A 57671-nucleotide genomic window follows, 5' to 3' on the forward strand; every position below is an offset into this window, starting at 1 on the left:
GTCGGCAGGGCGAGGAAATCGTAGGCCTGCAGGAGGTCCATGACGGTACTGCGAGCACGATCGCGGAGCTCCAGAGCGCGGGCATACTCCCAGCCGAGGACTTCACCGCCCGCGCGGAGACGATCGCGGACCTCCTCGCTGTAGAGCTCGGGCGCGGTGGAGAGCCGCTCGGCGTGCAGGGCGTAGGCCTCGCTGCCTTGGATGGTTCGGTACGAGGCTCGGAGCTCCTTCAATTGCGGGACCGAGACCTCGCCGATGAGGAGGTCTCCGGCGAAGTCTCGTGCGGTGCGGGTGACGGCGGGTGTCGTGGGGTGGACGGAGTCCGGGGGAATCCATCCGATGCGAGCCGAGGCAGAGGTCTGCCGGTGGTCGGCGGTCATGGCCGTCCACAGGAGACGGCAGTCGGCGGCGGTCCGGGCCATGGGGCCCACGGTGTCGAGAGAGGGCGCCAGCGGGACCACACCGGCGGTGGTGATGGTGCCGTGGGTGGGTCTGAGGCCGACTACGCCGCAGCACGCGGCGGGGATGCGCGCCGAACCGCCGGTGTCGGTGCCGAGGGCGAGCGGGACGATGCCGGCGGCCAGCGCAGCGGCCGCCCCGCTGCTGGAGCCCCCCGCGATGCGGTCGGTCGCGTAGGGGTTGCGTGTCGGGCCGCTCACAGAGCGGTCACCGGTCGGACCGTTGGCAACCTCGTGCGTATTGGTCTTGCCCACAATGACGGCTCCGGCTGCGCGCAGGTGCCGGACGCACTCCGCGTCCTCCTGCGCGATGTGCCCGGCGAAGTGGCGGGAACCTGAGGTCGTCGGCAGGCCGCGGACGTCGATGACGTCCTTGACCGCGACGGGGATGCCGTGCAACGGACCGCGGTCCACCCCGGCGGCCATTTCCCGAGCCGCCTGGTCCGCCGCCTCAAGGGCACCTGTCTCGTCGACGGTGACGAACGCGTTGAGCACGGGCTGCCAGCGCGCGGCTTCACCGAGCGCCGCTTTCGCCAGATCGCGGGACGACACCCGGCCCGCCCGCAGGGCGCCCGCCAACTCGGCAACGCTGACGTGGGCGAAGTAGCCGGCACCGGGTGGCGGGCCGAACCTGGTATCGAGCGGTGACTGCATACGGGCTCCCCTCTTGCCCAAACGTTTGGGTTCAGGCCCGGCCAGGCTACCCAAACGTTTGGGTAGTCGTTGGGTAGTATCAGCGCGAGGGGGGCGGACCTGTCAAGGACGGCTAGCAAGGGGGTGCGGCGGTGGCTCGACCGGGCCGGACGCGACCGGCCACGTTGCGGATGATCGCGGAGTCCGCCGGAGTGGATGTGTCCACCGTTTCGCGGGTGCTCAACGGATCACCCGAGGAGGCGGCGCGCGCGGCGTCGCGGGAAACCGTCGCCTCAATCCGCGCATGGGCCGCGCGACTGGATTACCGGCCGAACCCTCACGCGAAGAGCCTTCGGACCGCACGCAGCAACTTGATCGGTGTGCTGGTTCCCCGGTTGTCGGACATCGTCCTCGCCATGATCTACGAGGGCATCGAGGACGCGGCGGCACGGCACGGGTGGGCGACCTTCGTGATGAACAGCTACGACCGGCCCGCCGAGCAGCGCGCGCGGGCCGAGTTGGCGCTGTCCCGTCGCGTTGACGGGCTCGTCATCGGCGACGCACACAGCGACGCCGCCTTCGTCGACGAGATGGCCGCCCGCAAGGTCCCGTTCGTGCTGGTGAGCAGGCACGCCGGCGACCACCCGTCGGTGACCTGCGACGGCTACAAGGGTGGTCGGCTCGTGGCCGAGCACTTCCTGCAGCTGGGGCATCAACACGTGGGTGTGATCGCGGGTGAGTCGTTCGCCAGCACGGGGCTCGACCGGACGGCCGGATTTGTGGACCGCTATCGGCAGGCAGGTGTCGACGTGCCCGCGGTGCACTCGGCGTTCGACACCGCAGGGGGGCACGAGGCCGCGGAACGACTGCTTCGGCGGCACCCTCGTCCGACGGCCATTTTCGCGGTGAACGACTTCGCTGCCATCGGTGCCCTTGGTGCGGTGCGCGACGTGGGCCTGCGCCCGGGTGAGGATGTCGCGGTGGCCGGATTCAACGACACGCCGCTCGCCTCGGAGCTACCGCTCCCCCTGACCAGCGTCCGTTCTCCCACGCATGAGATGGGCGCCCGAGCACTCGAACTGCTCGTCTCCGTCATGGAGGGCCGGAAACCGGTGTCGGAGTGCCTCGATCCGGAGCTGGTCGTACGGGCCTCCACACTGCTGGGCCGCCCTCGCGGGTACGGTCGTTTGACTGAGCGGGGCCTATGAACGTGCGGTGTCCCTGCTGGCGCCGGGGGACCGGCCGGTGACGCGTTTGAAGGCGCGACTGAAATCGGTCTGCGAGGTGTAGCCGAGGCGTTGCGCCACGGTGTGCCGTTCGGAAACTCATCGCTCCTGCTCGCGGGTGGTCTGGCGCGCCATCACCGTCTGCTGGAACCCTGTCCGGGTGATCGTTTCGCTCCTATACCAGGTGACTCGGAAGCTGCTCAGGGTCCCGGCGGTGCTGCTGCGCCGGGACACAGCCAAGAACGCGGAATTGCTCGTGCTCCGGCACGAGAATGCGGTGCTGCGCAGGCAGCTCACGAGGCCGGTGCGCCACGAGCATGCGGACCGGCTGTGGTTCGCAGCGCTGTCCTCGCTGCCCCCGGCACCGGTGGGCGCAGGTGTTCCCGGTGACGCCCGCGACGCTGCCGGCATGGCACCGCAGGCTGGTCGCCCGGAAGTGGGACTACAGCAAGCATCGGCGCAGGCCCGGGAGACCTTCGGCGGCGGGTGCGGTGAAGGCTCTGGTGCTGCGGCTCGCCAGGGAGAATCCGCGTTGGGGCTGTCGAAGAATTCAGGGCGAGCTGGTCCGGCTCGGACACCCGGTCGGCTCGACGACGATCTGGGAGATTCTCACCGCGGCGGGCATCGATCCAGCCCCACGCCGCAGCCGTCCGACATGGCGCGATTTCCTGACCGCGCAAGCCCAAGCCATCATCGCCTGCGACTTCGTCCACATCGACCTGGTCGATCCGCGCCGGGTGTACGCGCTGGTGTTCCTCGAGCACGGCACACGCCGACTGCACATCGCGGGAGTGACCGCCCATCCCACCGGACCCTGGACGGTGCAGCAGGCAAGAAACCTCGCCGTCGAGTTGGGTATTCGAGTGGACTCGCTGCGTTTCCTGCACCGCGACCGGGACGCGAGGTACACCGAGTCCTTCGACGCGGTCTTCAAAGCCGACGACATCCAGGTCATGAGGACCGCGCCACGGTCCCCACGGATGAACGCACACTGCGAACGGGTCATCGGCACCATGCGCCGCGAGGCCCTCGACCACCTCTTGATCTGGAACGAGACGCACGCTCGGCAGGTCCTCGATGCTTACGCCCGGCATTACAACGGTCATCGCCCCCACCAGGCTCGTGGGCAGCTCCCTCCCCTCCTCCAGGAGCACCCGACGTCCATGGTCGGCCTGTCCGCTCACCGGGTTCTGCACACCCGAATACTCGGCGGCGTGATCAACGAGTACAGATACGCCGCCTGACCGGGAACGACGAGTTTCCGAACGGCACAAGTTGCGTACCTGACCGACAAGATGAGCGAACCATGGACGATGCCCATGCTCGCGGCAGCCCTCCACACCAGCGAATCGACGCTCTTCGGACGATTCAAGCAGGCAACCTCGATGACTCCGATGCAGTACCTCAAGCGGCTGCGGCTTGGCGAGGCCCGGCACCGCATGGTGATTCTCGGGGAGTCAGCAGCTCAGGCCGCCCGAACCGTCGGCTATCGCAGCGCGTCGCACTTCTCACGCGACTACCGCGCCGTGTATGGCGCGCCGCCCGCCACCGATGCCACCCGCTCTCGTACCCACCTCCGACAGATGGCCCCGGCGCTTACGGACAGCGGCGGCGACCAGCCGACAAGTCCCTGACGCAGACGTCGTAGCCGTGGCCGGGGTTCCGCCGGTGCACACGTCCGCCGCTGCCGTCGGATTCGCAGCTGGTCTGCCTGGCCGTGGCCCAAGTGCTATTGCAGGCCCACAACGAGCCGCGCCGGCTGCGGTTCGTCGGGTCGAGTCGGGCAACGAAGCAGTCTGCAGATCACTGACCGCCTACGACCATCAGGAACTTCTCGTTTAGCTAGTAGTCGTCGCGGCGGCGTTCCTTCTCCAAGGACAGCCGGCGCTCCTCCCGCTCCTCATGGCGCTCATCGCGCCGTGCGCCCCGCAGTTCCCGGCGCTCGGCGCGCAGCTCGTTCCTGCGCCCGGCCTTCACCCGGCGGCGCTCCTCCTTGAGGCGCTTGTGCTCCTCCTTACGGAGCTTGCGCTCGACGCCGACCCCGCCGAAGAGCGCGAGGCCGGTGACGGTCACCCGCGGCGCGACTCACTGGGGGAGATTCGCCTGCACCGCTGCGGTGTGCGTCCCCAGTCCCAAGGCAGCGGCCAGGGCGAGGTCTCCGGGTACGTCGACGTCCAGTCGGGCGCCAGGGACCCCGGAGTGCGCGATCTCGTAGGCGCCGTTTGCCGCATGCCGTGCGCGTGAGGCGCCTTCGAAGCCGGGCAGAAGGAATGACGGGTCCTGCGCGGTCAAGACCGTGGACCCATGGCCCCTATGGTCGGCGAGGACGGCACGAGGATGAGGGCCGGCCTCGGCCAGAACACTCGCCAGTTCGCGCGGCTTCAACGCCGGGAGGTCTGCCGCCACTACAGCCACCGGGTCGGTACGGACACCGGCACCATGGCCGGCTGCGGCTGCGGCTGCGGCTGCGGCACCCAGGCGAGCGGCGGCGTTGAGACCGCCGACCGAGGCTTCGTGGATCCCTTCGGCACCGGCCCCGGCGGCGAGGGCGTGGGCCTCCGGATCAGCGGTCACGACGATCAGTCTGCACACCTCCGGGGTGTGGAGAATGGCGCCCATCGTGTCCAGGAAGATGGCCCGGGCGATGTCCCGCCTGGCGGCACCCGCCCACGACCCGAGACGGCTCTTGCCCAGGGCGAACGGCTTGACCGGCAACAGCACGGTCCAGCGGCTGCCTGGTGAGCCGGACATCATCACGCGTCCAGGACCGGGAGTAGCTCCGGGAGGTGCCCGTCGGAGGCATCGGCGGCCCGCCTGCGCTCCTCCGGGACCTCCCCGTACAGCGTGGTCCGCGGCCTGGCCGGGCGCCCCGCCGCCTCCGCCACCGAGACCAGGTCCCGGACCGACTTGTAGGAGCCGTAGGAGGACCCCGCCATCCGGGAGATGGTCTCCTCCATCAGGGTGCCGCCCAGGTCGTTGGCGCCGGACCGGAGCATATCGGCTGCGCCCTCCGCGCCCAGTTTGACCCAGCTCGTCTGGATGTTGGGGATGTGAGGGTGGAGCAGCAGCCGGGCCATGGCGGTCACCGCACGGTTGTCGCGGACGGTGGGGCCGGGGCGGGAGATGCCGGCCAGGTAGACGGGCGCGTTGGTGTGGACGAAGGGGAGGGTGACGAACTCGGTGAAGCCGCCGGTCCGTTCCTGGATGCGGGCCAGGGTGCGCAGGTGGCCGAGCCAGTGGCGGGGCTGGTCGACGTGGCCGTACATCATCGTGGACGAGGAGCGGATGCCCACTTCGTGGGCGGTGGTGATGACCTCGATCCAGGTGGCGGCGGGCAGTTTGCCCTTGGTGAGGACCCAGCGGACCTCGTCGTCGAGGATCTCGGCGGCCGTGCCGGGGACGGAGTCCAGGCCGGCCTCCTTCGCCGCGGTCAGCCACTCCCGGATCGACAGGCCGGTGCGGGTGGCGCCGTTGACGACCTCCATCGGTGAGAAGGCGTGCACGTGCATCCCGGGCACCCGACTCTTCACCGCCCGGGCGATGTCGAAGTACGCGGTGCCCGGTAGGTCCGGGTGGATGCCGCCCTGCATGCACACCTCGACCGCGCCGACGTCCCATGCCTGCTGAGCGCGGTCGGCGACCTGGTCCAGGGAGAGGGTGTAGGCGTCGGCGTCGGTGCGGCGCTGGGCGAAGGCGCAGAAGCGGCAGCCGGTGTAGCAGACGTTGGTGAAGTTGATGTTGCGGGTGACGATGTACGTGACGTCGTCGCCGACCGCTGAGCTGCGTACGTCGTCGGCGACCCGGCACAGCGCGTCCAGAGCCAGCCCGTCGGCGTGCAGCAGTGCCAGCGCCTCGGCGTCGGTGAGCCGGGTCGGGTCGTCGGCGGCGGTGGCCAGCGCCTGGCGGACGTCAGTGTCGATGCGCTGGGGGACCATCCCGGGGGCGGCGGCCTCGCGCAGGGCGCCCCAGTCGCCGTACACCTCGTCGAAGTCGTCGCGGCGGTCGCCGGTGCGGCCCTCAGTGTCGATGGTGCGGTGCAGGTCGGTGCGGCCGGAGGCGGTGAACGCCTCATCGGGCTCTTGCCAGGGCCGCCCCTCCACCACCGCGGCCTCGCGGACGAGTCCGGTCTCCGGGTCGGCGAGGGCGGTGACGTGCGGGAGCAGGCGCGGGTCCAGCCAGGGCTCGCCGCGCCGGACGAACTCCGGGTAGACGCAGAGACGTTCCCGCAACTCGAAGCCGGCCGCGAGGGAACGCCGGGCTAGTTCCTCGATCTTCGGCCAGGGGCGTTCGGGGTTGACGTGGTCGATGGTGAGCGGGGAGACGCCGCCCCAGTCGTCGATGCCGGCACCGATCAGCCGCTCGTACTCGTCGTCCACCAGGTTGGGCGGCGCCTGGAGGCAGGCGGCGGGGCCCATGATGTGCCGGGCGACGGCCACCGTGGCGACCAGCTCGTCCAGTTCCGCGTCGGGCATGCCGCGCATTGCGGTGTCCGGCTTGGCGCGGAAGTTCTGGATGATCAGTTCCTGGACGCCGTGGTAGGCGCGGGCGACCCGGCGCAGTGCGAACAGCGACTCGGCGCGCTCCTCGTACGTCTCGCCGATGCCGATGAGGATGCCCGAGGTGAACGGCACCGAGGAGCGGCCGGCGTCCTCCAGGACCCGCAGCCGTACCGCCGGTTCCTTGTCCGGGGAGCCGTGGTGCGGGCCGCCGGGCTCCGACCACAGCCGGGTCGCCGTCGTCTCCAGCATCATGCCCATTGATGGCGCGACCGGCTTCAGGCGCTGGAAGTCGGTCCAGGTCAGCACGCCGGGGTTGAGGTGCGGCAGCAGGCCGGTCTCCTCCAGGACGCGGACGGAGATCGCCCGTACGTAGGCGAGGGTGTCGTCGTAGCCGTGCGCGTCGAGCCATTCACGGGCCTCGGGCCAGCGGTCCTCCGGCTTGTCGCCGAGGGTGATGAGGGCTTCCTTGCAGCCCAGCGTGGCGCCCTTGCGGGCGATGTCCAGGACCTCGTCCGGGGAGAGGAACATGCCGTGGTCGGCCCGGCGCAGCTTGCCGGGAATGGTGACGAAGGTGCAGTAGTGGCAGGTGTCGCGGCAGAGGCGGGTGAGAGGGATGAAGACGCTCTTGGAGTACGTGATCACGCCGGGGCGGCCGGCCGCTTCGAGACCCGCGTCGCGCACCCGGGCGGCGGAGGCGGCGAGGTCGACCAGGTTCTCGTCGCGCGCTTGGAGCAGCACGGCCGCCTCGGCGACGTCGAGGGTCACTCCGTCCCTGGCTCTTTTCAGCGCCCGGCGCAGGGAGTTCGCAGTAGGGGCCACGGTCGGTTCTCCAGATCTCGTACGTGTCCGCGGGCGAGCGGTTCCGCCTCGCGGAGGTTTCCTGGTGGTGGGCCGGATCAGACCAGTGCCCGGACCGGCTTGTGGCCGGCGGACGACGCGGACGAGTCGTCCTTCTCGGCCTTGCGCTCGGCGGGTCCAGGGGCCGTGATGCGGCTCAGTGCTCCTGGCCCAGGGTGGGGTGGTGCTTGGCCGGCCAGGTGGTGTTCGCAGTTGGTCCCACCGGCTGCCGTTGTGCGGTCGTGGCCGGTGGGGACCTGGAAGCGGCTCACTGAGGGAGGGGTTGTCCCTTGGTCTCCGGCCCGACGAACCAGACGGTGGCGATGGCGATGACGTACATCACCACTCCGACGACCGTGGCAGCGGCAGTGATCCCGCCGAGCAGGCTGATGAGCATTCCGGTGCCGAGGGTGACCAGCGCGCCTGCGATGCGCGCGGAGTTGAACACCGCGGAGATCGCTGTGGCGCGGCCCGAGGTGGGGAACAGCTCGGGCATGTAGATGGGCATCCAGGCGAACTGGCCCAGGACGAAGAACCCGGCCACGGCTGCCACGGCCAGTGCCGCCTGCGGGGTGTGGACGGCGAAGAAGAAGACCGGGACGACGGCCGCGGATACGGAGTAGTAGAGGAGCATGGTGGGTTTTCGGCCCCAGCGGTCGGCCAGGTAACCGAGCAGGAGGTAGCCGGGTACGGAGGCGCCGTTGAACACCAGGCCGGCGTTGGCACCCCATCGGGTGCCCGTCTCGCCGGTGTCCTTGGCGAGTTGGGCGGTGTATGCGGGGATCCAGGCCGACACGGCGTACAGGCCGATGACCGACACGACAGTGAGCACGAGCAGCCGCAGCCCGCGACGGCGTAGGTGGGCGTGGCTGAAGACGGCGGTGAAGGGGGAGCGCAGGAGTTCCCTGTCTGCGGCTGTGACGGTGTCGCCGGCTTCTTGGGCGGCTTTGGCCTTGCGCCGCCGGTCGCGGACCGAGGTCCACATCTCCGGGTCGCGGACGGCCCGCCGTACGTAGAGGACGATGAGTGCCGGGAGTGTGCCGATCAGGAAGAGGTAGCGCCAGGCGTTGTCGCCCACGGGCTCCAGCAGGTACCAGGCCAGCGCGGCGAAGACTGCGCCGACGCCGAAGCCCGACTGAAGCACTGCGGCCGCTCGTCCTCGTGAACGGTCCGGCCAGAGTTCGCCGATCAGGGCGGTGGCGCTGCCCCACTCCGCTCCCAGTCCCATGCCGGTGATGAAGCGCAGGGTGAGCAGCCACCAGTAGTCGGGTGCGAGTGCGGTCAGACCGGTGAAGAGGGCGTACCAGAGGATGGAGAGGATGAGGGTGCGGCGCCGGCCGAGCCGGTCGGCCGCGAAGCCGGCGAGGATCCCGCCGAGCGCCCAGCCGGCGAGGGTGGCCGCGAGCAGGCCGCTGATGTAGGTGGGAAGGTCTGCCAGCTGTGCTTCGGTGCCCACCGCCATGACGGCTGTGGGGCCGACGAGGACGAGGGCGTAGGTCTCGAACCCGTCGAAGGTCCATCCCAGCCAGGACGCGAACAGCGCCCGGCGGCTGCTCTTGTCAATGGTACGCGGGTCCGACATGGTGCTCTCCTTTGAGCGGTCGCGCGACGTCGTGACGTGCCCGTCGTCAGCCGATGACATTGACCGGCCTGAGGACGGAAACCTCGACCGGTTCGGCGAGAAGGTCGGACAGCTGGGCGCGGTACGCCTTGTAGTGGGCCGTCGTGCGGTGCGCCTCCAGGGCTGCGGAGTCCTGGTAGCGCTCCAGGAGGACGAAGTCCGGGGCTTCCGTCTCGGTGGTGTAGAGGTCGTAGGAGCGGCATCCCGGCTCGGAGCGGGTCGGGGCGATCATTCCTTCGAGCAGGGCCCGCAGCTGCGCGGCGCGGTCTGAGGCCGGGGTGAAGCGGGCGATCACGGTCACAGGGTTCTGGTCCGACACGGGGGCTCCTTTGATTCCCGGCGGGTGCTACTTACGCCCGCCCAGATGTAAGACGTTATAAAACGTCTTATGAAGCTCGTCAAGGGTTCGGTGACTCCGCCGGCCGTGACACCCGAAGGGGTTGTTACGCGCCCGGGCCTGTCGCCGGGTTCAATACGACTTATGACATCTGACATGGGCAACGAGCCCCGCTTCGACCTGTCGGCCGCCGGATTCCGGATCGAACGGGGCCGGACACCGGCGACGACGCAGCTGGCGGAGCAGATCAAGGCACTGATCCTCAAGCAGCAGCTGCCGCCGGGAACGCGGCTGCCCACAGCGACTTCTACAGCATCGACGGAGCCGTCGGCCCGGACATCCATCCATCTGGGCAACCTCGCCGACCTCGACCCGGACGCCGGTGAAATCCCCGAGATCCGGACAACGTCCAGCCCCCACAGCAGCCCAAATCCAAAGGGAAAAGGCCCCGCAACAAGGTCTTCGACGACCGCGGCAGTCAAAAGGCCGCCGATGGCTGACAGCACCACGCCGACGGGACGACCTCTCTCCCGCGAGACTCGCCCACCGGCTTCACCTCTCGCCCATCCGGCTCGCCCGCAGGATCGGCGTCGTCTCCCCCGCGACCGCCCGCCTCGGGCGTCGGCTCCCCTTGGACCTGGACAACGACGGTTTCGCCCGCATGACACGTCTCAAGCGTGTTGCGGGTGCGGTCTCCCGCGCGTCGTTCTCCCCTGCGTCCGTCCTTCTCGGGTCGTGTGCGCCACGGTGCGGAGACGATCGCATCCGCCGTCGGGCCGGCAAGGTGCGGCGCCGCCGCGGAGCGCGGGAGTCTGGGGTCGGTGCCATTGCCGCATGGGCGCGGCGAGCGCCGCTCCAGGCCGGAGCGACGACCAGCGATTTCTCTCCGACGAGGAGAACTGCCCGGAGTTTTGCTCCTTGTCAGTCGGGGGCGAGGACGCCGGGGCGTCGTTGTTCCGTCCAGATGTACTTGCCTGTTGCGGTGAACCGGGCGCCCCAGCGGTAGGAGAGGGCGGCGACGAGCTGCAATCCCCGGCCGCCCTCGTCGTTGTCGCCGGCGTGCCGGATGCGAGGGGTGGCCGGGCTGCCGTCGGACACTTCGCAGATGAGGGTCCGGCCGCGCAGCATACGCAGATGGACCGGCCCGTCGGCGTGCCGGATCACGTTGCCGACCAGCTCGCTGACGAGCAGCTCGGTGGTCATCGACAGCTCCTCCAGGTCCCAGTCGCCCAACTGAGCGCGCACCAGTTTGCGGGCCTGGCCTGCGGCTAGGGGGTTCTCCGGCAATGACCAGGAGGCCATGTCGCCCGGGTCCAGTGCATGGGTGCACGCCACCAGCAGGGCCGCGTCGTCGAGGTACGGTTCCCCGAGCGGCAGCAGATTCGCGGTGACTCGGTGGCAGAGGTGTTCGAGACGCACGGAGTCGCCGCCCGGGCCCGACGGGTACGGGGTGTGACCCGTCGGCGGGCGGGATGCGGCCGCGGTGACGGAACGGCCGAGCTCTGCCATGCCCGCGTCGATGTCCTTAGCGGGCGACTCGACCAGCCCGTCGGTGTACATCACCACTAGGCTCTCGGGGGGCAGCACAAGTTCCACGGTGTGCAGCGGAGGCTGGACCAGGCCGAGCGGGGGGCTCGGATCAAGGGGCGGGAAGTAGGCGCTCCCGTCGGGGTGGAGGATCGCCGGCGGCGGATGACCGGCGCTGGCGAAGGCGAGCGTGCAGTTCGTCGGGTCGTAGACCGCGTACAGGCATGTGGCGCTGGAGGCGCCGCCGAGGGTGTTGACCAGGCTGTCGAGGCGGGTGAGTAGTTCGTCGGGCGGCACGTCGAGATCAGCCAGGGTACGCACGGCGGCTCGCAGGCGTCCCATGGTGACAGCCTCGGAGACCCCGTGACCCATGACATCGCCGATGACGAGGGCCACGCGTTCGGACGGCAGGGGGATGACGTCGTACCAGTCGCCGCCGACTTCGGCGTCCGGACCGGCCGGGATATATCGGGCCGCCGCGGAGACCGCCGGGAGCACCGGTAGCGTCTGGGGTAGCAGGCCCCGCTGGAGTTCCTGGGCCCGGGAGTGCTCGGCGTCGTAGAGCCGGGCGCGTTCGAAGGCATGGGCGACCAGTCCGGCCAGCGCGACCAGCAGCGTGCGTTCCTCGTCATTCAGGGTCCGGGGAGTGTCGAAGGCGATGACGCAGTAGCCGACGGACCGGCCCGAGGCGATCAGGGGCAGGAACGCCCACGCCTGTTTGCCGCCCCGGGCGCGTAGGTCGGACAGGTGCGGATATCGTTTTTCGTATTCGCGGGCCGATGAGATGAACATCGGGGTGCGGCTGCGCAGCGCGTCCGTGGCGGGCGACATGGCGTCGAGACCGATGGTGTCGAACAAGTCGATGAACTCCTTCGGATAGCCGAAGGACCCGACCACGCGCAGCCGCCGCCCGTCGATGGCCGCGGTCACCAGGGCGGTCGCGCCGAAAAGTGGGAGGACGGGGACGGCCATCGCCTTCACGACGTCCGAGACGGTGAGTGCCTGGGCAAGTCCTTCGGTGAGTTCGGCGATCCGGGCGGCGCGTTGCTCCATCCTCTGTGCCGCGCTGATCTGCTCCGCCGGGTCCGGTTTCCCGGTGTTCCCAGCCAGGAAGCCGTCAGGCGTGGGCCGCAAGAGTTTTTCCGTGGCGTCGCGCGTGGCCCTGGTCCAAGTGACCTCCCAGACGGTTCCGGTCAGCCGGGCCACGCCGCCTCCGGTGCCGGGTGCGGCGTGGCCGCGGCCTTCGACCCACGCCGTTCCGCCGTCCGGGCGGTGCACCCGGTACTCAGCGACGTAGTCGCCACCGCCCGCCACGGCGTGCTCGGCAGTAGCGCGCGTGACGGGGGCGTCGTCGGGGTGCACGGCGGAGAACCAGGTCTCGGCCCGTTCGTCATAAGTGTCCCGGCTCAGCCCCATGACCCACAGTGCGGTCTCGTCGGCGACAACCCGGTCGGCACCTGGGTCCCAGTCCCAGAGCCCGACGTTCATCTCCCGGATGATCTCCGAGACGCGTGAGAAGGGGTTCGGTCGCGGTACCGCAGGGAGGGTTCCGGTGGCGACGTGGAGCCAGCGGTCGTCGGTCGCGGCTGCCAGCTCACCGAGACACCGCTGGTCAGAACCGGACAGCGGGTCCGGCAGCGCCATGAGCACGCTCAGCACACCCTGCGGGTGCCCGGGCCCGGTCAGCGGAACGCCGATCACTCCGGCGGCCAGGGGGAATGCCCTCCAACGAGGCGGACGCGACGGATCGAGAGAAAACCTGACCAATCGCCCCTCGCGGAGGGCCACCACCGGGCCGGCACGTGCGGCAGACGGCAGTTCCTCCCGGGCTCCGGCCTCTTCCAGCGGAAGGCCGTCCCGTGCGGCAGCCGCTCGCGGCGGCGAATCCTCCCGCCCGCCTGCCACGTCAAGCGGCAGATCGTCCCAGGCTCGGGCCGCGTCCGGTGACAAGCCGCATGCAGCGACCAACCGGAGCCGGTCGCCTTCGCGCACGTGGGCGACGCCGCCGAGGCCACCGAGTCCAGCCACCACCTGATGGAGGACGAAAGGCAGCAGCTCGGCCTCGCTCAGGGCACCGACGGCCGCTGCCGCCATGCGCAGCCTCGGTGCGTCCGGCTCCACCTCCTGGGACCCCGGGTGCTCTTCGTCCACCACTGACTCCCGGCCCTGCCCTCCGATTCGCATAAGTATTATATCCGCTGATTTTACAGCAAATAGCTCTTATCATTTCATTCGCTTCAGATGATGTCGGCGCGAAGCCGGACCGCAGGCCAGCCGTACCGGCGGATCGTCCGGCGTTGCACCCCGCCGCCAGGTAGGCCCGTAGGGTGGCGAGGTCGTCGCTACCGCGGCGCCGGTCCTGAAGGGTGTCAATATTCCGATCAGGCCGCTGAACTGGGCTTTCCCTGTGGACGGTGAGGCAGCCGGGGTGACGTGGTGCGGTACTCGTTGAGTAGTCCGCCAAGTACCTGGCGGCGCCTGACCGCGGCAGCGGGCAGGGGGATGCTGTTCGGGTCGTTGTCGGGTGCTCGTAGGTCCTGGCTGCGGTGGGCTCGTCCCCCGTTGTAGTGCTCCGTGTACGTGGTAAGGACCGTGCGCAGGTGTCGTTCGCCGGTGATGAGGAGGCGGTCGGTGCATTCGGCGCGAGCTGTGCGTATCCATCGTTCGGCGAACGCGTTGGACCGTGGGCTTTGCGGCGGTGTCGGGGTGACGGCTGTGCCGTTGCCGGAGAAGACGGCGTCGAACGCGGCGGTGAACTTGCTGTCCCGGTCCCGTATGAGGAACCGGAAGCACCCAGCGCTGTCGCCGAGGTCCATGAGCAGATTGCGCGCGAGCTGAGTGACCCATGCGCCGGTGGGACGGGCGGTGACGCCCAGGACATGGACGCGCCGGGTGGCGATCTCCATGACGAAGAAGACATAGAGACGCTTGAGGAAGACGGTCTCCACATGCATGAAGTCACAGGCCAGCAGCGTGTGGGCCTGAGCGCGGAGGAACGAGCGCCAGGTCTGCTGGGATGCACGCTGCGGTGCGGGCGGTAGACCAGAACGGCGCAGGACGCGCCCGACCGTAGCGGCGGCAACCCGATGACCGAGCCGGCGCAGCTCGCCTTGGATCCTGACGTACCCCCAGGTCGGGTTCTCTCTTGCCAGGCGCTGGATGAGCGCAACTGTCTCTTCCGGCAATGGTGGACGACCGGACCTGACCGCCGTCTGGCGCCACTTCCAGCGCACCAGACGGCGGTGCCAGGCCAGCAGGGTGCCCGGAGTGACCAGCCGATGGCGACGTAAGACGGGTGGCAGATGCCGTGAGAGGGCGGAGAGCACGGCACGATCGGCCCATGACAGCCGCGGTCGCTGGACCTGCCGGCGAAGCACGGCGACCTCATGACGAAGCGCGAGGATCTCGGCGTTGTTCGCGGCGGTCGATCGGCCCACCAGGAGGAGGCAGCCCAGCAGTCGGCAGAAGATCAGGTACAGCAGTCGCAGACCCACGATCACTGATCATGCCCATACATGGGCGATCGCAAAGCCCTAGCTCAGCCACCGTACGGCAATAAAGACACCCTTCAGGGATTCGGGCCGATGGAAGACGCGGACGAGGACGAGGTGAACACCCCCGCCAAGTTCGCCTTGGCGCACCACGTCACAGGAGTCCGGCTGACGCGCCGGCTCCTGGAGACGGCGGAGTTCACCTGCGGGCTGGTGACAAAGAGCCCCGCCACCTCCTGGCTGCGGGCCTGAGGCCCCGGCAGACCGGCGGCCCGCTCGGTCACGCGCACCCGCCACCGGCCGGCCGTGGAGCTCCGGCGCTCGGGGCCCGACCGCGCGTGCCCGCGCGGCGCCCGGTCACGGGGCCAGTGCGACCGCCCACCGCGTGAAGATCTCGGCGTACCGTGCCGGGTCGGACTGGTGCATCATGTGTGACGCCTCCGGCACCGACTCGTAGTCGACCTTCACCCCTGCCGCTTCCATCAACCGCCTGGCCTGCGCGGCCTGTTCGTCGGAGAGCGCCCCGAGCAGGTTCCCGGTCTCCGGGTCGGTGGCGCGCATGTGGTGCGTGAGGAGTACCGGCGTGTTGACCCGGCCCAGCATGCGCTCGTGCGGACAGTTCAGCCCGACGGTCCCCTCGTAGAAGGCCCGGGCCCATTCCGGGTCGTACTCCTTCAGGTGCTGCGGGATCGCGTCCGCCACGAAGGACCGCGCCATCGGCGACGCCGAGGCGCCGGCCGCGCGGCAGAACCCCTCCCAGTCACCCACACTCCACTGGTCGCCGAGATACGTGCGGAACAGCTCGAACACCGGGCCTGCCCCCTGCCGGACCGAGTGACCGTGTGCGGGGACGAGTTCGGACGCGAAGAACGGCGGGTCCTCGCACAGGACGCCGCGGAGCTGACCGGGCATGGAGTACGCCGACAGCCACGCCGCGAGGACGCCGCCGGAGGAATTGCCCGCGACGACGACGGGCCGCTTCACCACCAGGGTGATGAACCGGACCAGGTCGTTGCCGAAGTTGTCGAGGCTGTACCGCTTCGGGGTCCAACTGCTGCGCCCCTGGCCCCGCAGGTCGACGGCGTAGACGTGGAAGTGCTCCGAGAGGAGGACCATTGCCTCCTCGTACGACCACCAGGATCCCGTCTGCTCGGGGATCAGCAGCACGGCGGGCCGGTCCGGGTCACCGGCTTCGGCGTAGTTCATGGTGATCTCGCCGAGATCGACCTGCTGTTCGGGGTAGGCGTGCGGGACGTGGACGTCGCGCAGCGCGGGGCTGGTCACCATTGTGGTCTCCTCGGTCTGTGCTGCCCCTCGTTACGGGCGGACGGCGCTTCCCGCGGCCCAGCGCCGGTGATCAGAGCCGGCGCCCGCCGTCACCGGGTGGGCACGTCACAGAGCTATTATTCGAACCGTGGCAGACGACGCGCACCGACGATTCCGATGAGTGGAACACCGGTACAAGTCCCGCGCTCAGGCAGGCCGTTGCGCGGCGAGCCGGTCCTGGAGCGGGCCTTCCGGGTCCTGGGTGCCTTCACCGAGGCAGGTGAGGGCCTGGCACTCCACACACTCGCGGCGCGGGCGGGCCTTCCGAAGAGCACCACGTCCCGGATCGCGGCCCAGCTGACGGACGTGGGAGCCCTCGAACGTCTCGACAACGGCGAGTTCGTCGTCGGCCTGCAATTGCTCGAGATCGCCTCGCTGGCACCCCGCGGCCACGGACTGCGCGCCGCCGCGCTGCCGTTCATGCAGGACCTGCACCGGGTCACCGGCCAGCACATCCTCCTCGCCGTGCGCGACGGCGACGAGGCCGTTCTGGTCGAGCGGCTGTCCGCACGGGGCGCAGCGGCGGTCAAGTACCGGGTCGGAGGACGCCTCCCCCTCATCGGGACCGGCATCGGCATCGCCCTGCTGGCGCACGCCCCCGGGCGCATACGGAAGGAAGCGCTGGCCGGCGCGGACGACGCGGCCTGCGTCCGCCGACTCCTGGCCACCGTACGAACGGACGGCGTCTGCGCCGTGACGGTGCCCAACCCACTGCGCTCCGGGCCCACCGCCATGTCGACCGTCGCCGCCCCGATCCTGAATCGTCGCGGCGACGCACTGGGCGCGTTGTCGCTGGTCGCACCTGACGAGGGCGCACCCCGTACCGCGGCCGTGACGGCGCTGCGCAGGGCGAGTCTGGCGATCTCCCAGGCCGCGGGGCCGTGAACCACGCCTGCGCCGGGCAGCAGACCGGCGCCCGTCGGCGGGAACGCCTACGGCCCGGTCCCCTGTCACCGTTCCGGCCTGAAGGGTGTCAATATTCCGATTAGGCTGCTGAGCTGGGCGTTTCTTGTGGGTGGTGAGGCAGCCGTGGTGACGTGGTGTGGTACTCATTGAGCAGTCCGCCAAGTACGTGGCGGCGCCTGACCTCGGTAGCGGGCAGGGGGATGACGTTTGGGTCGTCGTCGGGTGCTCGTAGGGCGAGGCCGCGGTGGGCTCGTCCCGGGTTGTAGTGCTGGGCGTACGTGGTGAGGACCGCGCGGAGGTGTCGTTCGCCGGTGATGAGGAGTCGGTCGGTGCATTCGGTGCGGGCTGTGCGTATCCTGTGCCGCTCGAAAAGTCGTCGTCGCAGGTGGGAGTGGTACGGCCAGTCCGCTGGGATCATGTCCCCCGTGATCGTGCCCTTGCTGTACAAGGTGACCCGAAGCCTGCTGACTGTTCCATCGGTGCTCCTCCGTCGTGGGACAGCGAAGGAGGCGGAACTGTCTGGTGCTGCGGCACGAGAACGCGGTCCTGCGCCGCCAGTTAGCCGGACCGGTGCGCTACGAGCCCGTCGACCGGTTCTGGTTCACCGTCCTGTCCTCGCTGATACCCCGGCGCCACTGGCGTGAGATCTTCCCTGTCACCCCCCGGCACCCTGCTCGCCTGGCATCGCAGGTTCCTCGCTGCGAAGTGGGACTACACCGCGCGCCGTCGCACCGGACGCCCACCCACCACGGCAGCGATCAAGAAGCTCGTCCTACGGCTGGCCCGGGAGAATCCGAGGTGGGGGCACCGGCGGATCCAGGGGGAGCTGACCCGACTCGGGCACCGGATCGCCGCGTCGACAGTCTGGGAGATCCTGCATGCCGCGGGCGTCGATCCGGCGCCGCGCCGCGCAGGCCCCGCCTGGCGCGAGTTCCTGACCGCGCAAGCCGAGGGCATCATCGCGGCAGACTTCTTCCACATCGACACCGCCCTCGGCAAGCGGCTGTACGCGCTGGTGTTCCTCGAGCACGGCACCCGGCGACTGCACATCACTGGCGTCACCGCCCACCCGACACAGGACTGGGCCGTGCAGCAGGCGCGGAATCTCACCTCCGACCTGGGCCCACGTATCGACTTCCTGCGCTTCTTGCTGCGCGACCGCGATGGCAAGTACGGCGAGACATTCGACGCCGTCTTCCAGGCCGAGGACATGGAGATCCTCAAAAGTGCGCCACAAGCTCCCCGTATGAACGCACACTGCGAACGCATCATCGGCAGCATCCGACGCGAAGTGCTCGACCACCTCTTGGTCATGAACGAGGCCCACGCCCGCCACGTCCTTGCAGCCTATGAGCGGCACTACAACCAGCACCGACCCCATCAAGCCCGCAACCAGTTACCGCCCGACGCTGACCACCAACCGGCCACGGGGCACGACATCAGCCCCCGCAAAGTCCTGCGCAACCGGATCCTCGGTGGCGTCGTCAACGAGTACAGATATGCGGCATGACGTGCAGCGACGACTTTTCGAGCGGCACAGGGTGGCGCTCGCGGGCGACAGACCGGCCGCCGAGCCCAGGAACTGCTCCAGCGCCGGTACGAAGTCGCCGGAGGACAGGCCGTGCAGGTAGAGCAGCGCCTCGCTGATCTTGGGGGACTTGCGGTACCAGGGCGGCAGGATCGCCGAGGATAACCGTTCACCCGCGGCGCCTTCACCTCGACCGCCCCAGCACGGTCCTTGGGACCGGATCTACGACCTGTTCCGCCGATGGCAGCGAGACGGCATCTGGCAACGGATCCTTACCCTGCTCCAGTCCCTGGCCGACGCGAAGGGTTTGATCACGTGGGATCTGAGTGTCAACTCAACCGTGTGCCGCGCCCATCAGCCTGCCGCCGGGGCTCACAAGCAGGGTGACCTGTAGAAGGAGCCACCGGGCGGTGTCTTCACCGAACCCGGCGATCACGGGCTGGGACGCTCGCGCGGCGGGTTCACCACCAAGCTGCGTCTGGCCGTCGAGCAAGGCCAAAGGCCGACCAGGCGCGCAACCGCCAGAAGCGCGGCTCCTGCGGCGGCAGGCCACCGCATTTCGCGGAGCGGGTGGGGAAGCGGCGGTAGGCGACGCCGACGCCGGCCCGGCGGACCACCGTGCCCACGGTGCGTCGACGCCCTGGGCCGCGAAGACCTCTCGTGCGGCCTTCAGGACGCGTTCACGGTTGCGGCGGGGTCGGCGCGCAGGTCCGCGGAAGGCGTGCTCACGTGCCGTTCCCAGGGGCGCTGCTGAGGCGGGATCGTCCGCCTTATGAGAGATCTCATCAGGCATGTTTCTCACTTGCCGGCCAAATGGATGGTGCCGCCCGCTGACGTGGTTAGCGTGAACGAACCAAGCCGATCGGCCTCCAGCCCGAGGAGAATCATGCAGGACCTGTCTCGTCTGTCCGGTACCACGGCGCTGGTTACGGGGGCGTCGGGTGGTATAGGCGCCGAGTTCGCCGCCAGGCTCGCCCAGCGTGGTGCGGACCTCGTCCTCGTGGCCCGATCAGGCGACAAACTGGAGGCGCTCGCCTCGTCCCTGCGCTCCGCACACGGAGTGCGCGTGCTGACGGAGAAGCTGGACCTGTCCGAGCCCGAGGCGCCTCGGGCGATGTTCGAGTGGACCGTCGAGCACGGGCTGGAGGTCGGTTTCCTCGTGAACAACGCGGGCGGGGGTGTCGGCGGGGCAGCGGCGAAAGCCGATCCGGCGGTCGTCGCAGCGATGGTGACCCTGAACGGGCAAGCCGTGGTGGAGAACACGATCCGCTTCCTGCCGGGCATGGTTTCACGTGGCCGTGGAACAATCGTGAACGTCACGAGCGCTTCCGCGTTCCTGCCCACCCCCTACCTGGCCGCCTACGGCGCAAGCAAGGCGATGGCGCAGTCATTCACACTGGCGGTCGGTACCGAGGTTGCCGACGCGGGCGTCCGGGTGCTGGCGGTCTCTCCGGGGGTGACCGTCACAGGGCAGAAGTCCGAGGACATTCTGCCCACAATGGGGAGGTTGGGCGGGCTGCGGCAGCCGGAACAAGTCGTCACCACCGCTTTCCGAGCACTGGACTCGCGCAAGGCGTCGGTGGTCGACGGCCGCCGCAACGCGCTGTTCGCTCGTCTGGTCCAACGCCTGCCGGATCGGACGACCCGCGCGCTGGGACGCCGGCTGACAACGAGGCTCACCGGCTTTTGATTAACGGGACACGCACCGATTACTACCGCCCGCCCTCGTGACGACGACGCCGCGGCCACGCCCGCCCTGCACGACCGCGCGCGCTACACCGACGGCTGCGCCCCTACCCTGGGCGGGCATCGTGGCGCAGGTCCTCGGCGATGGCCGGCAGCTCGGCGGCGCCGCGGCCCAGGCGCTTCATCTCGTGCACGGTGAAGATCACCCGTTGGTGTGGGACGGCCTTCTTGATAGTGCGGGCGAAGTCCATTGACCGGGACGAAGAGCATTGCGGGTGCCGATAAAACATCCGCGCAGCTCAGGCTGTGTGTTGGTACTGGTGGAGGGTTCCGCCGAGGCGGTCTCGTCGGCGGACTTCGAGGTGGCTGAGCTGACCTTGTTGCGTGATGGGTGTGGGTAGTGGGCGGCATGGGGCGGCTTGTGTCAGGGCCCTGTGCGGGCGGTGTTCGTTGTAGAAGGATTCGTACTCGCGCAGTGTGTGGAGGAGGTGGCTCTGGTTCCAGATCAGGGTGCGGTCCAGGAGTTCGGTGCGGCAGGTTTGTATCCAGCGCTCCATGAGCGAGTTCATCCGTGGTACTCGAATGCCGGTGGTGACGACCTTCACTCCGGCATCGGCCATCAGGGCGTCGAAGGCGGCTGTGAACTTCGAGTCGCGGTCTCGGATCAAGAACTTCGCCTTGCTGTCTGCGTCCTCGAGGTCCATGAGGAGGTTGCGTCCGAGCTGCACGATCCACTCCGCGGTGGGGTGTGCGGTGGCGCCGAGGATCCGGACGCGACGGGTGGTGTGCTCGATGACAGCGAAGACATACAGGCGCGCCCCGGTCAGCGTGCGGACTTCGAAGAGATCGCAGGCGAGTAGAGCTTTGGCCTGGCTGCGGAGGAAGTCCGCCCAGGTGGTCCTCTGCCGTTCGGGTGCGGGTGGGATGCCGTGTTCGCGGAGGATCTCCCAGACCGTGGAGGCGGCGACCTTGATCCCCAGGGCTGCGAGTTCGCCGTGGACCCGGCGATACCCCCACGAGGCGTTCTCCCTGGCCAGGCGCAGGACCAGGGCGCGGATCGATCGGATGGTGCGTGGGCGTCCGCGCCGTCTGGGTACGCAGGTCGCGGCATGGCGCCGCCTGAGCAGTTCACGATGCCAGCGCAACACCGTGTCGGGCCGGACCAGCAGCAGAAGGTGCCGCAATCTGTCTTTGGGGAGGTGGTGGAGCAGGCTGGCGAGGATCGCACGGTCGCTGTCGGTGAAGGTCGGCTTGCTGGCCTGACGCTGCAGGACCAGCAGTTGGTGCCGGAGCACCAGGATCTCGATGTCCTTGTCTCTGTCGCTCATCGGCAGGAGGCGTAGGAACGCCAGGGCGTTGGTCGCGGCGAGGTAAGCCAGACGCAGCAGCACAACAGATCATGATGCCGACAGGACCCTGAGCGGGTGAAGGCACCTGGGGTGGACATCGAGGAGAACCGAAGATCCGTAATCAGGCTCCCGACCTGCGCGGATGATTTATCGGCACCCGCAAAGTTCACCGCCGCGTTCGACGCCTTCTTCGCCGGCAACGGCACAGCCGTCATCCCGACCCCGCCACAAAGCCCCCGGTCCAACGCGTTCGCCGAACGATGGATACGCACAGCCCGCGCCGAATGCACCGACCGACTCCTCATCACCGGCGAACGACACCTGCACACCGTCCTCACCACGTACGCCAAGCACTACAACACCGGACGAGCCCACCGCAGCCTGAACCTTCGTGCCCCCGACGACGACCCGAACATCATCCCCCTACCTGCTGGCACGGTCAGGCATCGGCAGGTCCTCGGTGGACTGCTCAACGAGTACCACACCACGCCGCTCAGACTGCCTCACCATCGACAGAGAACGCCCAGCTCAGCAGCCTGATCGGAATAATGACACCCTTCAGGCCTCATCAACGAGTACAGATATACGGCATGACGTGCAGCGATGACTTTCGAGCGGCACAGGCGAGCAGCGAACCGACGTCTCATGATGTTCCCCTGGGGGCGGTCCAACCGGCGCGGTTGAACTTCTTGGTCCCTGGGAGGGCCATGGCGGGCCGCGGCTTTCCTTCGACTTGCTGCGCGGCGCGGAGGGTCGCAGCAGAGCTCATCTTCCAGTCGTTCCCGTCCCACTCGGCGGCCAGGAGAGTGCGGGTGTAGGAGCTGTGCGTCTTCTCGATCGCCCCAGCTTTCACGGTGACGCGGGCGAGAATGTAGACGCTGACCTCGTCCTTCGACTTTTTGATGATCTTGAAGCCGATGGTGCGAACTCGTGAATATGCGCGCGGCGGCATGTCGCCCTTGGCTGGGATTCCGAACTTTTCACGCAAGGCGGCGTCCGTCTGGATCGCCCGCTGCTTGACCTTCTCCTTGTTCGTCGGCGTCTGGTCGGCTGCGGCCAGGTAGGAGTCGTAGACGCCCATCTGCTCGTCCACCATGTCCCGACTGCCCTGTACGGTCGTCGAGTTCGCGGCGGACAGCATGCTGACGGCCCCTTCGGCGGTGTGCGGGAACAGAACCTCATTGCCGTTGCTGTCGGTGCGCTTGCCGCGCGGCAGCGCCGCCCACTGCTTCGACCCGGCCCACTCGTCCGGGACGCTGGAGCCCGGCTTAGTCTGGTGTCGGGGCGCACTGGCGGCTCCGCCTTTCTCGCCTTTGCCAGCCCCCTCGGTGTCGTCGTCTCCACTAGACGCCGAACAAGCGGTCAGGGCGAGCACGGCAGCGGCAACGCCGCTGGTGCCCCATATCATCGCTCGATTCCACCCGTTCATACGCAACATCAGCCCAACACTCCATCACCATCGAAATTGCCGAAACGATCAACACGATGGCAGGTGGACCGCCGCACATCCAATGGAACGGTTCACTTCCGCCGTCCCCTGGGCTTCCACCGACGGCCCATCGCGCGGGCGGCGGAGACCCGTAGCGCTCCATAATGGCCTCACCGGGTACGACCTGAGGCAACGCACCTGACCAGCAGGTACCCGGCAGGATCAGTCCTCGTGCTGGTCCGACTTGTCTACCTCATCGGCACGCGAATCTTCGCGTGGCTGTTCCTGATGTCCCGATCTTCTGCGGGCCAAGAATACGGAGATACTGATCCTGCGACACGAGCTCGCGGTTCTGCGTCGACAGGTCACCGCGCCCAAGCCCGGCTGGCCGGACCGCACACTGCTCACCGTTGTGACCCGACTGATCCCCCAAGCCCTGCGCGAACGCCAGATCGTCCCCCCGCGCACCCTGCTGGCCTGGCACCGGCGTCTGGTGAAGCAGAAGTGGACGCGGCCGCCGTCTACCGGGCGACCGCCCCTGCCGGAGGAAATCCGCAACCTGATCATCCGGCTCGGCACCGAGAATCCCCGATGGGGATTCCGACGCGTACACGGCGAACCGCGCCGCATCGGGCACAAGGTCAGCCCCGCCACCGCCCGACGTGTGCGTGCCGCCGGTCTCGGTCCCACGCCGCGTCGCCAGCCAGCGCGCGGTGAGTGGGCGGCGTTCCTCAAAGCCCAGGCCAGCGGCCTGCTCGCCACCGATCTCTTCCACGTCGACACCATCAGCCTGCAGCGGCTCTACGCGCTATTCATCATGGAGGTGCGAACCCGCACCATCCACATCCCCGGCGCCACCGCCCATCGGCGCCACCGCATAGGTCACCCAGCAGGCCCGGCAGTTCCTGTGGCAACTCGCCGATCGCGCCGCAGATATCACTCACCTCATCCGCGGCCGAGACGCGAAATTCACGGCCGCCTTCGACGCCGTGTTCGCCAGCGCCGACATCACTGTGGCCAAGGCCCCTCCACGCAGCCCCAACTGCAACCCACACGCAGAACGCTTCATCCACTCGGCACGGGAAGAGTGCACCGACCGTGTCCTGCTCTTCGACCGTGGCCACGCCGAGAAGATCCTCCACGACTACGCACACCACTTCAACAACCACCGACCCCACCAAGGCCGTGCCCAACTCGCGCCCAGCGACAATCCGAACGTCATCCCCCTGCCTACAGCCCGGATCAAACGCCGACAAGCCGTCGCAGGCCTCATCAACGAGTACCACCGAGCCAGCTGACCATAAGGAAAATCCCAGCTCACAACCAGTGAAGCCGTTCTAAAGCGCTACGCGGCTGGTCACCCCCGGAACGCTGCTGCGCTGGCATCGCCGTCTGGTGACACGGAAGTGGACCTACGGGAGCTGGTCTGCTTGGCACACTATTAGTCCACACCGAAGCCCCCAGCCGACCGTCTCGCTACTGCGCCACAGAGCCCGATACGGCGCTCACCCCCTGGGAGTGCCCCGTCTGCCGGCAGACGCCAAGGGGCCTTGCCTCGCCTTGACCCGGCAGGCACCTTGCGGCCGCAACGCCCGAGCGTCGGCCGCCTGCGGAAACACGTCGGCCAAGGCCATCACCCGACAGCTCCCCTCCTGTCGCATGAGGAGCACGACGACGTGCTCCCACCCCGAAAGGGGGTCGAGGGCCGACAAGGGGTCCTTATGCTTCTCGATGCCGAGAGCATCCATAACGGCGGGATGACCTTGGCGGCCTGTGGTTGACAACGGCACACAGGGGCTCGGTACGGCGCCATAGGTCTACCGGAACGGGTGACGGACAAACCGGGCACCGTTGACACGTCTGCGAGTTGGGAGCACGAGGGCCCCCAGAGGGCTCCCCATTGCTCCCAGCCCGGAAACGGTTAAGGCCGCTCCCGCTACCCGCGGAAACGGCCTCCGACCTGCGAAAATGCTGGTCGGGACGACAGGATTTGAACCTGCGACCCCTTGACCCCCAGTCAAGTGCGCTACCAAGCTGCGCCACGTCCCGGTGCTCGCTCGGCTTGGGTTTTCCCCTTGCCGACCGCGCATGAAGAACAATACCGCACCTCAGGGGGTGGCTGCTGCCACCCCCGGGTGAAGATCGGGAGTCCGGCGGGACCAGCTGGGGTGTTCGCTCTGTGGGATGGGGTGGTTGCTCAGCGTCAGCGTGGGGCGCTGCGGGTTGCCGCGCCGGCGGGGAGGCGGGGCTTGACCTGAAGCCCGGTTTAAGTTGCACGCTCGGTCTATGACCTTCACCGACGTTCACACCGCGCAGGGGTACGACGATCTTCCTCGGCTGATGAGTCTGATGACCGGGGACGAGAAGCACGGGCCGGCCGCGACCTCGACGCTTGACGTGGTCTGGGTGCTCTACGACCGGGTGCTGCGGGTCTCGCCGGAGGCCGTGAATGCTCCGGACCGGGATCGGTTCCTGCTGTCCAAGGGGCACGGGCCGATGGCGTACTACGCCGTGCTCGCCGCCAAGGGATTCCTGCCCGAGTCGTTGCTGCCGGGGTTCGGGGCGTACGAGTCGCCGCTGGGGCACCATCCGGATCGGGTGCTCGTACCGGGTGCCGAGATCGGCAGTGGCTCGCTCGGGCATGGGTTGCCGTTGGCCGTGGGGAGTGCGCTCGGGCTGCGGGCGCAGGGGCGCTCCGGGTCGGCGGTGTGGGTGCTCGTCGGCGACGCCGAGCTGGACGAGGGCAGCAATCACGAGGCGATCGCCTATGCGGGGGCCGTCGGGCTGGAGCGGTTGCACACGGTCGTTGTCGACAACGCCTCCGCCACCCATGGCCGGCCCGGGGGCATCGCCGCGCGCTTCGAGGCCGCGGGGTGGTCCACGGCGACCGTGGACGGGCGTGATCACCAGGCGCTGTACGAGGCGTACACCGCACCGCACCCGGGGCGGCCGCATGCCGTGGTGGCCCGGGTCGAGGCCAAGGTCTGAATTCTTTCTCCAGAGTGAGAGGAACTGTCTTCATGGACACCATGCGTGAGCGTTTCGCCTCCGTCGTCTCCCGTCTTCTCGACGACGACCCCCGGCTGGCCGTCGTGCTGGCGGAGATCGGTAAGGACGGCTTCACGGACGCGGCCCGGGCGCATCCCGACCGGGTGATCAATGTCGGCATCCGCGAACAGCTGCTGGTCGGCGTCGGCGGCGGACTGGCCCTGACCGGGATGCGGCCGATTCTGCACACCTTCGCCAGCTTTCTGGTCGAGCGGCCCTTTGAGCAGGTCAAGCTGGACTTCGGGCATCAGGGCGTGGGCGGGGTCCTGGTGAGCGCTGCCGGTTCGTACGACTGGCCCGCGGGCGGCTACACCCATATGGCCCCCGGCGATGTGGCCCTGCTGGACACGCTCGACGGCTGGACCGTCCAGGTGCCCGGCCATCCGGACGAGGCCGAAACCCTGCTGCGGGACGCGGCCGCGGCCGGTGACGACTCGGTGTACGTACGGCTGTCGGCGCACTCCAACTCCGCCCCGCGGGACATCGCCCCCGGCCGCTTCCTGACCGTACGGGAGGGGCGTGGCGGCGTGGTGATCGCGGTCGGGCCGATGCTCGACAGCGTACTCAGGGCCGTCGAGGGGCTGGATGTGACCGTGCTGTATGCCACCACGGTGCGGCCCTTCGACGAGCGGACGCTGCGTGCGACGGCCGGGGCGGCAGCGGGAGCCGGGGCGGCAGTCGATGTCGTGCTGGTCGAGCCGTATCTCGCGGGCACCTCGACCGCCGCCGTCAACGACGCGCTCGCCGATCGTCCGCATCGGGTGCTCGGCCTGGGTATCGCCCGGCGTGAGCTGCGACGCTACGGCACGATCGACGAGCATCTGGCGGGTCAGGGGCTGGACCCGGCGTCGTTGCGCGAGCGCATCTCCGGCTTCCTGGGCTGAGGCGGTGGCTCCGCCGGGGCCGTGCGGCCCGCGGTTCAGAGGTGCTTTTCCAGCCAGGTCAGCACGTCCTGCTGGACTTCATCCCGGTTGGTCTCGTTGAGGATCTCGTGCCGGGCCCCCTGATATCCCTTCCAGCTCAGCTCCCGCGTGCCCCCGTAGCGGAAGTCCTCCAGGAGTTCGTAGACGAGCGTCATCCCCTGGTTGCACGGGTCCTCGGTGCCGACCGCCAGATGCACCGGCAGCGCGGCCGGGATACGGGCCTGGTGGCGCGGGTCGTTGATCTTACGGACGCCACGGACCCAGTCCAGGGACAGCCCGGCGCTGAACGCGAAGCCGCACCGCTCGTCCGCCGCGTACGCGGCCACCTCCGCGGGGTCTCGCGAGAGCCACTCGAAGCCCGTCCGGTCCTGAAGGGACTCGTACGGGTCGTTGAACGAGGCGAAGAGGGTCGGGGTGAAGGTGGACGGAGCGGTCCGACCGCGTTCCGCGATCTCCTGGGCGATGCCCTCCAGCGCCGCCTCGGTCTCGGTCCCCGGGAGGGAGCGGAAAGTCCCGGAGAGGATCAGGCCCGCCAGTTCCTCGCCGTACTCCTGGGCGCAGTCGCGGGCCAGCATCGAACCCATGCTGTGGCCGAGCAGGACCAGCGGCGCATGGGGGTGCGCGGCCCGGGCGCGGTCGCCGATGGCGCGCAGGTCCGAGACGATCGCCCGCCAGCTGTCGCCCTCCTCGCCCACAACGCCGAATCCGCCCGTCGACTCGGCGGTGGCTCCGTGACCGCGGTGGTCCGAGGCGACCACCGCATAGCCGTGCCCGGCCAGGAAGCGGGCGAACCGGTCGTAGCGCCGGGCGTGTTCGGCGGCGCCATGCGCGATCTGGACGATCGCGCGCGGGGCGCCGTTCTCCGGCAGCCAGGTGTAGGTCGCGACCCGCACACCGTCGGGCATGGGCAGATGGTCGGTGCGGTGGGTGATACCGCCGTCGGGCATGCCGTCTCATCTCCTGGTGCTCATCGATTGGGTGCACATCGATCTGGTGCTGGTCGGTGTGGTGTCAGCCGATCTCGTGCTGGTCGGTCTGTGTCCGTGCTGGTCAGTCTGTGGCGGTGCTGATCGGTCTCGTGCGGTCGGTCTGTGCGAGTCGGTGTGGTGGGTCTGGTGTGAGTCGGTCTGCGTGCAGGGGTGCGGACGGAAGCCCACTCTCCCTTTGCCGGGCCCGCAAGCCAAGGGCATCGACGCGCTCTTGTCCTCCGGGACGCAGGGGGTGTAACGATCAAGGGCTTGGTACCGCGTATCGACTCCTGATCCATGCAACTCCCTTGCTCCAGGAGGACCGTTGGACACGCACGACGCTTCGCTCTCCCCTGCCTCCGCCCTGTCGCGGCGGCGTTTTCTGCAGGCCGCCGCCGCGGGCACCGCCGCCGCCACCGCGACCACCCTGCCCTTCGAGACGGCCGCCGCCGCACCGGCCCGGCCGGGCTCGCTCTCCTTCACCGCCGCCACCAACGGCGCCGCGACCCTCTCGCCGTCCGGCGACCGCATGATCGCCGAGGTCCAGAACGTCCTGTGGTCGGTCGCCCGTAAGGGTGGCGAGGCCATATCGCTCACACCGGCCGATCTGGAGCCCACCCGGCCGGTCTACTCCCCCGATGGAAAGCTGCTGGCCGTCTGCGCCTACCGGGGCGGCGGATTCCATATCTGGACGCTGCGCCCCGACGGCTCTGGTTTGTGGCAGCGAACAGACGGCCCGTGGGACGACCGCGGTCCGGCCTGGTCGCCCGACGGCACCCGGATCGCCTTCGCGTCCGAGCGCGGCGGCGACCCCGTGGCGGGCAGCCCGTACCGGATCTGGGTGCTGGAGGTGGCCGGCGGTGAGCTCACGCGGCTCACGGGCGCGGACGGCCAGGACGGGCCGCTCCAGGACGGCGCCTGGGAGGACTTCGACCCCACCTGGTCCGCGGACGGCGAGCGGGTGCTGTTCGTGCGCGGTGCGCTCGCCGGGACAAAGCTGAACGCCCGTACGGTCGCCTCCGTACGGGCCGACGGCACCGGGGCGGTCACGGCCGAGCACACCGATCCCACCGCCGCCGCCCAGGTGATGACGCCGTCCGTGTCGGCGGACGGCCATCTCGCCTATCTGCGGACCACGGCCGCTCCCGCAGCCTCCTGCACGCTGGTCGTGGCCGGCGAGCCGGTGGCGATCACGGGGGATGTGCAGCCCGTGCCGCCCCGTTGGGTGTCGCGGGACGAGTTGCTGCTCACCGTCGACGGCCGGTTCCGGGTGTTCCGGGTGTCCCCGGCGGTACGGTCCGGCGCGGCCGGAGCCGGTGAGGAATCCGACCGTAAGGGCGTCGCGTACGAGGAGATCCCCTTCTCCGCCACCCTCCCGGTGAACCGGCCCCGGTATCGCGTGAAGCGGTACGACTTCGACAGCGGCGAGGTGCGGCCGGTGCGCGGGCTGCATCTGCCCGCGCTCTCTCCTGACGGCCGTAAGGTCGCCTTCGCCGCCCTCAACTCCCTCTGGGTCGCCGATGTCTCCGGCGGCCGCGCCCCGCGCCGGGTCGTACGGGCGGCCCCCACCCGGTATCTGCTGGCCCCCACCTGGACGCCCGATGGGCGCGCCCTGGTGTACGCCGACGACCGCGATGGCCTGCTGGCCGCGCGCCGCCGGGACCTCGCCTCGGGCGAGGAGACCGTGCTGGCCTCCGGCGGCAGGGTGCATCCGGCGCTCTCCCCCGACGGCAAGCGGCTCGCCTGTGTCGACATGTCGGGAAACCTGGTTCTGCGCGATCTCGACGCCGGTACGGAACGGGTGCTCGCCGCGCCGATGGGCGCCGGCGGACTGCCCGGCCGGCCGAGCTGGTCGCCCGACGGGCGCTTTGTGGCCCTGTGCGATCGCAACCGGCTGAACCAGCGGTTCCGCGAGGGCTACAACCTGATCCGGGTGATCGACACCGACACCGGTACGGCCAGTCAGCATGCCGTCGCACCGCACACCTCCCTCTCCGACCGCTATGACTCCGGACCCGTCTGGTCCCCCGATGGCCGCCATATGGCGCTCATCGTCGAGTCCGCCCTGTGGCTGCTGCCGGTGAGGCCGGACGGCACCCCCGACGACGCGCCGCGCCGGCTGACCGACGAGGCCGCCGACCATCCCTCCTGGTCCGGCGACTCCCGCCACATCCTGTATCTGTCGGCGGGCCGACTGCGGCTGCTGGACGTCGAGCGCGGCACCGCCCGCACGGTCCGCGTCCCGCTGGACCACCGGCGGCCGCGCCCCGCGGACACCGTCGTCCACGCCGGACGGTTCTGGGACGGCACCGGAGGCGAGGGCGGCGGCGCCGGTCATGACGGCCGTAAGAGCGGCACGGTCCGCGAGGACGTGGACATCGTGGTCCGCGGCGGACGCATCGCGGCCGTGGAGGCCCACCGGGCCGGGCGGCCCGCTAAGCGGCGCGTCGACGCCTCCGAACGCACCGTCATCCCGGGGCTGTGGGACGCCCACACCCACCCCTGGCAGTACACCTATGGCGGCCGTCAGACCGCCCTGCAACTCGCCTACGGCATCACGACGGCCGTTTCCCTCGGCGGCTTCGCCTATGAGCAGGCGCGCCTCAGGGAGGCCGTCGCGGCGGGCGCCCTGGCCGGGCCGCGGCTGCTGGCCACCGGCGAGCTGCTGGACGGACCGCGCGTCGCGTACAGCATGGGCCGGGCGCATCGCACCCGGGACGGTCTGCGGCGCTCTTTGGAGCGCGGTGCCGCGCTCGACTGGGACTTCGTCAAGACGTATGTACGCGCGCCGGGATGGATCATGGAGGAGGCGGCCCGGTTCGCGCATGAGCGGCTCGGTGTGCGCACCGGCAGCCATCTGTGCTCACCGGGCATACAGCTCGGACAGGACCTGACGACGCATCTGCAGGCCACCCAGCGGCTGGAGTACGGCCACGCCACGACGGCGTCCGGGCACTCCCAGCAGGACGTGACGGAGATCTACACCGCGACCTCCGACTTCCGGCTCATCGCCACGCCGTTCACGGCCTCGCCCCTGGTGGGCGCGGACCCCTCGCTGGCGGAGGACGAGCGGGTCACCCGGCTGATGCCGCCGTGGGACACCGCGCTCGTACGGCAGCTCGCCGGGACACCCCCGACGTCGGACCAACTCACCACGCTGGGCACCGAGATCGGGGTCTACCGGCGGATTCTGGCCGAGGGCGGGGTGGTGGCCCTGGGGACGGACCAGCCGCTGGTGCCGGTGGGCCTCCATCTGCATCTGGCCCTGCGCGCCCTGCACCGTTTCGGACTGTCGCCGCAGGAGGCGCTGCGCACGGCGACGATCCTCCCGGCGCGGGCCTTCGGTGCCGATCGCGACCTGGGGACCCTGGAAATCGGGAAGCTGGCGGATCTGACGGTCGTGGACGGCGATCCCTTCACGGACTTCGACACGCTGGTAAGGACGGTGTCGGTGCTGCGGGGCGGGGTGCCGTACGAGCAGCGCGAGCTGGTCGAGTCCTTCCCGGGGGCCGGTGCCGCGGCGGCACCGCACGGGCGGTCGGCGGATGAGTGGCTGGAGGTGGGGCGGCTGTTGCGGCGCGACTCCTGCTGCTCTGTGGAGGGCTGAGGGTGCTGAGCGGGGTGGGGCGGGGGCTCGGGCCCCCGCCCCACCCCGCCTGGTTCCAGCACGCGGTTTCGGGGATCGGAACCGGGGGCCGAGACGGTCACCGGTGGACGTCGAGCCTGGCCAGGGAGCCCGTTTCCAGGGCGCACCACAGCGCGCCGTCGTACGAGGCGATGCCATGCGGCTCGCAGTCGGCTCGGGGCAGGTCGTACGCCGTGATCCGGCCGTCGGCGGTGAGGCGTCCGATCCGGCCGCGGCCCCATTCGGTGAACCACAGCGCCCCGTCGGGGCCAGGGGTGATGGCGTGCGGCCGCGCCTCGCGGTCGGGCAGCGGGTACTCGGTGACGGTGCCGTCCACCGTGATGCGGCCGATCTGCCCCGCGCCGATCTCGGTGAACCACAGGGCGCCGTCCGGCCCTTGAGCGATGCCCACCGGCGCGGCGGCCTCGGTCGGCAGGGGGTGGGCGGTCGTCACGCCGTCCATGGTGATCCGGCCGATGGCGTTGCCCTGGTTGAGGGTGCACCACATCGCGCCGTCGGGACCGGCCGTCAGGGCGGCCGGGAAGGCCCCGGGCGCGGGGTACTCGGTGATGTCGCCGTCCATGGTGATCCGGCCGATGTGGTCGGCGCGCGACAGCGTGAACCATATGGCCCCGTCCGGGCCCGCGGCGATCCCGTACGGGCCGCCGTCGGCGGTCGGCGGTTCGTAGGAGGAGATCGCGCCGTCCAGGGTGATCCGGCCGATGCGGTGGGTGCCGTACTCGGTGAACCACAGGGCGCCGTCGGGACCTTGGGCGATCACCGTCGGCTTGGCTCCCACGGGGTGGACGGTGATCCTGCCGTCCGCGTCCCTGCGGCCGATCGCGCCCTGGTGGACCAGGGTGAACCACAGGGCGCCGTCGGGGCCGCCGGTGAGCGCGTAGGGGCCCGCGTCCGGCTCGCTGACGGTGAAGACGCGGACCGGGTCGGCGAGCCACCGGCCGATCCGGTCCAGCAGCACCTCCCCCGGCTCGGACAGGTGGAAGGCGTGCGGCATGTCCGCGTACTCCTCCAGGCGCACGCTCACCCCGGAGGCGTCGGCCGCCTCGGCGAAGCGGCGGGCGTCGTCCAGGAGCACCTCGTCCGCGCCGACGGCGATCAGCAGCGGCGGCAGCCCGCGCGGATCCCCGTACAGCGGCGACTGCGGAGCCTGGTCGCCGGGCGCGCCGGCCAGGTACTGGGCGCGTATGGAGTCGAGCACGGCCCGGCTCATGATGTCCTTACCGTCATTGGCGGCGAGCGACACACCGGTAAGGGCGAAGTCGGTGACGGGTGAGATCACGACCGCGGCACCGGGCCGCGGACCGCCGGTCCGCTCGATCTCCAGCAGGGCGGACAGCACCAGCGTGGCCCCGGCGGACTCACCGGCGAATACGACCTCGGCGGCGGGGACGCCCTCGTCCAGCACGCTTCGCCAGGCGGCCAGAACGTCCTCGAGCGCCGCGGGATAGGGGTGTTCGGGCGCCAATCGGTAGTCCACCCGCAGGGCGGGACGTCCGGTGGCCTTCGACAGCCTATAGGCCATCGCCCGCTCGGCCTCGGGCATGGTGTGGGCGAACCCGCCGCCGTGCACATAGATCACCGCGCCGCCCCGGACGCCGGGCGCGCGGACCCAGTCGCCACGCACCTCGGCGTCGTCCGGGAGCGGGGCGGCGATCAGCGCGTCGGCGCGGTCGCGGACCGCTCGGGCCGCCTCGGGCGCCGCAGGTACGGCGATGACGTTCAGCAAGGGTCCTCCGTCGTGGGGCGGTCCGGACTCGCGGGGGTCGAGATCAACTCCCGTAGGAAAATTACTCTGCGCGACCAGCGCGAGGAGGCCCTGGCCGTCGCCCCCAGCCGTATCCGCTCGGACGTGAGTCCGCCGTCAGCACGCCGCCGCCAACGCGGCCGTGAGGGCGGCGGGCGCCTCCGCCAGCGAGGGGCCGTACCAGGTGAGGTGACGACCGCTGACCAGGGCCGCCGGGATGCCGGGGAACGCCTCGGGGCCGTCGTCGGCCGTGAAGCGGTACGGCTCGTCGGGCAGCACCACCAGATCCGCGTTGCGCGCCGTCAACTCCTCGATCGGGATGCGGGGATAGCGCTCGGGATGCGCGCTGTAGAGGTGCCGTACGCCCAGCCGGGCCAGGACGTCACCGGCGAAGGTGTCCCGGCCCAGCACCATCCACGGACGCCGCCACACCGGTACGACGGCCTGCCGCGCCGGACCACTGGCCCGTACGTCCGCCCAGGCGGCCTCGGCCGCGTCAAGCCAGCCGGGCCGGGCCAGTCCGCAGCCGCGCACCAGGACCCGCTCCAGCTCGGTGAACGCCTGGTCCAGGGTGCGTACTTCGGTCACCAGGACCTCGAGACCGGCGGCGCGCAGCGCGGCGAGGTCGGAGGGGCGGTTTTCCTCCTCGTTCGCGATCACGAGATCCGGTGCGAGGGCGGCGATCCGGGCGGTGTCGGGGTTCTTGGTGCCGCCGATGCGCTCCGCCGCGAGGCCGGGCGGATGGGTGCACCAATCGGTCATCCCGGCCAGCAGCTCCGGCGCCGTGGCGGCGACGGCCTCGGTGAGCGAGGGGACGAGGGACACCACGCTTCGTACGGGGGTGCGAGAACTCATCGCTCCACCGTACGGCGCGACCGGTCTCGCGGTTTCGCCATGCCGGACACGAGCCGTAAGGCCCCCGCATGAGCCGTAAGGCCCAGATGCCACTCGTAGGGCCTCCATCTACGCCGCCTCCGCCAGTCGCTCCCACGGCCAGGCGACCCGGCCGCCGCGGTCGCTCTCCGACAGCAGCCCGACCATCGTGAACAGCTTGTCGCTGAAGCCGCCGATCTCGTACCGGTTCGGCCGGCCGGTGTCGATGGACGTGGCCGCGTAGCCGGTGGTGTTGACGCCGAACACCGGCACCCGCGCCGGAACGGCCTCCGAGACCGGCACGGACCGGCCGCCGCGCGCATCGGCGAACGCCTGCATATCCGAGACGATCACCACCCGGTCGTGGCCGCGGTAGGCCGCCCGCAGCGCCGCCCCCGTCTCCGTGCCATGGCCGACCTCCCCGATCCGCGCGCAGAATCCCTCGATGTCGCGGAGCACCGAACCTCCCGGGGTCAGCCGGTGGCCGAAGTGCCCGGAGGCGAAGCCGACCAGGTCCACCTGGCAGCCGCGGTGCGCGAGCGCGGCCCCGAAGAGCGCGCCGATGTCCGCATGGCGCACCTGGGAGCGGCCCGAGACCGGCGCCCGCATGGAGCCGGAGGTGTCCACGAGCACGAGGGTGCGGCCCGGCAGCGCCGGGACGGCCGCCGTGGCCGCGGTCAGCGCCCGGTCCAGGGCGTGGCCCCAGCGCAGCGACGGCGCGGCCCGGTACGCGGACAGGAAGCGGTACGGGAACTGACGGGAGCGGGCCACCTCCGCCGGGTCGGCCAGCCGTGCCGCGATCCGCTCGGCGACCGCGTCCGGCAGCCCGGCCTCGTCGAGGTTGCGCAGATTGCGCAGCAGCGCCATGTAGCCCATCGAGGGCAGCACGGCCTGCCAGGCCACCGCGTCCATCGGCCCCTGCAGCCAGCCCGCGAGCGCCTCCCAGGTCATCCCGGCGGTGCGGAGCGCTTCGGCGGCGTCCGGCCGCTCCAGTACGGCGCGCCGCTCCCACTGCGGCAGGCCGGTCAGCCGGGCGCGGGCGCGCAGGGTGCGCAGCGAGACCGGGGGCGCGGCGTCCCGGTGGTGGCGGCGGTCGATGGCGTGCCGGAACAGCTCGCTCTGCCACGGCTTTTCGGGGTCCGGGGCGGCGTGCACCAGCTCCAGGACGTCGGCGAAGCGGAAGCCGTGGCTTTCGGTGTCGTGCTTGAGCAGCGATCGCTCGGTGTAGAGGCGGCGGGCGGCGTCGGCGAGGCCGCGCTTGACCGGCTTGGGCAGGGCACGGCCGTGGTGGGCGGTCCAGTGGGCGAGGAACTCACCGGGCTCGTCGGCGCGCAGACACGCGGCGTCGACGATGCGGCGGTTGCCGCCGTGCAGCCCGGCCGCGAGACGTGCCGCGACGGCCTCGGCGGCGGCGACCAGCGAGGCGGTGCGCATCTGGGCCTCGCCGCGCAGCCAGGTGACCAAGCGCGCGGTCCAGTCGGCGTCCTCGACGGCGACGGTGCGGACGAGGGTGCGGAAGCGGTTGTCGCGGGCGCCGGAGGACTCGTAGAAGGTCTGCTCGCCGACCATGTTCACCACGGCCAGGAGCACCAGTTCGGACCTGCTGTCGCGGGTGGCGGCGGCGCCGCCCTCATAGGTGGTCGTCGGGGCCGCGGTGGTCGTCGTGGCCGTGGCGCGCCGGATGGCCCGGTTGAACTTCGTCATGCGGTCATGCCTCTCCCCCGAGTGGGCACAGGAGGGAGGCGGCGCACCGGTGCGTCGGCAGCGCCTGAGGTCGAAAAGTGGGCTGCGGGCTGCTCTGGGAAAGGAAGTAACCGCGGCCCGCGCACCAGGCGCTCCGATGCCGTGCGCGCGCCTCCCGAGATCAAAGTCGACGACGGTACGTTTCCCACCCCGCGCCGGCGGGGTGTTTCGGGAATCGAACCCAAATCGACCGAAGTAACCGTCGTCTTCGCACCGGGAGGTGCGTTCACGGATACGACAGTAGGGGCCGCTTCTTTCGCCGTCATCCGGTTTTCTCCGCCCCAAGGACCGCGGACCACGGCACCGCGGCCCGGAGCGGGTGCTCCGGGCCGCGGTGTGTGCGTGGTGTCCGCCGTGGGTCAGCGGACCACCTGGTGACAGGTCAGGAAGCCACCGGCGCCATCTTGTCGACGATGCCGGGGTGGGCGTCCATCCACTTCTGGACGCCCTTCTCCTCGTTGCCCTTACCGGCGTCCTGGATCGCCGCCTCCAGGCTCGCGAGTTCCTTCTCGGTCATGTGCCACTTCTTCAGCCACCCGTTGAACTCGGGGAACTTCTTCGGGAAGGACTTGTTGGCGAGCGTGTGGAGCTGGTTGCTGGCCCCGAACGCCTGCTTCGGATCGGCGAGCTTGGTCAGCTTGTACTTGCTGTAGGCCCAGTGCGGGGTCCACAAGACGACCGCGACCGGCTCCTTCTTGGCGTACGAGCGCTCCAGCTCGGCCAGCATCGCCGGCGAGGAGCCGTCACTGACCTTGTACTCCTTGTCCAGGCCGTACTGCTTGAGCACCTGGCCCTTCAGGAGCTTCATCTCGCCGGTCCCGGGCTCGATACCGACGATCTTGCCGCCGAAGGTGCCGGACTTCCCCTTGAGGTCGGCGAGCGACTTCACGTCCTTGACGTAGGACGGCACCGCGATCTCCAGGGAGGTCTTGTCGTACCACGACCCGACGTCGACCAGGTTCTTCTTGTATCTGTCCCAATACTGCTTCTGGGCGACCGGCAGCCAGCCGTCGAACTCGACATCGACCTGTCCGGTGCTCATACCGGTGAACATCGAGCCGACGTCGTACTGCTTGATCTCCGGCTTGTAGCCACGCCGCTCGAGGACGTTCTTCCACAGGTAGGTGGTGGCGATGTCCTCGTCCCACGGGAAGTAGCCGATCATCGGCGCGGCTCCGGCGTCCTTGCCCTTCTGCTCACCGCCGGGCACCGGGGCCAGCTTGTTGACCAGGCCCGGGTTCTTCTTGAGCCAGGCGCGCACGCCCTCCTGCTCCTTGCCCTTACCGGCGTCCTGGATCGCCGCCTCCAGGCTGGTGAGCTGCTTCTCGTCCAGCTTGAAGTCCTTGATCCACTTGGCGACCTGCGGGTTGTCCTTGGAGAAGCCCTTGCGCGCGAGGGAGTCGATGCGGTCGCCCTTGCCGAAGGCGCCCTTGGGGTCCTTCAGCTTGACGAGGTCGTACTTGTCGTACGCCCAGTGCGGGGACCACAGGGTGACCGCGATCGGCTCCTTCTTGGCGTAGGAGCGGTCCAGCTGGGAGAGCATGGCCGCGGTGGAGCCCTTGACCAGGGAGAAGTTCTTGTTCAGGCCGTAGCCCGGCATGACCTTGTCCTGCATCAGCTTCATCTCACCGGCACCGGGCTCGATGCCGACGATCTTCTTCTTGAAGGTGCTGGACTTCTTCTCGAGGTCCTCCAGGGTCTTGACGCCCTTGACGTACGAGGGCACCGCGACCTCCAGGGAGGTGGGGCCGTACCAGGAGCCGAGGTTCTCCAGCTTGTTCTTGTACTTCGCCCAGTACGAGGCGTGCGTGGTGGGCAGCCAGGAGTCCGTCTCGAAGTCGACGTTGCCCGCGGCCATACCGGTGTACAGCGCGCCGACGTCGTACGACTGGACCTTGGGCTTGAAGCCGCGCTGCTCCAGGAGCTCCTTCCACAGGAAGGTGGAGGCGACGCCCTCGTCCCAGTTGATGTAGCCGATGTTGACCGACTGGCCCTTGCCGACGTTGGCGGAGACCTCGGGTCCCTTTTCGTCGCTGCCGAACATGCTCATGCCGCCGGCGACCAGCGCCAGGACGACGACGCCGACCATGGCGACGGAGGTCGCCGGGCGCCAGTGCAGCACCTTGAGGCCGCTGAGCGCCTTGGCCTTCTCCTTGGCCAGCGCACGGCGGGCCAGCGGGGAGACGCGCTGGTTGAGCGCGCTGGTCATCCGGTCCAGGTACATGGCCAGGATGACCACCGCGATACCGCCCTCGAAGCCCATGGCGACGTCGACGGAGCTGATCGCCTGGAAGACGGTGGAGCCCAGGCCCTCGGCGCCGACCATGCCGGCGATGACGACCATGGACAGCGCCAGCATGATCACCTGGTTGACGCCCGCCATGATGGTGGGCAGGGCCAGCGGGAGCTGGACGCGCAGGAGGGTACGGCGCGGATGGGTGCCGAAGGCGTCAGCCGCCTCGACCAGCTCCGCATCCACCTGCCGGATGCCCAGTTCCGTCATGCGGACGCCCGGGGGCATCGAGAAGATGACGGTGGCGACGACGCCGGGGACCACCCCGAGGCCGAAGAAGAAGATGCCGGGGATCAGGTAGACGAAGGCGGGCATCGTCTGCATGAAGTCCAGCACCGGACGGATCACGGCGCTCACCGCGCGGTTGCGCGAGGCCCAGATGCCCAGCGGCACCGCGAACACGATGGTGATCACACCGGCGACCAGCACCAGTGCGAGGGTGTTCATCGCCTCGCCCCACAACTCGATCGAGTCGATGAGGGCGAATCCCAGGAAGGCGAGCACGGCGGGCAGCAGTCCGCGCAGCCACCAGGCGAGCAGCGCCAGGATGCCCGCGAGCAGCAGCGGCTCGGGGCCGCTGAGCACGGTGTTCAGCCCGTCGTACATGCCCTGCACGACGCTGGAGATGAAGTCGAAGAGCCAGCTCAGATTGTCTCGGAGCCAGTTGACGCCGGAGTTGATCCAGTCGCCGACCTGAAGCCTAGGCACCGGTGATCACCTTCTTGGCGGCCTCGGGCGCGTCCGGGGTGTCACCGGCCGGCGGCTGTGCGCCGTCGGGTCCGGCGTCCGGCTCGCCGAGGACGGCGAGCAGCCGGGCACGGGTGACGACGCCGACGAGCGCACCGTCGTCGTCGGTGACGGCGACCGCGACCCCGCTGCGCGAACAGGGCCGGAACAGCTCGATGATCGGCGTGGACTCGGGGACGGTGGCGGGGGCGGCCGCCAGCACGTCCTGCTCGGTACGGAGCGTGGTCCCGTCGTCGGTCTTGCTGCCCAGCGCCTCACTCGGTTCGGCCATGATCGCGCCGGCGGTGAGCACCCGGCTGCGGTCGACGTCCTGGGTGAAGGAGGCGACGTAGTCGTTGGCCGGGGTGACCAGGATGTCCTCGGCGGTGCCGATCTGGACGATCTGGCCGTCGCGCATCACGGCGATGCGGTCGCCGAGCCGCATGGCCTCGTTCAGGTCGTGGGTGATGAAGACGATGGTCTTCTTGAGCCGCGTCTGCAGCTGGAGCAGCTGGTCCTGCATATCGCGCCGGATCAGCGGGTCGAGCGCGCTGAAGGACTCGTCCATCAACAGCATGTCGGCGTCGGTGGCCAGGGCGCGGGCGAGCCCGACGCGCTGCTGCATACCACCGGAAAGCTCATCGGGCCAGGACTTCTCCCAGCCGGCCAGGCCCACCATCTCCAGCGCCTCGGTGGCCCGCCGGACGCGCTCCTCGCGCGGCACACCCTGCACCTCGAGGCCGTAGGCGGCGTTCTCCAGCACGCTGCGGTGCGGGAAGAGGGCGAAGTGCTGGAAGACCATGCTGATCTTGCGGGACCGTACCTCGCGCAGGTCCTTGGGGCTGAGCACGGTCAGGTCGTCGTCGTCGAAGAGCACGCGTCCCGCGGTCGGCTCCAGCAGCCCGTTCAGCATGCGCAGCAGCGTGGACTTACCGGATCCGGACAGACCCATGACGACGAAGATCTGACCCTCCTCGACGGTGAAGGAGGCATCGATGACCGCTGCTGTCGTCCCGCTCGCGCGAAGCTCTTCACGGTCCGCGCCGCTCTCGAGCCGCGCCACCGCCTCATCGGGTCGTCTGCCGAACACCTTGTACAGGCGTTCGGCTCGCAATGTGGCCACATGCACCTCTCAGATCGCACCAAAAAACGACCCGCCACCCCCGCCGGCGGGTCGTGGAGCGGCGCGGCATCGGACCGCGGACCGCCGCAATAGTTGAAGTACTGAACGGGTTCGCTCCGGTGGCGCGCCTGCCCTGATCGGTTTGGCGTAAACCAAACGGTGATCCACATCACATCATCCCAGGAGTTCTGTCCGTCGGGTAGTGCATGATCGGGGTGTGACGCGACGCCTGATGCTCCTCGACACCGCCTCCCTCTACTTCCGAGCCTATTTCGGAGTGCCGGATTCGGTCCGGGCCCCCGACGGCACACCGGTGAACGCCGTGCGCGGGCTCCTCGACTTCATCGCCCGGCTCGTCCAGGACCACCGCCCGGACGACCTGGTGGCCTGCATGGACTTCGACTGGCGCCCGGCCTGGCGGGTCGCGCTGATCCCCACGTACAAGGCCCATCGGGTCGCCGAGGAGGCCCCGGAGGGCGCCGGGGTGGACCAGGAGGAGGTGCCGGACACCCTCTCCCCCCAGGTCCCGGTGATCGACGAGGTGCTCGACGCGATCGGCATCGCGCGGGTGGGCGCCGCGGACTACGAGGCCGACGATGTGATCGGCACGCTCACGGGCCGGGCGAGCGGCCCGGTCGACATCGTCACCGGCGACCGCGATCTGTTCCAGCTGGTGGACGACGAGCGCGGGGTGCGGGTGCTCTACCCGGTCAAGGGCGTGGGCACCCTGCAGCTGATCGACGAGTCCTACGTACGCGAGAAGTACGGGGTCGACGGCCGGGGGTACGTGGATCTGGCGCTGCTGCGCGGCGACCCCAGCGACGGGCTGCCGGGGGTGCCCGGCGTCGGCGAGAAGACCGCCGCCAAACTGCTGGCCGCCTACGGCGACCTGGCCGGGATCATGGCCGCCGTGGACGACCCCGCCGCCAAGCTGACCCCCGCCCAGCGCAAGCGGCTGGCGGAGGCGCGGCCGTATGTCGAGGTCGCCCCGAAGGTGGTGCGGGTCGCCTCGGATGTGGCGCTGCCGGCCTTCGACCCGGTGCTGCCGCGGTCACCGCGCGACCCCGGCGCCGTGGAGGCGCTGGCTGAACGGTGGGGATTGGGCGGATCTCTGCGCAGATTGCTGTCCACTCTCGAGGGGTGAGCTGTTAGGTTAGGTATACCTAACTCTTATTGATCAGGGAGGTGCCATGGCGGACCGTCCGGCCCGTAAGACGCGCACGCCGCATCGCGCACAGGTGGTGCGCACCGACCGGCTGACCCCGCACATGGTGCGGGTCGTCCTGGGCGGCGACGGTCTCGCCGACTTCCACGCGGGCGAGTGGACCGATCACTACATCAAGCTGCTCTTCCCGACCGGGGGCGCCACCTACCCCGAGCCGTTCGACATGGAGCGGATCCGCGCCGAGTTCCCGCGCGAGCAGTGGCCGGTCACCCGGACATACACGGTCCGGGCCTGGGATCCGGCGGCCCGCGAGCTGACGGTGGACTTCGTGACCCATGGCGACGAGGGGCTGGCCGGGCTGTGGGCCTCGCAGGTCCAGCCGGGCGAGGAGATCCACTTCATGGGGCCGGGTGGCGCCTACGCCCCGGGCGCCGAGGCCGACTGGCATCTGCTCGCGGGGGACGAGAGCGCGCTGCCCGCGATCGCCGCCGCGCTGGAGCGGCTCACCGACAGCCGGGCGGACGGCGCGGCCGCGGTGCCGGTGCACGCGTTCATCGAGGTGGCGGACGAGGCGGAGGAGCTCAAGCTCACCGTGCCCGAGGGGGCCCGGGTGAGCTGGCTGCACCGGGGCACCGCACCGGTCGGCGAGGCGCTGGTGGCGGCCGTCCGGGGGCTGGAGTTCCCGCCCGGGCAGGTGCACGCCTTCGTCCACGGCGAGGCGGGCTTCGTGAAGGAGATCCGCCGCCATCTGCGCCTCGAGCAGCAGATCCCGCGCGAGTGGCTGTCCATCTCCGGTTACTGGCGGCGCGGCCATGACGAGGACGGCTGGCGGGCGTCGAAGCGCGAGTGGAACCAGCAGGTCGAGGCGGAGCAGGAGAAGCCGGGGCCCGAGGAGGCCGCGGCTTAGGGAACGCGGCACGTACGACCGTCAGGCCCCGGCCGGGAACATCCGGCCGGGGCCGATTCCGTGTTCCGGCCTCAGCGGGCACGGCGGAACACCGGCGTCGATCCGGCGGCGGAGAGAGCGCACTCCGGCTCGCAGGAGTGCGTACCAAAGACTTGACATATCGTCACACAAGTTCCGTACGCTCCTTTTTCGCACCTTACACACTTACCGCTCTTTTGGTTCACTCGAATCTAACGAGATCCCGGCGCCACGGTGAACCTGGCGCCCGTCCCGTTCCGTTCCGCACAAGGCTCGCCCTCCCGCTATCGACTGAGAGGCACCGAGCCCCCTCCCGTGACACCGCTCCGGTTATTCGGCCTCCGCTGAAGACCAGGGCGGCCCGGGCCCTGAAGGTCCTTCTCCTCCATTCAGCGACATCGCCCCCCTCCGCTCAGCGCCGACGAAGCCGGTACGGCCGACCGGCACGCCCCCGCGCCCAGCGCCGCAAACACAAGGAGAAACTCATGGCTCCAGTCATCACCCCCCCGTTGGTGCCCGCCCAAGGCAAGACCGGCGACACCGTCACCGTCAACGGCTCCGGGTTCACCACCGCCGCCACGGTGAACTTCGGCTCGGTCCTCGCCTCTACGACATTCGTCTCCAGCACCCAGCTCACGTTCGTGGTGCCGAGCGGCGCTCCCTGCTCCGGCACGGTCCAGGTCAGCGTCACCCAGACCGGCGTCAAGAGCAACCCGGTGTCGTTCGTCATCCTCCCCGCGCCATCCGTCACCTCGGTGACCCCGGCATGTCTGCCCGCCGCCACCGGTGGCAGCGTGACGGTCACGGGCAGCGGTTTCGCGTCCGGGGGCACCATCAACCTGCCCACCACACCGACGCCGACGGCGCTCACGATCACCCCGCCCGTCAACAACAACGCGGTCTCGGGCACCATCCCCGGAGGGAGCGACCCAGGAACGTACCAGGTCACGGTCACCACCCCTGGTGGCACCGGCACGCCGAACGTCGCATTTGTCACGTTGCAGGCCGCCCCTGCCCTCACCAGCGTGGTCCCGCCGACAGGCGACCTCCCCGGCGATCAGGTCACGATCTACGGCAGCGACCTGGACAACCTGGTCTCGGTCACCTACACGGTCGGTGCCACCACTCTGACGGACACCACTGCCACAGCCTTCGGCACCTACGTGCTCAGCACCGTGCCCACTGGGCTGCCCGCGGGTGCGGGAACCATCACCGTCACCACCTGCGGCGGCTCCGACACCATCGCCTTCAACTGACAGCTCTCGCCGGGTGACCGACGGAGCCCCCCGCCGCCGGCCGCGACACATGGCGCGGTCGGCGGCGGCTCTCCTCGTCCGCTGCCCCTGGCCGACAACTGCCGGCCAGGGGGCCGGTCGTCCCTGCGGCACAAGTAGGAGATGAAACGTTCGTGGTCCCCCGTCATGACCAGCGTCAGTCCTGCCTCAGGCAATCCTGCCGGCAGCGTCTCCGCCACGGTCATCGTCGCCCGGACCCGCGCCAAGGACCAACGGTGAGGACCGCCCCCGCGCCCTGGCCGACCCCGCCGGTCGGCCAGGGCGCGGCCGTCCTCCCGGCACCCCAAGGAGAACAATCGTCATGGCTCCCGTCGTCACCAGCGTCAGCCCCGCCCAAGGCAATCCGGCCGGAGGCACCTCCGTCACGATCAACGGTTCCGGCCTGACCAGCGCCACCGTGGTCAGATTCGGCTCCAACCTCGCCACCAACGTGGTCGTCGTCAGCGACACCCAGATCACGGCCACAACCCCCCCGGGAAGCGGCACGGCCAAGGTCACGGTCACCACACCCGGCGGCACCAGCACCCAGAACGTTCTCTTCACTTACACCACTGCCCCGGCCCCCACCATCACCAGTCTGTCTCCTTCCACCGGTCCGGCAGCGGGCGGGAACTCGGTCATCGTCTCCGGCACGAATCTCTCCGGCGCCGTACAAGTGCTCTTTGGCTCCACCCCCGGCACCATCCTCACCTCCGCACCCTCGCAAGTGATCGCCACCGCCCCAGCGGGCACGGGAACGGTCAATGTCACCGTCACCACACCCAACGGCACCAGCAACCCACTCCCCTACACCTACACCCCAGTACCAGCCCCCACCCTCACCAACCTCAACCCCACCAACGGCCCCACCGCAGGCGGCAACACCATCACCATCACCGGCACCAACCTCACCGGCACCACCCAAATCCTCTTCGGCACCAACCCCGCCACCACCTTCACCATCAACTCCCCCACCCAAATCACCGCCACCGCCCCACCAGGCACCGGAACAGTCAACGTCACCGCCACCACACCCAACGGCACCAGCAACCCACTCCCCTACACCTACACCCCAGTACCAGCCCCCACCCTCACCAACCTCAACCCCACCAACGGCCCCACCGCAGGCGGCAACACCATCACCATCACCGGCACCAACCTCACCGGCACCACCCAAATCCTCTTCGGCACCAACCCCGCCACCACCTTCACCATCAACTCCCCCACCCAAATCACCGCCACCGCCCCACCAGGCACCGGAACAGTCAACGTCACCGCCACCACACCCAACGGCACCAGCAACCCACTCCCCTACACCTACACCCCAGTACCAGCCCCCACCCTCACCAACCTCAACCCCACCAACGGCCCCACCGCAGGCGGCAACACCATCACCATCACCGGCACCAACCTCACCGGCACCACCCAAATCCTCTTCGGCACCAACCCCGCCACCACCTTCACCATCAACTCCCCCACCCAAATCACCGCCACCGCCCCAGCAGGGCCGGCCTCCGCGGTAAACGTGACCGTGACCACCCCGGGCGGCACCAGCAACCCGCTCCCCTACATCTACGTCGCCGCCCCGACTGTGGCCTCGGTGAGTCCGCAGTTCGGGCCGGCGGCGGGCGGGACCACGGTCATCATCACCGGTAGCAACCTGGCCCTGGCGACGCAGGTCCACTTCGGCCCCAACCTCGCCACCGGCCTGACCGTGGTCTCCGACACCCAACTGACGGTGACCGCCCCGGCCGGAACCGGGACGGTCGTGGTCACCGTGACCACACCGGGCGGCACCAGCACCGTGGGCCTGGGGATCCCGTACTACACCTACCTCGGCGCCCCGGTGATCAACGCGCTCATCCCGAATAACGGCACGGCGGCAGGCGGCGACTCCGTCACTATCGGCGGCTCCAACCTCATCTACACCGACTCCGTGACCTTCGGAGGAACTCCGGCCTCCTTCACCGTGTTCTCGGACACCATCGTCGTCGCGACGACGCCGGCCCACGCGGCCGGAACGGTCAATGTCCAGCTCCACACCCCCGCGGGCAACAGCAACACCTTCCCCTTCACCTACGATCCGGCCTGAGCCCGCCGAAGTGAGTGACCGGCTCAGCCGACGACCTGTTCAACCGACGACCTGTTCAACCGACGACCGGTTCAGCCGACGACCGGTTCAGCCCACCGAGGAGTACGCCACGACCCCGCGCAGCAGCCCGTCGACCGCACGGCGGGCGCTCCGCGCCACCGAGCCCTCCGGGGCCGCCGCGGCGATCTGGCCGAGCACATCGATCAGTTGCTTGGTCCAGCGCACGAAGTCACCGGCGGGCATGTCGATTTCCCGCAGCACCTCGTCGAGCCCATGGCCGGACGCCCAGCGGTAGGCGGCCCAGGCGAAGCCCAGGTCCGGCTCGCGCTGACCGACGCCCTCCGCCTGATTGATCTTGTGCTCCTCCTCGAGAGCGTCCAGCCGCCCCCATATGCGGACCATCTCGCCGAGCGCGTCCTTGGCCCGGCCCGGGGGCAGTTTGGGCGGCAGCGCGTCATCGGCCGTTCGCGCCTCGTAGACGAGCGCGGAGGCGCAGGCCGCGAGCTCGGCGGGGGGCAGCCCCTCCCAGACGCCCTCGCGCAGGCATTCGCTGGCCAGCAGGTCCAACTCGCCGTACAGCCGCGCCAGCCGCTTCCCCACGTCCGTGACCTCGTCGCCGCGCAGATAGCCGAGCTCGCTCAGCAGGGAGCAGATCCGGTCGAAGGTGCGGGCGATGGTGTTCGTACGGCCCTCGATGCGCCGCTCCAGCTGCCGGGTGTCGCGCAGCAGCCGCTGGTAGCGCTCGCCCCAGCGGGCGTGGTCCTCACGGTCGCTGCAGCCATGGCAGGGGTGAGCCCGGATGGCCGCGCGCAACCGGGCGATCTCGGTGTCGTCGGCGGCGGCCGAGCGCTCCTTGCGGCGGCGCCCCACATCGTGGTGACCGGCCTTGCCGCGCAGCGCGGAGGCCAGATCGCGGCGGGACTGGGGGCTGCGCGGATTGAACGACTTGGGGATCCGCATCCGGTCCAGCGGCTCGACCGGGACGGGGAAGTCGATCGAGGCCAGCCGCTTGACCTGCCGCTCGGCGGTGAGCACCAGGGGCCGCGGCCCATCGTGGTACTCCATGCCGCGGTGGCCGCCGACCCGCCCGGCGGGCAGCCCGGGGTCCAGCACCAGCGCGAGCCCGGCGAACTTGCCGGTGGGCACATGGATGACATCGCCCGGGCGGAGCTTCTCCAGGGCGACCGCGGCGGCCGCGCGCCGCTGGGCCGCGCCCTGCTTGGCCAGCTCGGTCTCGCGGTCCTTGAGCTCACGGCGCAGCCGCGCGTACTCGTCGAAATCGCCGAGATGGCAGGTCATGGAGGCGCGATAGCCCTCCAACCCCTCCTCGTTGCGCTGCACCTGACGGGAGATGCCGACGACCGCCTTGTCGGCCTGGAACTGCGCGAAGGAGGTCTCCAGCAGCTCACGCGAGCGGTGCCGCCCGAACTGGGAGACGAGGTTGACCGCCATGTTGTACGACGGCTTGAAGGAGGAGCGCAGCGGATACGTCCGGGTGCCGGCCAGCCCGGCGAGCGCCGCGGGGTCCATGGTGCGCTGCCACAGCACCACCGCATGGCCCTCGACATCGATACCGCGCCGCCCGGCCCGGCCGGTCAACTGGGTGTACTCACCGGGGGTGATGTCCGCGTGCTGCTCGCCGTTCCACTTGACGAGCTTCTCCAACACCACCGAGCGGGCGGGCATGTTGATGCCCAGCGCGAGGGTCTCGGTGGCGAAGACCGCCTTGACCAGGCCGCGGACGAAGAGCTCCTCGACAACTTCCTTGAAGGTGGGGAGCATTCCGGCGTGGTGGGCCGCGATGCCCCGCTCCAGCCCCTCCAGCCATTCGAAGTACCCCAGCACATGGAGGTCTTCGTCGGGGATCCCGGCGGTGCGCTCCTCGACGAGGGCCCGCACCCGGGCGCGCGCCGCCTCGTCGTTGAGCCGCAGCCCCGCGTGGAGACACTGCTGGACGGCGGCCTGGCAGCCGGCCCTGCTGAAGATGAAGGTGATGGCGGGCAGCAGCCCCTCGGAGTCGAGCCGGTCGATCACCTCGGCCCGGCCGGGGGTCCAGATGCGGCTGCGCTGACGGCGCTCGCGCTCCCGGTCGGCCTCGCGCATATTGCGGCCGCGGCGCTTGTCGCGGCCGAAGGTGGGGCGGCTGCTCTCCATCCGGGCCAGCCGGACGAGGTCGGGGTTGACCTCGCGGCGCCCGCTCTGGTCTCCGTCCCGGCCGCTCTCCTCCTCGAACAGGTCGTACATCCGGCGCCCGGCCAGCACGTGCTGCCACAGCGGCACGGGGCGGTGCTCGGAGACGATGACCTCGGTGTCACCGCGGACGGTGTCGAGCCAGTCGCCGAACTCCTCGGCATTGGAAACCGTCGCGGAGAGTGACACCAGCGTCACCGACTCGGGGAGGTGGATGATGACCTCCTCCCAGACGGCGCCGCGGAACCGGTCGGAGAGATAGTGGACCTCGTCCATCACCACATGGCCGAGGCCGAGCAGCGACTGGGAGCCGGCATAGAGCATGTTCCGCAGCACCTCGGTGGTCATCACGACCACCGGGGCATCGGAATTGACGCTGTTGTCCCCGGTGAGAAGGCCGACCTTGTCGGCGCCGTAGCGCTTCACCAGGTCGGTGTACTTCTGGTTGGACAGCGCCTTGATGGGCGTGGTGTAGAAGCACTTGCGGCCCTGGGTCAGCGCCAGGTGGACGGCGAACTCGCCCACGATGGTCTTGCCCGAGCCGGTGGGGGCGGCGACCAGCACGCCCTTGCCGGACTCCAGGGCCTTGCACGCCTCGATCTGGAAGGGATCCAGCTCGAAGTCGTACATCTCGCGGAAGGGGGCCAGCGCGGTGGCCTGCTCGGCGGCCCGGGCGCGGGACGCCGCATAGCGCTCGGCGGGAGTTAGCTCGTCGGTCATCGTATCTACGAGCCTACCGGCCGCCTCCGACAGCGCACGCGATCTTTATCGGGGCTTTGTTCGGCCCGTCGGGCCGGGCGGGGCCGTGGACGGCTGCCCCGCCCGCGCCGGGAGCGGTTACGGACGGCTAGGTGACGTCGTCGTAGCCGTTGCGCCGGGGCGTGCCGGAGTCGTCCCCATCGGTGAGCTCCGGCCTGGCGCTGGGCGCCGCGACGGCCTCGGGGGTGAGATCCAGCGCGGACGCCTCGTCGTCGCTCAGGCCGAAGTCCGGGTCGGCGGCCCGGCGGCGCGCCTTGCGGCGGTCGTTGGCCAGGGAGACGCCGACGGCGCCGAAGTAGAGCACGACGACCGGCCCGGCCAGGGCGAACATGCCGATCGGGTCGGTGCTGGGGGTGGCGATGGCGCCGAAGACCGTGATGCCCATGATCATGGCGCGCCACCAGCCGAGCATCCGGCGTCCGGAGAGGACGCCGGTGAAGTTCAGCAGGATCAGCAGCAGCGGAAGCTCGAAGGCGAGCCCGAAGACGACGATCATCCGGGCGAGCAGATCGAGGAAGTCGTCCAGTGGGAGGAGGTTGTTGGCCCCCTCCGGGGTGAAGCCGATGAGGACCTTGGCGCTGGTCGGAAGGATCAGGTACGCGAAGTACGCGCCGGCGACGAAGAGCGGTACGCCGAGCCCGACGAAGAACAGGCCGTACTTCTTCTCGTTGCGGTGCAGCCCGGGAGCGAGGAAGGCCCAGAGCTGGTAGAGCCAGATCGGGGTGGCGACCACCAGCCCGGTCGTGAAGGAGACCTTCAGCATGATCGTGAACGGCGACAGCAGACCGTTCACGGTGAAGTAGGCGCAGTCGTGCCCCTTGCTTCCCTTGCCCGAGAGATCGGACAGCGAGACCCCGTCACAGCCGACGGCGTCCAGCACCGGCTGCATCAGGAATTTGGCGATGTCCATGTAGAAGAACATCGCGACGATCGTGACCACGCAGATCGCCAGGACCGACTTGAGCAACCGGTTGCGCAGCTCACGCAGGTGCTCGGCCAGGGGCATCCGCCCCTCAGGGTCCTTCTCCTTCTTGCGGGCAGACTTGAGCAACCCACGTCCTCATCTCGTGCGTCCGGTGGCGGCCTTCCACTGCCGCCTTCAAGTGGCCCTGGGTCAGCGCTTGGTGGTGTCGCTCGGCTCCGACACCGGGCGCGAGCTGGTCACGTCACCGGGCGCGGCCTGGATCGTACGGTGGGACTCGTCCTGGCCGGGCTGGGGCGGGTCGGTCGGCGCGGTCTGCTGCTGCTGACCATCCGACTTCATGGCCTTCGCCTCGCTCTTGAGGATCCGGGCCGACTTGCCCAGCGAGCGGGCCATGTCCGGAAGCTTCTTGGCACCGAACAGCAGCAGCACGACGACAAGGATGAGGAGAATCTCGGGAACGCCGATCTTTCCGAACAGCATAAGCGTCTTCCTTCTCACCGAGGCGGCTGGGGGTGGGGCTGCCCGACCGGTCGGACAGGTGTCCGGCAGCCGTGCTGTCAGCGATCGTAGCGCGCAGGGGTAAACCGGAAGCAATCCCCGTGCGGACTCCGGGTTGCGGCCCTCCGCCTCGCTACCAGGGCCGCGAAATCTCAGCGTACCCCGCTTGGCTGTGGCACAGCAGAGCGCCCATCAGTCGCGGTCCCCGCTCCTGGCACCCGGCGGGCTCTCACTCGCGACGCGGAGCGGTTCTCACTCGCGCCGCAGAGCGTCCACCGTTGACCCCAGCGGAGCCGAGGCCCGCTCCAGGTCCTCGGCGGCCCGGGTGATCCGCTGCGAGCTGTCCGACACCTGCCGGGCCAGCCTGCGGACCTCCGCGTAGACCCGCACCGAGAGCACGGCGAGCACGGCGATTCCACAGAAGGCGAGGGCGAGGGCGAGCATCGGCCAGAGCATGTGCCAGAGCCTAGACGGTGGAGTGCAGCCGCAGCGTACGCACCCCGCCACCGGTGAGCAGCTCCACGATCCGCTCCCCCGCCGGTTTGCGCACCATGGTTCCGCAGTCGGGGCAGGTGAAGGAGTAGAAAGTGGTGCGGTCGCTGGCGCCGATCGCCAGCCGCAGCGCGCCCGCGGCCAGCTCGAACCGGCCCCGGCACTCCGGACAGGCTGCCTTGAAGACAACCGAAGCTGCACTCCCCCGTGCGGTCACTGTGTGCGTCCCTTCACTCACCGTACGCCGCGAGCGCCTGCCGCGCCGCGTCCCGGGCACTGTCCGCCAGACCCTGCGGCGAGACGATCCGGCCGTCCCTGCCGAGCCGCAGCGCCAGGCGCCGCAGCGAGCCGGGGTCGGGCGCGCGCAGGGTGATCCGGAGGCCGCCGTGGGGCAGCTCATCCGCGCTGTCGTGCGGGTAGTACTCGGCGACCCAGCGCCCGCCGGGGCCGACCTCGACGACCACCTCGGGGTCCTCGGCACCGGTCTGCACCAGCGCGGAGGACAGCTCCGACAGGTCGCGCAGCTCGATGGGCGGCGGATCGGACGCCTCGTCGAGCAGCTTGATCTCGACGACCCGGTCGAGCCGGAAGGTCCGCCGCGCCTCGGAGAGGCGGCACCACGCCTCCACATAGGTGCGGCCGACGGCGAAGAGCCGGATCGGGTCGACCTCGCGCTCGGTGATCTCGTCGCGCGCCGGTGAGTAGTAGCGCAGCCACAGCCTGCGGCGCTCGGAGATGGCACGGTCGACGTCGGCGAAGACGCCGCCCTCCGACTCGAAGATCACCGAGAGCCGGGAGCTGGCACCCGCCACCTCGCCCGCCGCGGCCTCCAGCTTGGCGGTGGCCCGCAGCAGCGCCTCCCGGTCCCCTTCGCGCAGCCCAGGGAGGGTGGCGACGGCGCGGGCGGCGACCAGCAGCGCGGTGGCCTCGTCGGCCGCCAGCCGCAACGGCTCGGCTGTGCTGGTGCCGGAGGCATTCGGGTTGTGCCACCAGATCCGCTCCCCGTCGGTGTCGATGTCCAGCAGATCGCCGCCGCGGAAGCTGGTGCCGCACAGCGGCAGCACATCGAGGTCGGCGATCAGCTCGTCCTCGCTGATGCCGAAGGCCCGGGCGACATCGGCGACGCGGGCGCCGGGGCGCTCGCGCAGATAGGTGACCAGGGAGAGCATCCGCCGGGTCTGGTCAATGGCGTTTCCGGCCATAATGAAGTGATCCGTCCCCTCAGCCCTTGGCGACCGCGCGCAGCCGGTCCACGACATCCGCCCGCAGTTCATCGGGCCCCAGTACGACCACGTCCGGGCCGAACTCCACGAGCCAGGCGTCCAGGCCGTGCCCGTAGGGAATCTCCAGCTCGTCCCAGCCGTCGTCGGCCGCGCGGGTGGACAGCGCCTTCGCCCGCAGCGGATAGCCGTGGCCCGCGCGCAGCCTGATCCGGGCGGTGCCGGTGGCGGTCTCGCCCGCCCAGGTCTCCACGGTCTCCCGGACGGTGACGTGGTCGGGCACCTCGGCGGTGAACGCGTCGGACCGCAGCCGGACCCGGCCGGTGATCCGGGAGAGCCGGAAGACCCGCTCGGCGGCGCGCTCGCGGTCCCATCCGGCGAGATACCAGTGGCCGCGCCAGGACTCCAGGGTCCAGGGCTCGACCTGCCGCTGCTCGGGGCGCGCGGCGTTCGACTTGCGGTAGTCGAAGACCACGGGGCGGCGGTCGCGGCAGGCGAGCATCAGCGGCTCGAAGGCGGCCTCGTGGACCGGGATGCGCGGCTCCAGCGCGCTGTGCCCCGGTGTGTCGTACGGGTCCTCGGCGACCGGCATCCCGGCGGCGCGCAGCTTCTGCAGCGCCCCGCTGGCGGCGCCAGCGAGCCGGGCCTGCTGCCAGACCTTGGCGGCCAGGCCCAGGGCGGCGGCCTCCTCGACGTCGAGGGTGATCGGCGGCAGGCGGTTGCTGTCCCGGCGGGCGAGATAGCCGATCTCGCCGTCGAGGCCCTCCACCGTCTCGATGATCAGGCCGAGTTCGCGCAGATCGTCCTTGTCGCGCTCGAACATGCGGTTGAACGCGTCGTCGTTCGCCGCGTCGGTCTGGAGGTACGCCTCTATGGAGCCCCGCAACTCCCGTTTGGTCAGCGGACGCCGCGTTCCCAGCAGGCACAGGGCCAGATTCATCAGCCGCTCGGCCTTGGCAATCGCCATCGACGCCCTTTCTTCGTGACCTTACGCACGTGACCGTACCGCTACCGGGACGCGCGGCAAAAGCCGAGGGCCCCTGCCCATCGGCAGGAGCCCTCGGCGCGACGGACCGCCGTCTCAGACGGAGACCAGATCACAGACGAAGATCAGCGTCTCGCCCGGCTTGATCCGGCCACCGCCGGCGCCCCGGTCCCCGTAACCGAGGTGCGGCGGGACGATGAGCTGCCGGCGGCCGCCGACCTTCATCCCCTGGAGGCCCTGGTCCCAGCCGGTGATGACCTGGCCGACCCCGAGCTGGATCCGCAGCGGGGTGCCGCGGTTGTAGCTCGCGTCGAACTCCTCACCCGTGCTGAAGGAGACGCCCACATAGTGCACGGCGATGTTGTCGCCGGCCTTGGCCGTGGGCCCGTCGCCCTCCCAGATGTCCTTGATCTCCAGCTCGGCCGGCGGCTCGCCGCCCGGGAAGTCGACCTCGGGCTTCTCGATGCTCACGAAATTGCTCCTTGTGACGTTGTGGGCAACCCGCACAGGCTACAGAACGGCCAGGATGTCCACGGAGAACACCAGCGTGGAGTTGGCGGGGATGCCCTTCTGGGCCGCCTTGCCGTAGCCCAGGTCCGGGGGCACGACGACCAGCACCCGGCTGCCGACCTTCTTGCCGGTGAGCCCCTGCGACCAGCCCTTGACCACCTGCTGCAGCGAGAACTGGGCGAGCTCACCGCGCTTGTAGGTGGAGTCGAACTCCTTGCCGCCGTCCCACAGCACGCCCTTGTACTGGACGAGCAGCGCGTCGGTCTTCTTGACCTCCTGGCCGTCGCCCTCGATGACGTATTCGGAGACCAGTTTCTTCGGCGCGGCCTTCTTGGGGAGGGTGATGGTGGGCGCCTTGCCGTCGGTGTTGGTGGACACCTTGGGCAGGTCGGCGTCGGTCTGGTCCACCTTGCTGCCCTTGGCCGAGCTCTTGGCGTTGAAGGCATCCACGAGGTCGATGACGAAGACCAGCGTGTCGGTCCCCTTGATACCGGCCTGCGGCTGGCCCTGCTTGCCGTAGGCGTACGCGGGCGGGACGGCGAGCTCCAGCCGGCTGCCGAGGTTCCGGCCCAGCAGTCCCTGGTCCCAGCCCGGGAGGACCTGGCCCTTGCCGATCGGGAAGGCGGCGGTCTTCTTCTTGTCGAAGGTGTTGTCGATGGCCTTACCGGTGTCCCAGATCTGCGCCAGATAGTTGATCTGGACCCAATCTCCCTTGACCGTCTTCCTGCCGTCCCCCTGGCTGATCGTCTTGACCGCGAGATCGTGCGGCGGCTTACCCGTGCCCTTGGCGACCTTCGGCTTCTCACCGAACTTCTTACCCGCGGTAATCGGCGGCACCGGTCCGGAGACGATCTTGCCGGTGGGGGCCGGTGAGGCACTCTGATCCGTCGGCTCCTGTGACGGCTTGGTCTTGTCGGACCCTGATTCGTCGTCACCACAGCCCGCGAGTGTCAGCAGGCCCGCGGGCAGGGCAAGGAGTACGGAGCGTCGGCGCACGGAGTCCTCGTTAGGTAGATCTTGCGATGGCCAATGCGCGCCACTCTACGACGTGACTCGGGCCCCGTCCGGAGAACGCACGGGGCCCGAGGGCAAGGTAAGCCGTACGCCGGTCACATACCGGCGATGAGTTTCTCCACCCGGTCGTCGACCGAACGGAACGGGTCCTTGCACAGCACGGTGCGCTGTGCCTGGTCATTGAGCTTCAGATGTACCCAGTCGACGGTGAAGTCGCGGCGCTGCTCCTGGGCCCGGCGGATGAAGTCGCCGCGCAGCCGGGCGCGGGTGGTCTGCGGTGGCACCGACTTGCCCTCGAAGATTTTCAAGTCGTTGCAGACCCGGGCCGCCTGGCCGCGCTTCTCCAGCAGGTAGTAAAGGCCGCGGCGGCGGTGGATGTCGTGATAGGCGAGATCTATCTGGGCGATCCGCGGATGGGACATGGTGATGTTGTTCTTGGCCCGGTACCGCTCGATGAGCTTGTACTTCATCACCCAGTCGATTTCGGTGCCGATCCGGTCGAGCTCCTCGGTGCGGATCGCGTCCAGGGTGCGGCCCCACAGCTCGAGGACGCGCTCGACCATGCCGGTGCGGATGCCACGGCGCTCGCAGAAGTCCACGGCCTTCTCGTAGTACTCCTGCTGCACTTCCAGTGCGGACGCCTCGCGCCCGCTGGCGAGCCGCACCTTGCGCTGCCCGGTGATGTCGTGGCTGACCTCGCGGATGGCCCGGATGGGGTTCTCCAGGGTCAGGTCACGCATCACGGTGCCCGCCTCGATCATGCGGAGCACCAGATCGGTGGCGCCGACCTTGAGCAGCATGGTGGTCTCGGACATGTTGGAGTCGCCCACGATGACATGTAGCCGGCGGTAGCGCTCGGCGTCGGCGTGGGGTTCGTCGCGGGTGTTGATGATCGGCCGGGAGCGGGTCGTCGCGGAGCTGACGCCCTCCCAGATGTGCTCGGCGCGCTGGCTGACGCAGTAGACCGCGCCACGCGGGGTCTGGAGCACCTTGCCCGCACCGCAGAGCAGCTGCCGCGTCACCAGGAACGGGATGAGAATGTCGGCGAGCCGGGAGAACTCGCCGTGCCGTGCCACCAGATAGTTCTCGTGGCAGCCGTAGGAGTTGCCCGCGGAGTCGGTGTTGTTCTTGAAGAGATAGACGTCGCCCGCGATTCCCTCCTCGTGCAGGCGACGCTCCGCGTCCACGAGCAGACCCTCGAGAATGCGCTCGCCTGCCTTGTCGTGGGTGACCAGCTCGGTCACGTTGTCACACTCGGGGGTTGCGTATTCCGGGTGCGAGCCCACGTCGAGATAGAGGCGGGCGCCGTTGCGCAGGAAGACATTGCTGCTGCGGCCCCAGGAGACGACACGGCGGAAGAGGTAGCGCGCCACTTCGTCAGGAGACAACCGGCGCTGTCCCCTGAATGTGCACGTGACGCCGTACTCGTTCTCCAGCCCGAAAATGCGGCGGTCCATGCCTGAACATTACGCCTGATGGCGTGCTCTGAAACCGGGTTCGACGGCACGGTTGCGATCATTTTCCGCACAGGGTTCATCCGGTGTTGGGGGAACGGTCGGCCGGACGACGGGGCGTGGCCGGTCCAGGAGGAAGCGCTGGGCGGCCAGCAGCACCGCCAGCGCGGCCACTCCACCGGCCGCGGGCACCGCGAATCCGGGGGCCACTCCGCCGAGCTGGACCGCGGGCCCCGCCACGGCGGTGCCGACCGCGTTGCCCACCACGAACGTGGTCACCAGCCAGGAGAACGCCTCGGTGACCGTGCCGGTGGGCGCGTGGCGGTCCACGACGACGAACGCGCAGGCCAGCGCGGGGGCCAGGAACACTCCGGCCACCCCGGCGAGGACGGTCATCATGACGACGCCCGGCACCAGCATGAGCGGCAGATAGCCGAGTGCCAGCGCGGCCACCAGCAGTCGCAGCCGCCGTTCGGGCGCGCCGGGCCAGGTGCGGCCGCCGTAGACGATGCCGCCGGCCAGCGCGCCCACGCCGAGGGCGGAGAGCAGCCCGCTGGAGACCACGCCACCACCGTGCTCGTCGGCGTAGGCCACCGCGGCCACCGCGATCGCGCCGAGGGCGAGCCCGATGAAGAAGAACGACCCGAGCAGCACCAGCAGCCCGGGCGAGCGCAGCGCGCCCAGCCAGTGCGCCTCGCGCGGCGCCGAGCGCCACTGCCGCGACGGACGCGAGACCACGACCCAGAGCGCGCCCGCGACCCCGATGGCGTTGATGACCAGCAGCGCCGCCGCCTCGGACCATACGGCCACGCTCAGGGTGACCAGCAGCGGGCCGACGGCGAACATCACCTCCTGGGCCACGGCGTCCAGCGCGTACGCCGCGTGCACCTGGTCCTCGCGCCGCAGCACCGAGGGCCACAGCGCCCGCAGCCCGCCCTCCAGCGGCGGCGTGAACAGACCGGCGATCAGCATGGCGGCGTACGCCACCAGCAGCGGATCGAGCCCGACGACGGCGAACAGGACCATCCCGAGCGCGGAGGTCACGGCGGCGGGGAGCATCACCCAGGTCTGGCCGAAGCGGTCCACGGCCCGGCCCAGCAGCGGCTGGCCCACCGCGTTGGCCACGCCGTAAGCGGCCGACAGCCCCCCGGCGAGGGCGTAGCTGCCGCCCTCCGCGCGGGCGAAGAGCAGCACGGCCAGGGCGGCGGTGGCGTTCGGAAGCCGTCCCAGCAGCGTGCCGATGAGCAGCCGTGCCGCGTGCGGGGTGCGCAGCAGTTCCCCGTAGCCAGCCGCCATTTACCTGCCCCTTCCTTGCCAGGTCCTGCTTCAGGTCCGACTTCAGGTCCTGTTCCGGGTCCCTGCGGATTGTCGTGGGTTGTCGCCAATGCGTCGCGGGTGCGGCGCGGGTCGTGTGGGACGTTGTACGTATAACTGCCAGCGTCATACGTACCATGGCCGCCACCGCGGGTCCACTCGCGGGCCGGAAATGAGCAGCCGCGCGGCGGCGGAGGGAGCGGAGGCGATGGTGGCGAGCGCGGACCGCGCCCACGCGGCAAAGGGGGCCGCCGGGAGGGGTTCCCGGGGCACCGGCCGGACGAGTGAGTCCGCGCACCGCGAGGGCCCGGGCCAGGGCGGGGGCGGGACGGCCGCTCGCTCAGGGGATGCGGCGGGCGCCGGTCCAGGTGGCGCGGCGGCCACGGGGCGGCCGGTCGCGGGACGGGCGACGAGCCGGGATGTGGCGCGGCTGGCGGGCGTGTCCCAGGCGACCGTGTCGCTGGTGCTCGGCGAGAAGTGGCCCGGACGGGTCTCCGAGCGCACCGTGGAGGCCGTGCGGGCCGCCGCGCGCGATCTCGGCTACCGCCCCAACCTCGCGGCCCGCAGCCTCCGCCTGGGCCGCACCAGGACCGTCCTCCTGGTGGTGCCCGCCCTGACGACCGAGTTCTTCGCCCGCGTCTACACCGGCGCCGAGCGGGTCGCCGCCGACCATGGCTTCGGGGTGGTGCTCTATCCGTCCCCCGAGGGCGTGGGCCCGGCCCGGGACCCGTTCGACTCGGCCCGCGCCTCGCTCGACGGGGTGATCGCCTCCTCCATGGCGGCCGGCGCGCTGGCCGCGGTGCGCGGCGGCGGGCTGCCGCTGGTGATGCTGGACAGCGATCCGGACGACGTGGCCGCGGCGGCCACCGTCAACCTTGACATCGCGGACGGGGCGCGGCAGGCGGCGGGGCATC

The 57671-nt window shown here is 69.8% G+C and carries 45 protein-coding genes, 1 tRNA gene and 5 pseudogenes (2 of these 51 running past the window's edge); 17 read left to right on the forward strand and 34 right to left on the reverse strand.

All coding sequences use genetic code 11. From position 1 onward, the window contains the following. Positions 1-1112: the 5' portion of an amidase gene (locus AS97_RS11550; protein ID WP_125760573.1), read on the reverse strand. Its footprint begins 241 nt before the window's first position; 1112 of the gene's 1353 nt are visible here — the first part of the coding sequence; it begins with the start codon at positions 1110-1112; its stop codon lies beyond the left edge, outside the window. Positions 1113-1282: 170 nt separating this feature from the next. On the opposite strand from AS97_RS11550, the gene AS97_RS11555 reads away from it, so the two are divergent. Next, the gene (locus tag AS97_RS11555) at positions 1283-2299 is read left to right on the forward strand and encodes a substrate-binding domain-containing protein (protein WP_059143244.1); all 1017 of its coding nucleotides are present in this window, start codon (positions 1283-1285) and stop codon (positions 2297-2299) included. Here the strand turns inward: AS97_RS11555 and AS97_RS11560 are convergent. Beyond that, the gene (locus AS97_RS11560; protein ID WP_236670181.1) at positions 2294-2398 is read right to left on the reverse strand and encodes an AraC family transcriptional regulator; all 105 of its coding nucleotides are present in this window, start codon (positions 2396-2398) and stop codon (positions 2294-2296) included. The genes AS97_RS11555 and AS97_RS11560 overlap by 6 nt on opposite strands. Positions 2399-2477: 79 nt before the next feature. Between AS97_RS11560 and AS97_RS11565 the strand changes: the two are divergent. Both AS97_RS11565 and AS97_RS11570 read left to right on the forward strand, forming a co-directional pair. Continuing rightward, positions 2478-3561 (forward strand): annotated as a pseudogene (locus AS97_RS11565) (integrase core domain-containing protein). 51 nt (positions 3562-3612) lie between these two features. Beyond that, the gene (locus tag AS97_RS11570; RefSeq protein WP_086710554.1) at positions 3613-3951 is read left to right on the forward strand and encodes a helix-turn-helix transcriptional regulator; all 339 of its coding nucleotides are present in this window, start codon (positions 3613-3615) and stop codon (positions 3949-3951) included. Between the two features lie 208 nt (positions 3952-4159). On the opposite strand, the pseudogene AS97_RS11575 reads toward AS97_RS11570, so the two are convergent. The 7 genes and pseudogenes from AS97_RS11575 to AS97_RS11605 all read right to left on the reverse strand — a co-directional run. Then, positions 4160-4399 (reverse strand): annotated as a pseudogene (locus AS97_RS11575) (hypothetical protein); the annotation flags it as partial. Between the two features lie 3 nt (positions 4400-4402). Continuing rightward, positions 4403-5038, reverse strand: coding sequence for a 2-phospho-L-lactate guanylyltransferase (gene cofC, locus AS97_RS11580; protein WP_247204335.1), 636 nt, complete (start codon positions 5036-5038; stop codon positions 4403-4405). A gap of 32 nt (positions 5039-5070) precedes the next feature. Further along, positions 5071-7635 carry a bifunctional FO biosynthesis protein CofGH gene (locus AS97_RS11585; RefSeq protein ID WP_059142807.1) on the reverse strand — a complete coding sequence of 855 codons (2565 nt, stop codon included), beginning with the start codon at positions 7633-7635 and terminating at the stop codon, positions 5071-5073. Positions 7636-7921: 286 nt separating this feature from the next. Beyond that, positions 7922-9235, reverse strand: coding sequence for an MFS transporter (locus AS97_RS11590; protein ID WP_210564849.1), 1314 nt, complete (start codon positions 9233-9235; stop codon positions 7922-7924). Positions 9236-9281: 46 nt separating this feature from the next. Then, positions 9282-9593 carry a putative quinol monooxygenase gene (locus tag AS97_RS11595; protein WP_210564850.1) on the reverse strand — a complete coding sequence of 104 codons (312 nt, stop codon included), beginning with the start codon at positions 9591-9593 and terminating at the stop codon, positions 9282-9284. Positions 9594-10532: 939 nt separating this feature from the next. Beyond that, positions 10533-13289 carry a SpoIIE family protein phosphatase gene (locus AS97_RS11600; protein ID WP_210564851.1) on the reverse strand — a complete coding sequence of 919 codons (2757 nt, stop codon included), beginning with the start codon at positions 13287-13289 and terminating at the stop codon, positions 10533-10535. Positions 13290-13519: 230 nt separating this feature from the next. Next, complete coding sequence (locus AS97_RS11605) at positions 13520-14632, reverse strand: integrase core domain-containing protein (RefSeq protein ID WP_210564852.1); 1113 nt, start codon at positions 14630-14632, stop codon at positions 13520-13522. A 90-nt stretch (positions 14633-14722) separates the two neighbouring features. On the opposite strand from AS97_RS11605, the gene AS97_RS11610 reads away from it, so the two are divergent. Next, a complete protein-coding gene (locus AS97_RS11610) occupies positions 14723-14881 on the forward strand; it encodes a DUF6461 domain-containing protein (RefSeq protein WP_201724591.1) in 159 nt (52 codons plus the stop codon). 105 nt (positions 14882-14986) lie between these two features. Here AS97_RS11610 and AS97_RS11615 read toward each other — a convergent pair whose 3' ends face one another. After that, on the reverse strand, positions 14987-15916 hold the full coding sequence (locus AS97_RS11615; protein ID WP_086709166.1) for an alpha/beta hydrolase: 930 nt from the start codon (positions 15914-15916) through the stop codon (positions 14987-14989). 156 nt (positions 15917-16072) lie between these two features. Between AS97_RS11615 and AS97_RS11620 the strand changes: the two genes are divergently transcribed. Continuing rightward, positions 16073-16840 (forward strand): IclR family transcriptional regulator, encoded by a 768-nt coding sequence (locus AS97_RS11620; protein ID WP_086709167.1) that lies wholly within the window; start codon positions 16073-16075, stop codon positions 16838-16840. Between the two features lie 446 nt (positions 16841-17286). Next, positions 17287-18371: pseudogene (locus tag AS97_RS11625) on the forward strand (integrase core domain-containing protein). 30 nt (positions 18372-18401) lie between these two features. Here the strand turns inward: AS97_RS11625 and AS97_RS11630 are convergent. Beyond that, positions 18402-18551, reverse strand: a pseudogene (locus AS97_RS11630) (IS256 family transposase); the annotation flags it as partial. A 724-nt stretch (positions 18552-19275) separates the two neighbouring features. Between AS97_RS11630 and AS97_RS11635 the strand changes: the two are divergent. After that, positions 19276-20079 (forward strand): SDR family NAD(P)-dependent oxidoreductase, encoded by an 804-nt coding sequence (locus tag AS97_RS11635; RefSeq protein ID WP_086710461.1) that lies wholly within the window; start codon positions 19276-19278, stop codon positions 20077-20079. A 103-nt stretch (positions 20080-20182) separates the two neighbouring features. On the opposite strand, the gene AS97_RS11640 is transcribed toward AS97_RS11635, so the two are convergent. Both AS97_RS11640 and AS97_RS11645 read right to left on the reverse strand, forming a co-directional pair. Further along, positions 20183-20326: a hypothetical protein gene (locus AS97_RS11640; RefSeq protein WP_201724706.1), complete on the reverse strand. Its 144-nt coding sequence runs from the start codon at positions 20324-20326 to the stop codon at positions 20183-20185. A 48-nt stretch (positions 20327-20374) separates the two neighbouring features. Further along, on the reverse strand, positions 20375-21466 hold the full coding sequence (locus tag AS97_RS11645; RefSeq protein WP_210564853.1) for an integrase core domain-containing protein: 1092 nt from the start codon (positions 21464-21466) through the stop codon (positions 20375-20377). 48 nt (positions 21467-21514) lie between these two features. On the opposite strand from AS97_RS11645, the gene AS97_RS11650 reads away from it, so the two are divergent. Then, positions 21515-21964 carry an integrase core domain-containing protein gene (locus tag AS97_RS11650; protein ID WP_247204336.1) on the forward strand — a complete coding sequence of 150 codons (450 nt, stop codon included), beginning with the start codon at positions 21515-21517 and terminating at the stop codon, positions 21962-21964. Positions 21965-22067: 103 nt separating this feature from the next. On the opposite strand, the gene AS97_RS11655 is transcribed toward AS97_RS11650, so the two are convergent. Together AS97_RS11655 and AS97_RS47275 are read right to left on the reverse strand one after the other, a co-directional pair. Beyond that, the gene (locus AS97_RS11655; RefSeq protein WP_125755294.1) at positions 22068-22862 is read right to left on the reverse strand and encodes a hypothetical protein; all 795 of its coding nucleotides are present in this window, start codon (positions 22860-22862) and stop codon (positions 22068-22070) included. Positions 22863-23106: 244 nt separating this feature from the next. Next, the gene (locus AS97_RS47275) at positions 23107-23628 is read right to left on the reverse strand and encodes a hypothetical protein (RefSeq protein ID WP_247204337.1); all 522 of its coding nucleotides are present in this window, start codon (positions 23626-23628) and stop codon (positions 23107-23109) included. 214 nt (positions 23629-23842) lie between these two features. Here AS97_RS47275 and AS97_RS47280 point away from each other — a divergent pair, with 214 nt between their 5' ends. After that, complete coding sequence (locus tag AS97_RS47280; RefSeq protein WP_247204338.1) at positions 23843-24151, forward strand: transposase; 309 nt, start codon at positions 23843-23845, stop codon at positions 24149-24151. A gap of 674 nt (positions 24152-24825) precedes the next feature. Here AS97_RS47280 and AS97_RS11665 read toward each other — a convergent pair. Then, a tRNA-Pro gene (locus tag AS97_RS11665) sits at positions 24826-24902 on the reverse strand. Positions 24903-25139: 237 nt separating this feature from the next. On the opposite strand from AS97_RS11665, the gene AS97_RS11670 reads away from it, so the two are divergent. Both AS97_RS11670 and AS97_RS11675 read left to right on the forward strand, forming a co-directional pair. After that, positions 25140-25841 carry a transketolase gene (locus AS97_RS11670; protein WP_210564854.1) on the forward strand — a complete coding sequence of 234 codons (702 nt, stop codon included), beginning with the start codon at positions 25140-25142 and terminating at the stop codon, positions 25839-25841. Between the two features lie 32 nt (positions 25842-25873). Beyond that, entirely contained in the window at positions 25874-26785 is a 912-nt protein-coding gene (locus tag AS97_RS11675) for a transketolase (RefSeq protein ID WP_125755292.1), read from the forward strand. A gap of 35 nt (positions 26786-26820) precedes the next feature. Here AS97_RS11675 and AS97_RS11680 read toward each other — a convergent pair whose 3' ends face one another. Continuing rightward, positions 26821-27771, reverse strand: coding sequence for an alpha/beta hydrolase (locus tag AS97_RS11680; protein ID WP_125755290.1), 951 nt, complete (start codon positions 27769-27771; stop codon positions 26821-26823). Positions 27772-28117: 346 nt separating this feature from the next. Here AS97_RS11680 and AS97_RS11685 point away from each other — a divergent pair, with 346 nt between their 5' ends. Continuing rightward, positions 28118-31399 carry an amidohydrolase family protein gene (locus AS97_RS11685; RefSeq protein WP_210564855.1) on the forward strand — a complete coding sequence of 1094 codons (3282 nt, stop codon included), beginning with the start codon at positions 28118-28120 and terminating at the stop codon, positions 31397-31399. A gap of 97 nt (positions 31400-31496) precedes the next feature. Here AS97_RS11685 and AS97_RS47285 read toward each other — a convergent pair whose 3' ends face one another. From AS97_RS47285 to AS97_RS11710, 6 genes and pseudogenes are all read right to left on the reverse strand, one after another. Then, positions 31497-32393 carry a virginiamycin B lyase gene (locus AS97_RS47285; RefSeq protein WP_247204798.1) on the reverse strand — a complete coding sequence of 299 codons (897 nt, stop codon included), beginning with the start codon at positions 32391-32393 and terminating at the stop codon, positions 31497-31499. Positions 32394-32426: 33 nt separating this feature from the next. Further along, positions 32427-33062: pseudogene (locus AS97_RS47290) on the reverse strand (alpha/beta hydrolase); the annotation flags it as partial. 237 nt (positions 33063-33299) lie between these two features. Beyond that, complete coding sequence (locus AS97_RS11695) at positions 33300-34037, reverse strand: helical backbone metal receptor (protein ID WP_059149080.1); 738 nt, start codon at positions 34035-34037, stop codon at positions 33300-33302. Between the two features lie 108 nt (positions 34038-34145). Next, positions 34146-35759: a TROVE domain-containing protein gene (locus AS97_RS11700; RefSeq protein WP_210564857.1), complete on the reverse strand. Its 1614-nt coding sequence runs from the start codon at positions 35757-35759 to the stop codon at positions 34146-34148. Between the two features lie 421 nt (positions 35760-36180). Then, positions 36181-38799 (reverse strand): ABC transporter permease/substrate binding protein, encoded by a 2619-nt coding sequence (locus tag AS97_RS11705; protein ID WP_210564858.1) that lies wholly within the window; start codon positions 38797-38799, stop codon positions 36181-36183. After that, complete coding sequence (locus AS97_RS11710; RefSeq protein ID WP_059149077.1) at positions 38792-39940, reverse strand: glycine betaine/L-proline ABC transporter ATP-binding protein; 1149 nt, start codon at positions 39938-39940, stop codon at positions 38792-38794. Before AS97_RS11710 ends, AS97_RS11705 begins: the two co-directional genes overlap by 8 nt. A gap of 232 nt (positions 39941-40172) precedes the next feature. Here AS97_RS11710 and AS97_RS11715 point away from each other — a divergent pair, with 232 nt between their 5' ends. From AS97_RS11715 to AS97_RS11730, 4 genes are all read left to right on the forward strand, one after another. After that, positions 40173-41084, forward strand: a complete 912-nt coding sequence (locus AS97_RS11715) for a 5'-3' exonuclease (RefSeq protein WP_210567194.1) — start codon at positions 40173-40175, stop codon at positions 41082-41084. Between the two features lie 46 nt (positions 41085-41130). Next, entirely contained in the window at positions 41131-42012 is an 882-nt protein-coding gene (locus tag AS97_RS11720) for a siderophore-interacting protein (RefSeq protein ID WP_210564859.1), read from the forward strand. Between the two features lie 503 nt (positions 42013-42515). Further along, a complete protein-coding gene (locus tag AS97_RS11725) occupies positions 42516-43286 on the forward strand; it encodes an IPT/TIG domain-containing protein (protein ID WP_086706378.1) in 771 nt (256 codons plus the stop codon). A 340-nt stretch (positions 43287-43626) separates the two neighbouring features. Then, positions 43627-45396 (forward strand): IPT/TIG domain-containing protein, encoded by a 1770-nt coding sequence (locus AS97_RS11730; RefSeq protein WP_210564860.1) that lies wholly within the window; start codon positions 43627-43629, stop codon positions 45394-45396. Positions 45397-45483: 87 nt separating this feature from the next. Here AS97_RS11730 and AS97_RS11735 read toward each other — a convergent pair whose 3' ends face one another. The 11 genes from AS97_RS11735 to AS97_RS11785 form a co-directional block, all read right to left on the reverse strand. Continuing rightward, positions 45484-48306 (reverse strand): DEAD/DEAH box helicase, encoded by a 2823-nt coding sequence (locus AS97_RS11735; RefSeq protein WP_059148596.1) that lies wholly within the window; start codon positions 48304-48306, stop codon positions 45484-45486. Positions 48307-48433: 127 nt separating this feature from the next. Further along, the gene (gene tatC, locus AS97_RS11740; protein ID WP_210564861.1) at positions 48434-49396 is read right to left on the reverse strand and encodes a twin-arginine translocase subunit TatC; all 963 of its coding nucleotides are present in this window, start codon (positions 49394-49396) and stop codon (positions 48434-48436) included. Between the two features lie 63 nt (positions 49397-49459). After that, on the reverse strand, positions 49460-49747 hold the full coding sequence (gene tatA / locus AS97_RS11745) for a Sec-independent protein translocase subunit TatA (RefSeq protein WP_059148647.1): 288 nt from the start codon (positions 49745-49747) through the stop codon (positions 49460-49462). A 273-nt stretch (positions 49748-50020) separates the two neighbouring features. Next, positions 50021-50224 carry a hypothetical protein gene (locus AS97_RS11750; RefSeq protein ID WP_059148598.1) on the reverse strand — a complete coding sequence of 68 codons (204 nt, stop codon included), beginning with the start codon at positions 50222-50224 and terminating at the stop codon, positions 50021-50023. 10 nt (positions 50225-50234) lie between these two features. Next, positions 50235-50477: a hypothetical protein gene (locus AS97_RS11755; protein ID WP_014059501.1), complete on the reverse strand. Its 243-nt coding sequence runs from the start codon at positions 50475-50477 to the stop codon at positions 50235-50237. Positions 50478-50490: 13 nt separating this feature from the next. After that, positions 50491-51462 (reverse strand): WYL domain-containing protein, encoded by a 972-nt coding sequence (locus tag AS97_RS11760; protein WP_210564862.1) that lies wholly within the window; start codon positions 51460-51462, stop codon positions 50491-50493. Positions 51463-51481: 19 nt separating this feature from the next. Beyond that, positions 51482-52447: a WYL domain-containing protein gene (locus AS97_RS11765; protein WP_059148600.1), complete on the reverse strand. Its 966-nt coding sequence runs from the start codon at positions 52445-52447 to the stop codon at positions 51482-51484. Between the two features lie 114 nt (positions 52448-52561). Then, positions 52562-52936, reverse strand: coding sequence for an FKBP-type peptidyl-prolyl cis-trans isomerase (locus AS97_RS11770; protein ID WP_059148601.1), 375 nt, complete (start codon positions 52934-52936; stop codon positions 52562-52564). A 39-nt stretch (positions 52937-52975) separates the two neighbouring features. Then, the gene (locus AS97_RS11775; RefSeq protein WP_059148602.1) at positions 52976-53971 is read right to left on the reverse strand and encodes an FKBP-type peptidyl-prolyl cis-trans isomerase; all 996 of its coding nucleotides are present in this window, start codon (positions 53969-53971) and stop codon (positions 52976-52978) included. A gap of 113 nt (positions 53972-54084) precedes the next feature. Then, positions 54085-55446 (reverse strand): Pup--protein ligase, encoded by a 1362-nt coding sequence (pafA, locus tag AS97_RS11780; protein WP_014059506.1) that lies wholly within the window; start codon positions 55444-55446, stop codon positions 54085-54087. 9 nt (positions 55447-55455) lie between these two features. Beyond that, complete coding sequence (locus AS97_RS11785) at positions 55456-56739, reverse strand: MFS transporter (protein ID WP_059148603.1); 1284 nt, start codon at positions 56737-56739, stop codon at positions 55456-55458. 439 nt (positions 56740-57178) lie between these two features. Between AS97_RS11785 and AS97_RS11790 the strand changes: the two genes are divergently transcribed. After that, a protein-coding gene (locus AS97_RS11790) for a LacI family DNA-binding transcriptional regulator (protein WP_210567195.1) crosses the window boundary here: on the forward strand, positions 57179-57671 show its 5' portion. It continues 488 nt past the right edge of the window; 493 of the gene's 981 nt are visible here — the first part of the coding sequence; the start codon lies at positions 57179-57181; the stop codon falls past the right edge of the window.

The sequence above is a fragment of the Streptomyces sp. AgN23 genome, assembly GCF_001598115.1.
Classification (GTDB): Bacteria; Actinomycetota; Actinomycetes; order Streptomycetales; family Streptomycetaceae; genus Streptomyces; species Streptomyces antimycoticus.

Excerpts from the sequence above, each read along its gene's own strand:
- AS97_RS11555 (WP_059143244.1), top strand. The coding sequence starts at position 1,283 with ATGATCGCGGAGTCCGCCGGAGTGGATGTGTCCACCGTTTCGCGGGTG.
- AS97_RS11570 (WP_086710554.1), top strand. The coding sequence starts at position 3,613 with ATGAGCGAACCATGGACGATGCCCATGCTCGCGGCAGCCCTCCACACC.
- AS97_RS11590 (WP_210564849.1), bottom strand. The coding sequence starts at position 9,235 with ATGTCGGACCCGCGTACCATTGACAAGAGCAGCCGCCGGGCGCTGTTC.
- AS97_RS11610 (WP_201724591.1), top strand. The coding sequence starts at position 14,723 with ATGGAAGACGCGGACGAGGACGAGGTGAACACCCCCGCCAAGTTCGCC.
- AS97_RS11615 (WP_086709166.1), bottom strand. The coding sequence starts at position 15,916 with ATGGTGACCAGCCCCGCGCTGCGCGACGTCCACGTCCCGCACGCCTAC.
- AS97_RS11620 (WP_086709167.1), top strand. The coding sequence starts at position 16,073 with ATGAGTGGAACACCGGTACAAGTCCCGCGCTCAGGCAGGCCGTTGCGC.
- AS97_RS11635 (WP_086710461.1), top strand. The coding sequence starts at position 19,276 with ATGCAGGACCTGTCTCGTCTGTCCGGTACCACGGCGCTGGTTACGGGG.
- AS97_RS11640 (WP_201724706.1), bottom strand. The coding sequence starts at position 20,326 with ATGGACTTCGCCCGCACTATCAAGAAGGCCGTCCCACACCAACGGGTG.
- AS97_RS11655 (WP_125755294.1), bottom strand. The coding sequence starts at position 22,862 with ATGTTGCGTATGAACGGGTGGAATCGAGCGATGATATGGGGCACCAGC.
- AS97_RS11670 (WP_210564854.1), top strand. The coding sequence starts at position 25,140 with ATGACCTTCACCGACGTTCACACCGCGCAGGGGTACGACGATCTTCCT.
- AS97_RS11675 (WP_125755292.1), top strand. The coding sequence starts at position 25,874 with ATGGACACCATGCGTGAGCGTTTCGCCTCCGTCGTCTCCCGTCTTCTC.
- AS97_RS11680 (WP_125755290.1), bottom strand. The coding sequence starts at position 27,771 with ATGCCCGACGGCGGTATCACCCACCGCACCGACCATCTGCCCATGCCC.
- AS97_RS11695 (WP_059149080.1), bottom strand. The coding sequence starts at position 34,037 with ATGAGTTCTCGCACCCCCGTACGAAGCGTGGTGTCCCTCGTCCCCTCG.
- AS97_RS11700 (WP_210564857.1), bottom strand. The coding sequence starts at position 35,759 with ATGACGAAGTTCAACCGGGCCATCCGGCGCGCCACGGCCACGACGACC.
- AS97_RS11715 (WP_210567194.1), top strand. The coding sequence starts at position 40,173 with ATGCTCCTCGACACCGCCTCCCTCTACTTCCGAGCCTATTTCGGAGTG.
- AS97_RS11720 (WP_210564859.1), top strand. The coding sequence starts at position 41,131 with ATGGCGGACCGTCCGGCCCGTAAGACGCGCACGCCGCATCGCGCACAG.
- AS97_RS11725 (WP_086706378.1), top strand. The coding sequence starts at position 42,516 with ATGGCTCCAGTCATCACCCCCCCGTTGGTGCCCGCCCAAGGCAAGACC.
- AS97_RS11730 (WP_210564860.1), top strand. The coding sequence starts at position 43,627 with ATGGCTCCCGTCGTCACCAGCGTCAGCCCCGCCCAAGGCAATCCGGCC.
- AS97_RS11735 (WP_059148596.1), bottom strand. The coding sequence starts at position 48,306 with ATGACCGACGAGCTAACTCCCGCCGAGCGCTATGCGGCGTCCCGCGCC.
- AS97_RS11750 (WP_059148598.1), bottom strand. The coding sequence starts at position 50,224 with ATGCTCTGGCCGATGCTCGCCCTCGCCCTCGCCTTCTGTGGAATCGCC.
- AS97_RS11760 (WP_210564862.1), bottom strand. The coding sequence starts at position 51,462 with ATGGCCGGAAACGCCATTGACCAGACCCGGCGGATGCTCTCCCTGGTC.
- AS97_RS11765 (WP_059148600.1), bottom strand. The coding sequence starts at position 52,447 with ATGGCGATTGCCAAGGCCGAGCGGCTGATGAATCTGGCCCTGTGCCTG.
- pafA (WP_014059506.1), bottom strand. The coding sequence starts at position 55,446 with ATGGACCGCCGCATTTTCGGGCTGGAGAACGAGTACGGCGTCACGTGC.
- AS97_RS11785 (WP_059148603.1), bottom strand. The coding sequence starts at position 56,739 with ATGGCGGCTGGCTACGGGGAACTGCTGCGCACCCCGCACGCGGCACGG.